General features: G+C 73.1%; 48 protein-coding genes (1 of these 48 running past the window's edge). 20 read left to right on the forward strand and 28 right to left on the reverse strand.

The genetic code is table 11. From position 1 onward, the window contains the following. The 4 genes from ABD946_RS21690 to ABD946_RS21705 form a co-directional block, all read right to left on the reverse strand. A partial coding sequence (locus ABD946_RS21690) for an ATP-binding cassette domain-containing protein (RefSeq protein ID WP_345286341.1) occupies window positions 1-399 on the reverse strand: 399 nt, incomplete at its 3' end. 191 nt (window positions 400-590) lie between these two features. Then, a complete protein-coding gene (locus tag ABD946_RS21695; protein WP_345286035.1) occupies window positions 591-1,652 on the reverse strand; it encodes a BMP family lipoprotein in 1,062 nt (353 codons plus the stop codon). A 220-nt stretch (window positions 1,653-1,872) separates the two neighbouring features. Further along, window positions 1,873-3,123, reverse strand: a complete 1,251-nt coding sequence (locus ABD946_RS21700) for an amidohydrolase (RefSeq protein WP_380150569.1) — start codon at window positions 3,121-3,123, stop codon at window positions 1,873-1,875. A 207-nt stretch (window positions 3,124-3,330) separates the two neighbouring features. Further along, window positions 3,331-4,914: an acyl-CoA mutase large subunit family protein gene (locus ABD946_RS21705; protein WP_345286037.1), complete on the reverse strand. Its 1,584-nt coding sequence runs from the start codon at window positions 4,912-4,914 to the stop codon at window positions 3,331-3,333. Between the two features lie 213 nt (window positions 4,915-5,127). Here ABD946_RS21705 and ABD946_RS21710 point away from each other — a divergent pair, with 213 nt between their 5' ends. The 6 genes from ABD946_RS21710 (at window position 5,128) to ABD946_RS21735 (ending at window position 10,344) form a co-directional block, all read left to right on the forward strand. Continuing rightward, window positions 5,128-5,871 (forward strand): SDR family oxidoreductase, encoded by a 744-nt coding sequence (locus ABD946_RS21710; protein ID WP_345286039.1) that lies wholly within the window; start codon window positions 5,128-5,130, stop codon window positions 5,869-5,871. Between the two features lie 323 nt (window positions 5,872-6,194). Beyond that, on the forward strand, window positions 6,195-6,677 hold the full coding sequence (locus tag ABD946_RS21715; RefSeq protein WP_345286041.1) for a 2-oxo-4-hydroxy-4-carboxy-5-ureidoimidazoline decarboxylase: 483 nt from the start codon (window positions 6,195-6,197) through the stop codon (window positions 6,675-6,677). A 247-nt stretch (window positions 6,678-6,924) separates the two neighbouring features. Further along, a complete protein-coding gene (gene sdhC, locus ABD946_RS21720) occupies window positions 6,925-7,305 on the forward strand; it encodes a succinate dehydrogenase, cytochrome b556 subunit (RefSeq protein ID WP_345286043.1) in 381 nt (126 codons plus the stop codon). Between the two features lie 6 nt (window positions 7,306-7,311). Then, window positions 7,312-7,800 carry a succinate dehydrogenase, hydrophobic membrane anchor protein gene (gene sdhD / locus ABD946_RS21725; protein WP_345286045.1) on the forward strand — a complete coding sequence of 163 codons (489 nt, stop codon included), beginning with the start codon at window positions 7,312-7,314 and terminating at the stop codon, window positions 7,798-7,800. 28 nt (window positions 7,801-7,828) lie between these two features. Further along, entirely contained in the window at window positions 7,829-9,571 is a 1,743-nt protein-coding gene (gene sdhA / locus ABD946_RS21730; protein WP_345286048.1) for a succinate dehydrogenase flavoprotein subunit, read from the forward strand. After that, on the forward strand, window positions 9,571-10,344 hold the full coding sequence (locus ABD946_RS21735) for a succinate dehydrogenase iron-sulfur subunit (RefSeq protein ID WP_345286050.1): 774 nt from the start codon (window positions 9,571-9,573) through the stop codon (window positions 10,342-10,344). Before sdhA ends, ABD946_RS21735 begins: the two co-directional genes overlap by 1 nt. A 65-nt stretch (window positions 10,345-10,409) precedes the next feature. Here ABD946_RS21735 and ABD946_RS21740 read toward each other — a convergent pair whose 3' ends face one another. After that, a complete protein-coding gene (locus ABD946_RS21740; RefSeq protein ID WP_345286052.1) occupies window positions 10,410-11,870 on the reverse strand; it encodes a hypothetical protein in 1,461 nt (486 codons plus the stop codon). Between the two features lie 87 nt (window positions 11,871-11,957). Then, window positions 11,958-12,203 (reverse strand): SCO4848 family membrane protein, encoded by a 246-nt coding sequence (locus ABD946_RS21745; protein WP_345286054.1) that lies wholly within the window; start codon window positions 12,201-12,203, stop codon window positions 11,958-11,960. Window positions 12,204-12,335: 132 nt separating this feature from the next. Between ABD946_RS21745 and ABD946_RS21750 the strand changes: the two genes are divergently transcribed. Then, window positions 12,336-13,505, forward strand: coding sequence for a D-alanyl-D-alanine carboxypeptidase family protein (locus tag ABD946_RS21750; protein WP_345286056.1), 1,170 nt, complete (start codon window positions 12,336-12,338; stop codon window positions 13,503-13,505). On the opposite strand, the gene ABD946_RS21755 is transcribed toward ABD946_RS21750, so the two are convergent. From ABD946_RS21755 to ABD946_RS21765, 3 genes are all read right to left on the reverse strand, one after another. Next, a complete protein-coding gene (locus tag ABD946_RS21755; protein ID WP_345286345.1) occupies window positions 13,474-14,301 on the reverse strand; it encodes a class I SAM-dependent methyltransferase in 828 nt (275 codons plus the stop codon). The genes ABD946_RS21750 and ABD946_RS21755 overlap by 32 nt on opposite strands. Before the next feature lie 172 nt (window positions 14,302-14,473). Further along, window positions 14,474-15,400, reverse strand: coding sequence for a YihY/virulence factor BrkB family protein (locus ABD946_RS21760; protein ID WP_345286058.1), 927 nt, complete (start codon window positions 15,398-15,400; stop codon window positions 14,474-14,476). A gap of 127 nt (window positions 15,401-15,527) precedes the next feature. Continuing rightward, entirely contained in the window at window positions 15,528-16,496 is a 969-nt protein-coding gene (locus ABD946_RS21765; protein WP_345286060.1) for a class I SAM-dependent methyltransferase, read from the reverse strand. 249 nt (window positions 16,497-16,745) lie between these two features. On the opposite strand from ABD946_RS21765, the gene ABD946_RS21770 reads away from it, so the two are divergent. Both ABD946_RS21770 and ABD946_RS21775 read left to right on the forward strand, forming a co-directional pair. Further along, window positions 16,746-20,294 (forward strand): bifunctional glycosyltransferase/CDP-glycerol:glycerophosphate glycerophosphotransferase, encoded by a 3,549-nt coding sequence (locus ABD946_RS21770; protein WP_345286062.1) that lies wholly within the window; start codon window positions 16,746-16,748, stop codon window positions 20,292-20,294. 167 nt (window positions 20,295-20,461) lie between these two features. Beyond that, a complete protein-coding gene (locus ABD946_RS21775) occupies window positions 20,462-23,008 on the forward strand; it encodes a CDP-glycerol glycerophosphotransferase family protein (protein ID WP_345286064.1) in 2,547 nt (848 codons plus the stop codon). Window positions 23,009-23,083: 75 nt separating this feature from the next. Here the strand turns inward: ABD946_RS21775 and ABD946_RS21780 are convergent, their stop codons facing one another. The 6 genes from ABD946_RS21780 to ABD946_RS21805 form a co-directional block, all read right to left on the reverse strand. Continuing rightward, complete coding sequence (locus tag ABD946_RS21780) at window positions 23,084-23,656, reverse strand: 2'-5' RNA ligase family protein (protein ID WP_345286066.1); 573 nt, start codon at window positions 23,654-23,656, stop codon at window positions 23,084-23,086. 14 nt (window positions 23,657-23,670) lie between these two features. After that, a complete protein-coding gene (gene trpS, locus ABD946_RS21785) occupies window positions 23,671-24,708 on the reverse strand; it encodes a tryptophan--tRNA ligase (RefSeq protein ID WP_345286068.1) in 1,038 nt (345 codons plus the stop codon). Between the two features lie 30 nt (window positions 24,709-24,738). After that, a complete protein-coding gene (locus ABD946_RS21790; RefSeq protein WP_345286070.1) occupies window positions 24,739-25,629 on the reverse strand; it encodes a hemolysin family protein in 891 nt (296 codons plus the stop codon). Between the two features lie 75 nt (window positions 25,630-25,704). Continuing rightward, entirely contained in the window at window positions 25,705-26,694 is a 990-nt protein-coding gene (locus tag ABD946_RS21795; protein ID WP_345286072.1) for a malate dehydrogenase, read from the reverse strand. 221 nt (window positions 26,695-26,915) lie between these two features. Continuing rightward, window positions 26,916-27,317 (reverse strand): DUF3017 domain-containing protein, encoded by a 402-nt coding sequence (locus ABD946_RS21800; protein WP_345286074.1) that lies wholly within the window; start codon window positions 27,315-27,317, stop codon window positions 26,916-26,918. A 14-nt stretch (window positions 27,318-27,331) separates the two neighbouring features. Then, window positions 27,332-28,189 (reverse strand): bifunctional methylenetetrahydrofolate dehydrogenase/methenyltetrahydrofolate cyclohydrolase, encoded by an 858-nt coding sequence (locus tag ABD946_RS21805; protein ID WP_345286076.1) that lies wholly within the window; start codon window positions 28,187-28,189, stop codon window positions 27,332-27,334. Between the two features lie 153 nt (window positions 28,190-28,342). On the opposite strand from ABD946_RS21805, the gene ABD946_RS21810 reads away from it, so the two are divergent. From ABD946_RS21810 to ABD946_RS21820, 3 genes are all read left to right on the forward strand, one after another. Beyond that, window positions 28,343-28,750: a hypothetical protein gene (locus ABD946_RS21810; RefSeq protein ID WP_345286078.1), complete on the forward strand. Its 408-nt coding sequence runs from the start codon at window positions 28,343-28,345 to the stop codon at window positions 28,748-28,750. Window positions 28,751-28,758: 8 nt separating this feature from the next. Continuing rightward, the gene (locus ABD946_RS21815; protein WP_345286080.1) at window positions 28,759-29,160 is read left to right on the forward strand and encodes a DUF2752 domain-containing protein; all 402 of its coding nucleotides are present in this window, start codon (window positions 28,759-28,761) and stop codon (window positions 29,158-29,160) included. A 145-nt stretch (window positions 29,161-29,305) separates the two neighbouring features. Beyond that, on the forward strand, window positions 29,306-29,950 hold the full coding sequence (locus tag ABD946_RS21820; protein ID WP_345286082.1) for an RDD family protein: 645 nt from the start codon (window positions 29,306-29,308) through the stop codon (window positions 29,948-29,950). Window positions 29,951-30,036: 86 nt separating this feature from the next. Here ABD946_RS21820 and purH read toward each other — a convergent pair whose 3' ends face one another. Together purH and purN are read right to left on the reverse strand one after the other, a co-directional pair. After that, window positions 30,037-31,617, reverse strand: a complete 1,581-nt coding sequence (gene purH / locus ABD946_RS21825) for a bifunctional phosphoribosylaminoimidazolecarboxamide formyltransferase/IMP cyclohydrolase (RefSeq protein WP_345286084.1) — start codon at window positions 31,615-31,617, stop codon at window positions 30,037-30,039. Next, complete coding sequence (purN, locus tag ABD946_RS21830; RefSeq protein ID WP_345286347.1) at window positions 31,614-32,255, reverse strand: phosphoribosylglycinamide formyltransferase; 642 nt, start codon at window positions 32,253-32,255, stop codon at window positions 31,614-31,616. Before purN ends, purH begins: the two co-directional genes overlap by 4 nt. A gap of 349 nt (window positions 32,256-32,604) precedes the next feature. On the opposite strand from purN, the gene ABD946_RS21835 reads away from it, so the two are divergent. After that, on the forward strand, window positions 32,605-33,261 hold the full coding sequence (locus ABD946_RS21835) for a hypothetical protein (RefSeq protein ID WP_345286086.1): 657 nt from the start codon (window positions 32,605-32,607) through the stop codon (window positions 33,259-33,261). 143 nt (window positions 33,262-33,404) lie between these two features. Here the strand turns inward: ABD946_RS21835 and ABD946_RS21840 are convergent, their stop codons facing one another. Beyond that, complete coding sequence (locus ABD946_RS21840; RefSeq protein ID WP_345286088.1) at window positions 33,405-34,712, reverse strand: cell division protein PerM; 1,308 nt, start codon at window positions 34,710-34,712, stop codon at window positions 33,405-33,407. A gap of 129 nt (window positions 34,713-34,841) precedes the next feature. Between ABD946_RS21840 and ABD946_RS21845 the strand changes: the two genes are divergently transcribed. Then, the gene (locus ABD946_RS21845) at window positions 34,842-36,422 is read left to right on the forward strand and encodes a LuxR C-terminal-related transcriptional regulator (RefSeq protein ID WP_345286090.1); all 1,581 of its coding nucleotides are present in this window, start codon (window positions 34,842-34,844) and stop codon (window positions 36,420-36,422) included. A 111-nt stretch (window positions 36,423-36,533) separates the two neighbouring features. Here the strand turns inward: ABD946_RS21845 and ABD946_RS21850 are convergent, their stop codons facing one another. Then, window positions 36,534-37,529: a helix-turn-helix transcriptional regulator gene (locus ABD946_RS21850; RefSeq protein ID WP_345286092.1), complete on the reverse strand. Its 996-nt coding sequence runs from the start codon at window positions 37,527-37,529 to the stop codon at window positions 36,534-36,536. 156 nt (window positions 37,530-37,685) lie between these two features. On the opposite strand from ABD946_RS21850, the gene ABD946_RS21855 reads away from it, so the two are divergent. Both ABD946_RS21855 and ABD946_RS21860 read left to right on the forward strand, forming a co-directional pair. Then, on the forward strand, window positions 37,686-38,063 hold the full coding sequence (locus tag ABD946_RS21855; RefSeq protein ID WP_345286094.1) for a hypothetical protein: 378 nt from the start codon (window positions 37,686-37,688) through the stop codon (window positions 38,061-38,063). Window positions 38,064-38,189: 126 nt separating this feature from the next. Next, window positions 38,190-38,345, forward strand: a complete 156-nt coding sequence (locus ABD946_RS21860) for a hypothetical protein (RefSeq protein ID WP_345286096.1) — start codon at window positions 38,190-38,192, stop codon at window positions 38,343-38,345. Window positions 38,346-38,462: 117 nt separating this feature from the next. Here the strand turns inward: ABD946_RS21860 and sucD are convergent, their stop codons facing one another. The 5 genes from sucD to ABD946_RS21885 form a co-directional block, all read right to left on the reverse strand. Further along, window positions 38,463-39,347: a succinate--CoA ligase subunit alpha gene (gene sucD / locus ABD946_RS21865; protein ID WP_345286098.1), complete on the reverse strand. Its 885-nt coding sequence runs from the start codon at window positions 39,345-39,347 to the stop codon at window positions 38,463-38,465. A 16-nt stretch (window positions 39,348-39,363) separates the two neighbouring features. Further along, complete coding sequence (gene sucC / locus ABD946_RS21870) at window positions 39,364-40,536, reverse strand: ADP-forming succinate--CoA ligase subunit beta (RefSeq protein ID WP_345286100.1); 1,173 nt, start codon at window positions 40,534-40,536, stop codon at window positions 39,364-39,366. 367 nt (window positions 40,537-40,903) lie between these two features. After that, a complete protein-coding gene (locus tag ABD946_RS21875) occupies window positions 40,904-42,115 on the reverse strand; it encodes a VWA domain-containing protein (RefSeq protein WP_345286102.1) in 1,212 nt (403 codons plus the stop codon). Beyond that, entirely contained in the window at window positions 42,115-44,892 is a 2,778-nt protein-coding gene (locus ABD946_RS21880) for a DUF5682 family protein (RefSeq protein ID WP_345286104.1), read from the reverse strand. Before ABD946_RS21880 ends, ABD946_RS21875 begins: the two co-directional genes overlap by 1 nt. A gap of 50 nt (window positions 44,893-44,942) precedes the next feature. After that, the gene (locus ABD946_RS21885; RefSeq protein WP_345286107.1) at window positions 44,943-46,037 is read right to left on the reverse strand and encodes an ATP-binding protein; all 1,095 of its coding nucleotides are present in this window, start codon (window positions 46,035-46,037) and stop codon (window positions 44,943-44,945) included. A gap of 240 nt (window positions 46,038-46,277) precedes the next feature. Between ABD946_RS21885 and ABD946_RS21890 the strand changes: the two genes are divergently transcribed. Both ABD946_RS21890 and ABD946_RS21895 read left to right on the forward strand, forming a co-directional pair. Continuing rightward, the gene (locus tag ABD946_RS21890; RefSeq protein ID WP_345286109.1) at window positions 46,278-47,573 is read left to right on the forward strand and encodes an SWIM zinc finger family protein; all 1,296 of its coding nucleotides are present in this window, start codon (window positions 46,278-46,280) and stop codon (window positions 47,571-47,573) included. Between the two features lie 290 nt (window positions 47,574-47,863). Next, window positions 47,864-49,504, forward strand: a complete 1,641-nt coding sequence (locus ABD946_RS21895; RefSeq protein WP_345286111.1) for a DUF5691 domain-containing protein — start codon at window positions 47,864-47,866, stop codon at window positions 49,502-49,504. A gap of 54 nt (window positions 49,505-49,558) precedes the next feature. On the opposite strand, the gene icmB is transcribed toward ABD946_RS21895, so the two are convergent. From icmB to ABD946_RS21915, 4 genes are all read right to left on the reverse strand, one after another. Then, a complete protein-coding gene (icmB, locus tag ABD946_RS21900; RefSeq protein ID WP_345286113.1) occupies window positions 49,559-49,966 on the reverse strand; it encodes a coenzyme B12-dependent isobutyryl CoA mutase small subunit in 408 nt (135 codons plus the stop codon). 182 nt (window positions 49,967-50,148) lie between these two features. After that, window positions 50,149-52,752: a DNA helicase PcrA gene (pcrA, locus tag ABD946_RS21905; RefSeq protein ID WP_345286115.1), complete on the reverse strand. Its 2,604-nt coding sequence runs from the start codon at window positions 52,750-52,752 to the stop codon at window positions 50,149-50,151. 73 nt (window positions 52,753-52,825) lie between these two features. Continuing rightward, window positions 52,826-54,043: a glycosyltransferase 87 family protein gene (locus tag ABD946_RS21910; protein ID WP_345286116.1), complete on the reverse strand. Its 1,218-nt coding sequence runs from the start codon at window positions 54,041-54,043 to the stop codon at window positions 52,826-52,828. Between the two features lie 108 nt (window positions 54,044-54,151). Beyond that, window positions 54,152-55,675 (reverse strand): glycosyltransferase family 39 protein, encoded by a 1,524-nt coding sequence (locus ABD946_RS21915; protein WP_345286117.1) that lies wholly within the window; start codon window positions 55,673-55,675, stop codon window positions 54,152-54,154. 416 nt (window positions 55,676-56,091) lie between these two features. Here ABD946_RS21915 and ABD946_RS21920 point away from each other — a divergent pair, with 416 nt between their 5' ends. Next, entirely contained in the window at window positions 56,092-57,288 is a 1,197-nt protein-coding gene (locus ABD946_RS21920; RefSeq protein ID WP_345286119.1) for a hypothetical protein, read from the forward strand. Between the two features lie 42 nt (window positions 57,289-57,330). Further along, window positions 57,331-57,671 carry the 5' portion of a phosphatase PAP2 family protein gene (locus ABD946_RS21925; protein WP_345286121.1) on the forward strand. 196 nt of this gene lie beyond the right edge of the window, so the window shows 341 of its 537 coding nt (coding positions 1-341); the start codon lies at window positions 57,331-57,333; its stop codon lies off the right edge, out of view.

The following is a 57,671-nucleotide window of genomic DNA, read 5'->3' on the forward strand; positions in this document are numbered from 1 at the left end:
GGCCTTGGCTCCTATCCCGTGCAGCTTCTCGCCGCCCAGGACCACGTTCTCCCACACCGTCAGGTTGTCGGCCAGCATGAAGTGCTGGTGGACCATGCCGATGCCGCGCGCGATGGCGTCGCCGGGAGTGTTGAACTCGACCTGCTCGCCGTTGATGGCGATGGTGCCCTCGTCCGGCTTCTGCATGCCGTAGAGGATCTTCATCAGGGTCGACTTGCCCGCGCCGTTCTCGCCCATCAGGGCGTGCACGGTGCCGCGGGCCACGGTGATGTCGATGTCGTGGTTGGCCACGACGCCCGGGAAGCGCTTGGTGATGCCGCGCAGTTCGACGGCCGGTGACGCCGTCCCCGCGCTGGGGTTGCCGCCCTGGGGGGTCGGGGCGGGGTCGGAAGCGGTGATGGCGATCTCCTGGTGGTCACAGGGCGCGTCGTTGCGCTGGAGATGGCGTGCGTACGCGGGCGGGGGCGCGCGTACGTGCGGGTGGAACGGGACGGGGCCCGGCAGAGCGCGTTCGCGCGCCCCGCCGGGCCCCACCCTGATGCTCAATCATGCGCGCCGGACGCGTGGACCGGCGGCAGGCTGAGGGGGTGTCAGCCGACGGTGGTCGGGATCTTCGTGGCACCCGAGGTGATCTGCGCGGTGGCCGCGTCCAGCTTCGCCTGGATGTCGTTGATGAAGCCGCCGGTGGTGGCCAGCGAGACGCCCTTCTCCTTCAGGTCGAAGTTCTTGGTGCCGGTGAGCGGCGAACCGTCCTTGATCGACTTGACGTAGGAGAACACCGCGGTGTCGACGTTCTTCACCATCGAGGTGAGGATGCGGTCCTTGTACTTGGCCAGGGCGGGCTGGGCGGCCTGGTCCGAGTCGACGCCGATGGCCCACTTCTTGGCGTTGAAGACGGCCTCGATGGCGCCGTTGCCGGAGGAGCCGGCGGCGGAGTAGATGACGTCCGCGCCCTTGTCGAGCTGGCCCTGGGCGGCGTCCTTGCCCTTGCCCGGGTCGTTGAAGCCCGAGAAGTCCGGCGGGGTGGTGAGGTAGGTGGTCTCGACCTTGATGTCCGGGGTGACGGACTTGGCGCCCGCGATGTAGCCGGCCTCGAACTTCTTGATCAGCTCGGACTGCACGCCACCGATGAAGCCGATGTGCTTGGCCTGGCTCTTCGAGGCGGCGGCGACGCCGGCCAGGTAGGAGCCCTCCTGCTCGGAGAAGGTCAGCGAGGTGACGTTGCTCGGCTGGGTGGCGGAGCCCGAGTCGATGATCGCGAACTTGACGTTCGGGTTGTCCTTGGCGACCTTCTCGACGGCGGCCTGGTAGACGAAGCCGACGGCGATGACCGGGTTGTAGCCGGAGGAGACCAGGCTCTTCAGGCGGGTCTCCTTGTCGGCCTCCGCCTCACCGGTCTTGGCCTCGGCCTCGGTGACCGCGACGCCGAGGTCCGACTTGGCCTTGTCCAGGCCACGGGCGGCGGAGTCGTTGAACGACTGGTCGCCACGGCCGCCGATGTCGTAGGCCATGCCGACCTTGATGCCGGAGGTGCCGGCACCGGCGCTGTTGGTGGTGTTGTTGTCGGTGCTCTTTGCGCCGCAAGCGGCGAGCGAGGCGATGCCCAGGGAACCCGTGAGCACAACCGCGGCGAGCTTCATGGAACGGCGCAAGGGAGTATCTCCTTCTCACACACCCGTTTGGCGTGGTCGAGCGCCACCGTAACGCGCGTAGAACACGGTTGTGTCACGGCTCCGACGAGCATTCGGGTTGTTATCAAAACGTGGTCCTATGTCCGGACGAAACGGACAAATGACCACGCTCGACGCACCCTCGTGTCACTACTCGATGGTAGTGAAGCGGCCACTCTACGCCGCCGAGGTGACCCCCGTCTCAGACTCGCCCGTACTCCAGGGCCAGCGCGCAGAAGAGCTCGACCCCGACCGCGATGGAGCGTTCGTCCACGTCGAAGCGGCCCTGGTGGAGGTCGCGGACGGTGGTCTCGTGCGGGGCGCGGACGCCGAGCCGGGCCAGGGCGCCGGGGGCGTGCTCGAGGTACCAGGAGAAGTCCTCGCCGCCGAGGCTCTGCTCGGTGTCCTCGACGACGGGGCCGTTCCCCGCGGCGAAGCGGCCGTTCATGGCGGCCTCCAGCTGGGCGATCGAGGTCTGCTCGTTCACGACGGGGGGCACGCCGCGGTGGTAGTCCAAGGTCCACTTGGCGCGGTAGGTCTCGGCCAGCCGGCCGGTCAGCTCCTCCAGCGCGTCGGGGGCCTCGCGCCAGCCGGCCAGCTCCAGGCAGCGGACGGTTCCCTCCAGCTCGGCGTGCTGGGGGATGACGTTGGGCGCCGAGCCGGAGGCGATCCGGCCCCAGACCAGGCTGACGCCCCAGCGCGGGTCCATCCGGCGGGAGAGCGCCGGCGGCAGGTCGGCGGCCAGCCGGGCGACCGCGGTGACCAGGTCGGTGGTCAGGTGCGGGCGGGCGGTGTGACCGCCGGGGCCGTCCAGGTGGAGGGTGAGCCGGTCGCAGGCGGAGGTGATCGCCCCGACCTTGAGCCCGACCCGGCCGACCTGGACCTTGGGGTCGCAGTGCACCGCGAAGATCCGCCCGACGTCCTTCATCCCGCCGGCCTCGATCACGTCCAGCGCCCCGCCCGGCATGACCTCCTCGGCCGGCTGGAAGACCAGCCGGACCGGCTGGGTCAGCTCACCGGTGCGGGCCGCCTGGGCGAGCACCAGCGCGGTGCCCAGCACCACCGAGGTGTGCACGTCGTGGCCGCAGGCGTGCGCCCGCCCCGGCAGGGTGGAGCGGTACGGGGCCTCGGTCTTCGCGTCGTCGATCGGCAGCGCGTCGATGTCCGCGCGGAACGCCAGGAACGGGGTGCCCGACTTGGTGCCCGGCGGCACGATGTCCACCGTCATGCCCGTGCCGCCCGGGAGCACCTTCGGCGTCAGCCCGGCGGCGAGCAGCCGCTCGCGGAGCAGCCGGGTGGTGCGGAACTCCTGCCGGCCCAGCTCCGGGTGCCGGTGCAGGTCGCGCCGGAAGGCGATCAACTCCGCCTGGTAGGCCCGTACCCGCGCACGCAGATCGGAGCCGGGACGGGCAGGCGTGAGGGTGGCCCGGGCGCCGGGCTGAGGATCGTTCACCTCAACAAGACTAGGCCGGTGAACGGCTTTTGGCCCGACTTCCGTCAGATCGGTCCCCGGATGGGTGCATACCGGCCGCACAGGTGGGTATGACATACCGTTTCCGCCTTCCCGGTGATCACTGCCCTGTGCAACGACCGACCCCGGCACGGGACACGGCGCCTGACCGACCCTCAGGCGCCAGGCCCCCTCGGTCCCCTCGGCCCGCTAGAACCGCTCGGACGGCGTGTACGTGCCCCAGACCTCGCGCAGCGCGTCGCTCACCTCTCCGACGGTGGCCCGCGCGGCCAGCGCCTCCCGCATCGGGTACAGCACGTTCCCGGTCCCCTCGGCCGCCTTCCGGAGTGCCGTCAGCCCGCGCTGCACCGCCAAACCGTCGCGCTCCGCACGGAGCTTGGCCAGCCGGGCGGCCTGCTCGGCCTCGATCGCCGGGTCCACCCGGAGCGGCTGGTAGGGCTCCTCGGCGTCCAGCTGGAAGCGGTTCACCCCGACCACGGTGCGCTCCCCCGCGTCGGTCTCCTGCTGCACCCGGTAGGCGGTGCGCTCGATCTCGCCCTTCTGGAACCCGCGCTCGATGGCGGCCACCGCACCGCCCATGTCCTCGATGCGGCCCATCAGTTGGAGCGCCGCCGCCTCCACCTCGTCGGTCAGCGACTCCACCACGTAGGACCCGGCGAACGGGTCGACGGTGGCCGTGACGTCGCTCTCGTACGCCAGGACCTGCTGGGTGCGCAGGGCCAGCCGGGCGGCCTTCTCGGTGGGCAGCGCGATGGCCTCGTCGAAGCTGTTGGTGTGCAGCGACTGGGTGCCGCCGAAGACCGCGGCCAGCGCCTGCACCGAGACCCGGACCAGGTTCACCTCCGGCTGCTGGGCGGTGAGTTGGACCCCGGCGGTCTGGGTGTGGAAGCGCAGCATCAGCGACTTGGGGTTGCTGGCGCCGAACTCCTCGCGCATGACGCGGGCCCAGATCCGGCGCGCGGCGCGGAACTTGGCCACCTCCTCCAGCAGCGTGGTGCGGGCCACGAAGAAGAAGGAGAGCCGGGGGGCGAAGTCGTCCACCTCCATCCCGGCCGCGATCGCGGTGCGGACGTACTCGATCCCGTTGGCCAGGGTGAAGGCGATCTCCTGCGCGGGATCGGCCCCCGCCTCGGCCATGTGGTAGCCGGAGATGGAGATGGTGTTCCAGCGCGGGACCTCGGCCCGGCAGTAGCGGAACACGTCCGCCACCAGCCGCAGGCTGGGCTTGGGCGGGAAGATGTAGGTGCCCCGGGCGATGTACTCCTTCAGCACGTCGTTCTGGATCGTGCCGGTGAGCGCGGCGGGGGCCACCCCCTGGCTCTCGCCGACCAGCCGGTAGAGCAGCAGGAGCACGGAGGCGGGGGCGTTGATGGTCATCGAGGTGGAGACCTCGCCCAGCGGGATGCCGCGGAACAGCACCGCCATGTCCTCGACCGAGTCGACCGCCACGCCCACCTTGCCGACCTCGCCGGCCGCGAGCGGGGCGTCCGAGTCGTAGCCCATCTGGGTCGGCAGGTCGAAGGCGACCGAGAGGCCGGTGGTGCCGTTGGCGATCAGCTGGCGGTAGCGGGCGTTGGACTCGGCGGCGGTGCCGAAGCCGGCGTACTGCCGCATGGTCCACGGCTTCCCGGTGTACATGGTCGGGTAGACGCCGCGGGTGAAGGGGTAGCGGCCGGGCTCGCCGAGGCGCTCCTGCGGGTCCCACCCGTCGAGGGCCTCGGGGCCGTAGACCGGCCGGATCGGGATGCCGGACTCGGTGTGACGGTCTGCCACGGGTTACCTCCGGGGGTCGGGACGCGGGCGCTGCGGACACGGGGCGGTGCGGACACGGGCGGTGCGGACGCGGGCTGGTGCAACCGTGGCGCACCAGCCCCTCCTACCCCAAGGGGGCGCACCCCCTATCCACCCCCTGATCCACCGAGCGGCGGGCCGTCACCCTTTGGAATGATCGAACCGGCAGACGACCGGACCAGCAGGGAGTGGGACATGACCGAACGGAAGGTGGCCGTGGTCACCGGCGCCAGCAGCGGCATCGGCGCGGCGACGGCCCGGCGGCTCGCGGCGGACGGCTTCGAGGTGGTGGTGACCGCCCGCCGGACCGAGCGGATCGAGGCGCTGGCCAAGGAGATCGGCGGCCGCGCGTACACCGTGGACGTGACCGACCGGGCGCAGGTGGACGCCTTCGCCGCCGAGGTCGGCCCGGTGGACGTGCTGGTGAACAACGCGGGCGGCGCGATCGGCGCCGAGACGGTGGAGGCCGGCGACCCGGCCGACTGGCTGGCCATGTACGAGGTGAACGTGCTCGGCGTGCTGCACGTGACCCAGGCGCTGCTGCCCGCGCTGCGGGCGAGCGGCGACGGCACGGTGCTGGTGCTCAGCTCGACCGCCGCGCTGACCGCGTACGAGGGCGGCGGCGGCTACGTGGCCGCCAAGCACGCCGCGCACACCATCGCCGCGACCCTGCGGCTGGAGCTGAACGGCGAGCCGATCCGGGTGATCGAGATCGCCCCCGGCATGGTGAAGTCCGAGGGCTTCGCGGTCACCCGCTTCCGGGGCGACGAGTCCAAGGCGGCGGCGGTGTACGCCGGCGTGGCGGAACCGCTCACCTCCGAGGACATCGCCGACACCGTGTCCTGGGCGGTCACCCGCCCCTCGCACGTCAACATCGACCTGCTGGTGGTCCGGCCCCGCGCCCAGGCGGCCAACCACAAGGTGCACCGGACGTCCTGAACCGCGGACGGCCTGCTCAGGGGGGCCGCCGGCGCCGGGCGGGCGCCGGCGGCTCCCCTCAACGAGCATGACAACGTTACGACTTGATAGCTCGATCGAGTGAATTCGACGCGACCTCTCCTCAACTGACGAACCCTCAACTACCGTGGTGCCGCTGCCCGGGCGGTCCACGGGACGCCAGCCCTCCGGCCCGGCAGTCCGGTCCTGTCAAGGGCCGCTGAGCACCTACGTTTCGTCTCTGGAGCATCCCCCCTTCCCGCCCTCACGAGGAGGACCCGCTGGCCAGCGACATCCCGCCGCAGCAGCTCGACGAGCCGCTGCTGGTGCCGTCCCTGCTCGGGCTTCACCGCTTCAACGAGGCCGACCCCGGCGCAGCCGAGGAGGCCCTGCTGGCCTGTTGCGGAAGCCACCGCTGGGCACTGCGGCTCACCGCCCACCGCCCGTACCCCGACATAGAGTCCCTGCTGGCCGCCGCCAGCGAGGCCTCCTACGACCTGCGTCCGGCCGACCTCGCCGAGGCCCTCGCCGACGAGAGCTGGATGCCGCAGCCCCTGCTCGGCATGCGGGCCCCCGGGAGCCAGGCGGCGCACACCGCCCTGCGGGCCGCGCACGCCGCGTACGAGGCCCGGTACGGCCACGTCTTCGTGGTCTGCCTGGACGGCATCGACCCCGAGGAGATGCTCGACACCGTCCTCACCTCCGTCCGCACCAGGCTCGCCAACGAGCCGGACGAGGAGCGCCTGGTCGCCGCCGAGGAGCTCCGACGGATCGCTCTGACCCGGCTGGAGCACCTGGTCGGCGCCTGAGCCGCCGTCAACACCGGCCCGCGGGCCCGCCCCGCGACACTCCCGGGGCGGGCCCGCGGCGCTCGGACAGGGCCGTCGGGAGTAGGCCGGATTAGGCCGTGCGTGCCTGATGGATCACACCTGACACCCCCGGAGGCGGTTCACCGCACGGCGTCGATAGGATGCTGGCGGCCGGAGGACCGTACCGGCCGGGCTGACCGACACCGAAGCCGGCCGAGCCCCCGATCCGCTTCCGGAGGGTTTTTCCGTGCCGGCTGGAACGCTGTACCGCGGCCGGGAAGGCATGTGGAGCTGGGTGGCTCATCGAGTCACCGGCGTCCTCATCTTCTTCTTCCTGTTCGCCCATGTCCTCGACACCGCGTTGGTTCGGGTGTCGCCCGAGTCGTACGACACCGTCATCGCGACCTACAAGACCCCGTTGGTCAACCTGATGGAGTACGGCCTGACGGCCGCCATCCTGTTCCACGCGCTGAACGGTCTCCGGGTCGTCGCGGTGGACTTCTGGTCCAAGGGCCCCAAGTACCAGAAGCAGATGCTCTGGACCGTGGTCGGCGTCTGGGTCGTGCTCCTGGCGGCGTCGTTCTACCGCATCCTCGAGCACACCCTCCTCTCCTGGTTCGGGAAGTGATCGGCGATGGCTGAGACCAACGAGACCCTGGTGGTCCCCTCGCTCCAGGCCCACACCGGCCAGGGCCTGGGCACCGGCAACCCGGCCGACGCCTTCGTCGTCGAGCCCGCCCGTGCGCGTACCAAGAAGACCCCTCGGCGTACCCGCACCAACTTCGAGATGCTCGCCTGGCTGTTCATGCGCCTGTCGGGTGTCCTGCTGGTCGTCCTGATCCTCGGTCACCTGCTGATCATGCTGGTGCTCGACGGCGGCGTTTCGAAGATCAACTTCGCCTTCGTCGCCGGCCGCTGGGCCTCGCCGTTCTGGCAGGGCTGGGACCTGTTGATGCTCTGGCTCGCCATGCTGCACGGCAGCAACGGCATGCGCACGGTCATCAACGACTACGCGGAGAAGGACTCCACCAGGCTGTGGCTGAAGACGCTGATGGGCGCCGCGACCGTGTTCACGGTCCTGCTCGGCACCCTGGTGATCTTCACCTTCGACCCGAACATCTAATCGGCCGGCCAGAGGCGACGAAGACCTGATGCAGATTCACAAGTACGACACCGTCATCGTCGGCGCCGGTGGCGCGGGCATGCGCGCGGCCATCGAGTCGACCCAGCGCAGCCGCACCGCGGTGCTGACCAAGCTCTACCCCACCCGGTCCCACACCGGCGCGGCCCAGGGCGGCATGTGCGCCGCCCTCGCCAACGTCGAGGAGGACAACTGGGAGTGGCACACCTTCGACACGGTCAAGGGTGGTGACTACCTGGTCGACCAGGACGCCGCCGAGATCATGTGCAAGGAGGCCATCGACGCCGTCCTCGACCTGGAGAAGATGGGCCTCCCCTTCTCCCGCACCGAGCAGGGCCGGATCGACCAGCGCCGCTTCGGCGGTCACTCCCGCAACCACGGTGAGGCGCCCGTCCGCCGCTCCTGCTACGCGGCCGACCGCACCGGTCACATGATCCTCCAGACGCTGTTCCAGAACTGCGTCAAGCACGGCGTCGAGTTCTTCAACGAGTTCTACGTCCTCGACCTGCTGATCGTCGACGGCAAGACCTCCGGCGTGGTCGCCTACGAGCTGGCCACCGGCGAGATCCACGTCTTCCAGGCCAAGGCCGTGGTGTTCGCCTCCGGCGGCACCGGCAAGATGTTCAAGGTCACCTCGAACGCGCACACCCTGACCGGTGACGGCCAGGCCGTCGCGTGGCGCCGGGGCCTGCCGCTGGAGGACATGGAGTTCTTCCAGTTCCACCCGACCGGCATCTGGCGGATGGGCATCCTGCTCACCGAGGGCGCCCGCGGCGAGGGCGGCATCCTCCGCAACAAGGACGGCGAGCGCTTCATGGAGCGCTACGCCCCGGTCATGAAGGACCTCGCGTCCCGTGACGTCTGCTCGCGCGCGATCTACACCGAGATCCGCGAGGGCCGCGGCTGCGGCCCCGACGGCGACCACGTCTACCTGGACCTGACGCACCTTCCGCCGGAGCAGCTGGACGCCAAGCTCCCGGACATCACCGAGTTCGCGCGGACCTACCTCGGCATCGAGCCCTACACGGACCCGATCCCGATCCAGCCCACCGCGCACTACGCCATGGGCGGCATCCCGACCAACGTCGAGGGCGAGGTGCTGTCGAACAACACCGACGTCGTCCCCGGCCTCTACGCCGCCGGCGAGGTCGCCTGCGTCTCGGTGCACGGCGCCAACCGCCTGGGCACCAACTCGCTGCTGGACATCAACGTGTTCGGCCGCCGCGCGGGCATCGCCGCCGCCGAGTACGCCTCGAACCACGACTACGTCGAGCTCCCGGAGAACCCGGGCCAGTTCGTCCAGGACATGGTCGACCAGCTCCGCGAGTCCGAGGGCACCGAGTCGGTCGCGCAGATCCGCAAGGAGCTGCAGGAGACCATGGACACCAACGCCATGGTCTACCGCACCGGCGAGACCCTGAAGCAGGCCGTGGCCGACGTCGCCGCGCTGCGCGAGCGCTTCAAGCACGTCGCCATCCAGGACAAGGGCATGCGGTACAACACCGACCTCCTGGAGGCCATCGAGCTGGGCAACCTGCTCGACCTGGCCGAGGTGCTGGCCGTCTCCGCGCTGGCCCGCGAGGAGTCCCGCGGCGGTCACTACCGCGAGGACTTCCCGACCCGCGACGACGAGAAGTTCATGCAGCACACCATGGCCTACCGCGAGGTCGCCGCTGACGGCAGCACCTCGATCCGCCTGGACTACAAGCCGGTCGTCACGACCCGCTACCAGCCGATGGAGCGTAAGTACTGATGAGCACTCCGACCGTGGAGAAGCACTCCGCCGCCCTGGACGCGGCCGAGGCCGGCGGCACCAAGCTGATCACCGTCACCCTGCGGATCCGCCGGTTCAACCCGGAGGAGCTGCCGGACCCGGTGTGGGTCGACTACCAGCTGGAGATGGACCCGAAGGAGCGCGTCCTGGACGCCCTCAACAAGGTCAAGTGGGAGCAGGACGGCACCCTCACCTACCGCCGTTCCTGCGCGCACGGCATCTGCGGCTCCGACGCCATGCGGATCAACGGCCGCAACCGGCTGGCGTGCAAGACCCTGATCAAGGACGTCAACCCGGAGAAGCCGATCACGATCGAGGCCATCAAGGGCCTCGCGGTCCTCAAGGACCTCATCGTGGACATGGACCCGTTCTTCCAGGCGTACAAGGACGTCATGCCGTTCCTCATCACCAAGGGGAACGACCCGACCCGGGAGCGCCTGCAGTCCGCCGAGGACCGCGAGCGCTTCGACGACACCACCAAGTGCATCCTGTGCGCCGCGTGCACCTCGTCCTGCCCGGTCTTCTGGAACGACGGCCAGTACTTCGGCCCGGCCGCCATCGTCAACGCGCACCGCTTCATCTTCGACTCGCGCGACGAGGGTGCCGAGCAGCGCCTGGAGATCCTCAACGACCGTGAGGGCGTGTGGCGCTGCCGCACCACCTTCAACTGCTCCGAGGCCTGCCCCCGTGGCATCGAGGTCACCAAGGCGATCCAGGAAGTGAAGCGGGCGCTGGTCACCCGCCGCTTCTAGGCTCCGCCCGCCTACGCCTGAGGGCCCGTCCGGTTTTCCGGGCGGGCCCTCAGGCGTGATTCCGCCTACTTCAGCAGGCCGCGGTCCCTGGGGGCGGTGGTGCCGTCGAACACCAGCAGGTGGCGGTCGGCGGTGACGGCGTAGAGGTTGCCGTCCGCCGTGCTCTCCAGGGTCGGGTACTGCGCGACCGGGAAGGAGCCGACCACCGTGCCGTTCGCCGGGTCGGCGAGGGCCGAGAAGTCGTACGTCCCGTCGGCCGCCTTCGGCACCGCGTACGCGCGGAGCTGACCGGTGCTCAGCTCCCGGGCCCGCAGCGTCAGCGAACCGTCGGCCGCGGTGGCGCCCTCGATCAGCTGCCGGCCGGCCCAGGCACCGCCACTGCTCAGCTTCTTGACGGTGCGGTAGCGGTACATGATGCCCGGGTCGGTCAACAGCACCAGGTCGTCGCCCTCCACCGCGAGCAGCGAGGAACTGGTGCGGGCACCGAGCTTGCCGAGACCGATCAGCTGGGTGGTGGCGCTCCAGTCCGCCGCGACGCCCTCGGGGCGGACCGCCGGACGGGTACCGGTGATCAGCGTGGCGCCCTGCGCGAACTCGCCGAAGTCCGTGTTGCGGTAGACACCGAGGTAGGAACCGCCCCTGCCGGTGGCCAGCAGGTCGGCCACCGGCTCGTGGTTGTCGTAGCCCCGGCTGACCAGCTCGAAGCCGTCCCACCCCCGGCCGTCCGGGGCCTGGAAGGCGGGGACGACCGAGGTCGGGGTGGTGCCGGTGCCGGCGGTGCTGATCACCTGGAGGTTGCCCGCGGTGTCCGGCAGCAGGATGTCCGCCACCGCGTCGCCGTCCACATCGCCCGGAGCGCTGACCGGGTTCGGGTTCGAGGGGGCGTAGAAGGTGTAGGTGGCCGACTGCGAGACGTTGCCCGCCGCGTCCATGGCCTGCACGGTGAGCACGTTGGTGCCCCACTGCGTCGGCCGGACCTCGACGGTCGGTCCGGCACTGACGCCGGGGCTCTGGCAGTTCCACCCGACGCTCGGCGTGCGGAGCGTGAACTGGAAGCAGACGGCGTCCGTGCTCCGGAGGGTGAAGGTGCCGTACTGGCCGGCGTACTTCTGCGCCGTCTGCCCGCTCCCGGAGGCCGGGAAGTCGGTGGAGCTCACCGTCGGGGTGCCGGGCGGGGTGGTGTCGACGCCGAAGGCGCACTTGGCGGTGGGCTTGCCGCCGCCCTGCGGCCAGAAGCGCCACTCGTAGCGGTGCCCGTCGGTGAGTGCGTCGGTGGTGACGGCCAGCTTGCCGTCGGTGGCGTCGATCTGACGGTCCACCAGCTTCCGGTCGGTCGTCACGTCCCACAGGCCGAAGCGGGCGGCCGTGCCGGTGGTGGTGCCGGTCAGGGTCGGGGTGGGCGAGTTGAGCCGGTCGGCGGTGCAGGCGGCGGTGACGGTGTCGTGGTCGGCGGCCACCGCGGCCGGGGCCGGGAAGGCGGCGGCCAGGACGGTGGCGACGGCAAGGGTCCGTCGGGAAATGGACATGCTGAGGATCCCCCCGGAAGCGGCGGGGTGCGTCGTGCGCGCACCCGGCGGAGATCCTGGCAGTGGCCTACGACAGCGGCAAAGCAATTACCCCCGGCGCAGGGCGCGGAGGCTGCGGACGCCGAGGGTGCCGATGGCGAGGCCGAGGAGGAGGGAGGTGACGGCGAGCAGGAGGTGGACCCAGAAGAAGGCGGTGGGCTGGGAGTGGTCGCCGTTGACGAAGGCCTGGCCGCCGGAGTCCTTCCAGAGGTTCTTGACGAAGGTGGTCCAGATGAACAGGGACCAGACGCCGAAGGCGGTGAGGAACCAGGAGGCGAGGCGGCCGAGCTTCATGACGGGGGCGTCCTTTCGGGGGGTCGCATCCAGTATGCGGAGTGGGCCGGACGGCCCAGCGCCGGGTGCCCGTTCGGGGGAGGCGGACGGCGTGGTGGGCCGGAGGGGGGCCGGGGCGGGTACGTTCCGCGGGTGCCGAACGTCCGTCAGTCCACGTACCGCCTGGCCGCGCTGGCCCTCGCCGCGCTCTGCTGCACCGCCGCACTGCCCTGGCAGGAGCCGCCGCCGGGGATGTCCGCGGTGGGTGGGGAGCTGCTCGGGCGCACGGGCGTGCAGGTCGCGCCGCAGGCCGGGGCGCCGGCCCTGCCGACCGGGCTGACCGGGCAGTCCTGGCTGGTGGCGGACGCCGGCAGCGGTGAGGTGCTGGCCTCGAACAACCCGCACTGGCGGCTGCCCCCGGCCTCCACCCTGAAGATGCTGTTCGCCGACACGGTGCTGCCGAAGCTGGACCGCAACGCCGTGCACCGGGTCACCGACGCCGAGCTGCTGGGCTCGGGCCACGGCAGCAGCCTGGTGGGGATCAAGGAGAACCTCGACTACCGGGTGGAGGACCTCTGGCGCGGGGTCTTCCTGAGCTCCGGCAACGACGCGGTGCGGGTGCTGGCGCACATGAACGGCGGCATCGAGGTGACGGTGGACCAGATGCGGGCCCGGGCGAAGGAGCTGCAGGCGCTGGACACCTCGGTGGTCACGCCGGACGGCTACGACATGGACGGCCAGCTCTCCTCGGCCTACGACCTGACCCTGTTCGCCCGCGCGGGGCTGCGCAATCCGGAGTTCCGGGCGTACTGCTCCACCCGGGACGCCCAGTTCCCCGGCGCGGTGGACAAGGCGACCGGGCAGCGCGGCTCCTTCGGGATCGCCAACACCGACCGGCTGCTGGGCAAGTACCCGGGCCTGTTCGGGGTGAAGAACGGCTACACCACCAACGCCGGCGCCACCTTCACCGGCGCCGCCGAACGCGGCGGCCGGACCCTGCTGGTGACGGTGATGCACCCGGCCGACTACCAGCGGGTGTACGAGGAGACCGCCGCGCTGCTCGACTGGGGCTTCGCGGCCGCCGGGAAGGTGACGCCGGTCGGGCAGCTGGTCGGCGGCGGGGCGGCGGCGGGGCCGGCCGCGGCGCAGGGGCCGGACCAGCCGCCGCAGCCCGCGCCGGTGGAGCGGGCCGGGGCCCCCGCCGGGTCGGGCGGGGGCCCCGGGTGGGTGACCGCCGGCTTGGTGGTGCTCGCCGGGGCGGCGGGGGCCGGTTGGTGGTGGTGCCGGCGGGTCAGTGCAGCGCGCGCCGGACGGCGCGGGTGACCATCGGCGGGAGCAGGTCGAGCGCCAACCGCCGGGCGGTGGAGCGCCGGCCGCCGGCCGACGCCGCGGTCGGGGCGTCGTCCCAGGCGAGCCGGTGCACCACGAGGCCGTTGATGTGCTCCTCGTCGAGGCGGAAGCCCTCGGCCCGCCAGTCGCGTTCCAGCAGCGTCGCGGTGAGCGCCGCCTGGTCGCCCCAGGTGCCGTAGAACTTCTCCGGGGTCAGGCAGACCGGCTTGAGGCCGTGCACGTAGACCGCCTCCCAGACCGCCGCCGAGACGCCCGGGGTGTGCGGCGAGCGGTAGTCGTCCAGCACCACCAGGCCGTCGGGGGCGAGCGCGGCCCTGGCCACCTGGATGTCACCGGCCACGTGCTCGTACAGGTGCGAGGCGTCCACGTGGACGAAGCGGCAGCTCCCCGCCGGGATCCGGCCGTCGGCCAGCACCGAGGTCGGCGCCTGCACCACCTCCGGCAGCTCCTCGTGGAAGGCCAGGTAGTTGACCTCGAACGCCCGACGGGTCAGGGTCTTCCGGTACGACATCGCCATCTCGGCCGTGTTGTCCTCGTCCGGAGCCTCGGAGTCGAACAGGTCACAGACCGTGAACCGCTCACCCGACTGCAGGTAACGACCCATCAGGATCGCGCTGCGGCCCAGGTAGCTGCCGAGCTCCAGCAGGTCGCCCTTGAGGCCGGAGGCGGTCTGACGCTCCAGCAGCCAGCCGAACAGCTGCTGGTCGGCGTGCCAGAACCAGCCGGGCACGTCCTCCAGACGGGTGGGTGGCGGGGGGAGTCCGGGCAGGTCGGCCGGGTCGTCGGCACGGGTGGTGGAGCTTGGATCGGCGCTGATCACGGGGGTCTCCAGGGGGTTGCCGCGGACGGGGGTTCCGCTGCAGGTGGTTCTCGCCCACGTGGTGGCAGGGCGAGCGTGGCGGTGATCCTAGCCACATCCCGGCGGTTCCGGCAGGGGGCGTTCAGGGGGTTTCGGCGGCCGGGGCCGGCTCGGCCGACTCCAGCAGGGCCCGGGCCCGCTCCCTGGTCCGGGCCCGGGCCGCCTCCGGGTCGGCCAGCGCCGTCCAGGAGGCGCAGTACATCAGCAGCCGGGAGACGAAGTTGATCCAGAGCAGCAGGGCGACCGGCACGCCGAAGGCCCCGTACAGGCTCTTGCCGGCCACCGAGCCGAGGTAGGACGAGAGCAGCAGCTTGAGCAGCTCGAACCCGACCGCGCCGATCAGCGCCCCGGTGACCAGGGCCCGCCGCTCCAGGTGGTCGGTGATCCGGGGGAAGGGTCCGAGCAGGTAGCTGAACAGGACGAAGTCGGCGCCGACCGCGATCACGAACCCGACCGCCGTCAACAGCCAGCCCACGCCGTCCAGTTCGAGCCAGTCGGCGGCCCGCCGGGCCAGCGTGGTGGCCACCGCCGAGGCACCCAAGGAGACGGCCGTCACCAGACCGAGGCCGAGCAGCACGGCGCAGTCCCAGAGCTTGCGCAGCACCGGGTTGCCGTCCTCCTGGGGCAGCCGCCAGATCTCCCGGACGGAGCCGCGCATGGTCTCCACCCAGCCGAGGCCGGAGATCAGCAGCAGCACCCCGCTGATCACCCCGACGGCGTTGGCGTTGGCCACCAGGGCGGGCAGGTCCAGCGCGTCGGAGAGGCCGGGCAGCTGCTCGGCGATGTCGTCCTGGAGCTGCCGCACCCGGCTGTCCGAGAGGGTCTTCACCGCGATCGCGAAGGCCACCGTGAGCAGCGGGAAGAGGGCCAGGAAGCCGAAGAAGGTGACGGCCCCGGCCAGCCGGTTGCCCTGCACCTCGTTCATGTGCGCGTACGCCAGCCAGGGGCGGCTGCGCAGCACCCGGGCCACCAGCGGGCCGACCACCGGGAGTCTGGTCAGGAAGTCCACGCCGTCACCTCGCCCTGCTCCGCCCCCGGTCGGTCCGGGCCGGGTCCCTGTATACCGGCCCGGCGGCCGATCCGCGCGGAAGCGCTCCGTCCGACGCCCCGTCGGTCCGGCCTGCCAGTCAGTCCGGTCAGCCCCGGTGCCGGGCCCGGCGGATCGCCGCCGCGACCACCGGCGGGAGCAGGTCGGCCGCCATCTGCCGGGCCACCGCCGCCGGCCGGCGGGCGGCGGCGGCCCGGGCACGGCGCTCGGCCAGGTCCTGTGCGGCCCGCAGCGCCGAGGCGGCGGCGGCCTCGGCCGCGGCGGCGGCCTCGACGGCCTTCGGGTCGGGGGCGGGCGGCGCGTTGCGGGGCCGGGGGAAGGCGGTCGGCCGGGTGGGCTTGCCGTCGAGCCGCAGCACCCGGTGGCCGCCGATGGTGTCCACGTTCAGCCAGCAGCCCTCGGCCCCGCCGCCGACGGCCAGCAGCTCCTCCTGGAGCGCGGTCGGATCGCCCCAGGTGCCGTAGAACTTGCACTCCGTCAGCAGCGCCGGCTTGAGGCCGTGGTCGAAGACCGCCTCCCAGATCGCCGCGCCCACGCCCGGGCAGTGCTCGGACCGGTAGTCGTCCAGCACCAGCAGGCCGTCGGGGGCGAGCGCGGCCCTGGCCACCTGGATGTCACCGGCCACGTGCTCGTACAGGTGCGAGGCGTCCACGTGGACGAAGCGGCAGCTGCCCGCCGGGATCCGGCCGTCGGCCAGCACCGAGGTCGGCGCCTGCACCACCTCCGGCAGCTCCTCGTGGAAGGCCAGGTAGTTGACCTCGAACGCCCGACGGGTCAGGGTCTTCCGGTACGACATCGCCATCTCGGCCGTGTTGTCCTCGTCCGGAGCCTCGGAGTCGAACAGGTCACAGACCGTGAACCGCTCACCCGACTGCAGGTAACGACCCATCACGATGGCGCTGCGGCCCAGGTAGGCGCCCAGCTCCAGCAGGTCCCCGTGCTGGCCGATGCGCTCCTGCCGGGTCAGCAGCCACTCGAAGGAGTGCCGGTCCTCCTCCCAGAACCACCCCGGGACGTCCTCGAGGCGGGCCGGTTCGGCCAGGGTGACGGTGCTCATCGACTGCTCCTCACGACACTGCGGTGGACCGCCGTGGGCGGCCTGACCGGAGCAACGACCCGGGGCCGTCCGGGTGACCCTCCCGTTCGGGTGGGACGCCGGGCGCGAGGTTGACGACCGCGGCGCGGCCCGCACAGCCGGGGGTCGCACGGCCGGACGGTAGAATCGCGCCGAAGCTGTGTGCCCGGTGGGCGTCCGTCCCCGGACACCCACCGCTCGCACGTCCCCGATGAAAGGCCCGCGCAGCCGATGGCCCCCCGCCTCTCCGTCGTCGTCCCGATCTACAACGTCGAGCGCTACCTCGAGGAGTGCCTGGACTCCATCGCCGCCCAGACCTTCACGGACTTCGAGTGCGTGATGGTGGACGACGGCTCCAAGGACGGCAGCGCCGCCATCGCGGACGCGTACGCCGCCAAGGACTCCCGCTTCCGCCTGGTCCGCCAGGAGAACAAGGGCCTCGGCGCGGCCCGCAACACCGGGTACCGCCACATCGACCCGGACGGCGAGTTCCTCAACTTCGTCGACAGCGACGACACCCTGCCGCCCAGCGCCTACGAGCTGATGATCGGCACGCTGGACGAGACCGGCTCCGACTTCGCCACCGGCAACGTGCTGCGCTTCCGCGCCGTCGGCTACTACCAGTCCGGCGGGCACGTCAAGCCGTTCCGGGAGACCAGGCTCAAGACCCACATCACCGAGATCCCGGCGCTGGTCACCGACCGCACCGCGTGGAACAAGGTCTACCGCCGCTCCTTCTTCGACGCGGCCGGCGTGCTCTACCCCGAGGGCATCCTCTACGAGGACGCCCCGGTCAGCGTCCCGCACCACTACCTCGCCAAGAGCGTGGACGTGCTCTCCGAGCCGATCTACCACTGGCGCGAGCGCGAGGTCGGCGAGATGTCGATCACCCAGATGCGCTTCAACCCCAAGGGCCTGATCGACCGGGTCAAGTCGATGGAGCTGGTCCGCGCCTGGCTGCAGGCCCGGCCCGAGCCGGAGTTCAAGGAGTACCTGCGCTCCTACGACGAGAACAACCTCGTCGAGGAGATCCCGATGTTCTTCTGGTCGGTGCTGGACGGCGACGAGCCGTACCGCGAGGCCTACCAGGTGCACGTCTCCCGGCTGCTCCGGGCGATCGGCCCGGAGCAGGTCCGCAAGCTGCGCGCGCCGCTGCGCCTGAAGTACCACCTGACGGTGGCGAACCGGATGTCCGAGTTCATCGACCAGATGGAGTTCGAGAAGGACAGCAACGGCGCCGCCCCGGCCCGCGGCCTGCTCCGCCCGTACGCCGACTACCCGTTCCTGCGCGGCGGCCGCCGCAGCGTGCCCGCCGACGTGCTGCGCCTGGACAACGCGCTGGTGATGCGCAGCCGGCTGTACGAGACCGCCTGGGAGGACGGGAAGTTCCGGCTGACCGGCCACGCCTTCCCCGAGCACCTGGGCGCCGAGAACCGGCACGACATGGTCAAGGTGCTGGTCCTGCGCGAGGCCAAGGGCCGCCGGGTGCTGGCGGTGCCCACCAAGACCGCCTACAGCCCGGAGGCCACCGCCTCCTCCTCCCACGACCTGTACAGCTGCGACTGGGCCGGCTTCTCCGTCGCCGTCGACCCCAAGCGGCTCAAGCACCGGGGTCAGTGGAAGGAGGGCCAGTGGCGGGTGCTGATCGCCGGGATCGGCAAGGGCGGCGTCTACAAGGGCCGGATCTCCGGCGGCTGGGCGGACAGCGCCGAGAACCCGCCCTCGCACTGGGTCGACCAGGACGTCCGGATCGTGCCGTGGCTGAACCAGGGCCACCTCTACCTGAAGGTGGAGAAGGTCCGGGCCCGGGTCCTGACGGTCAGTGAGCTGGACGGCACCATCACCATGACCGGCCGGGTGACGGCCGGCGCCGACCTGGCGCAGGCCCGCCTGCGGCTGCTGCACACCGAGTCGGACCGCGAGCTGTTCGTCCCGCTCGAGCTCTCCGCCCCGGTCGGCGACCAGGTCGGGTTCACGGCCGTCTTCCCGATCTCCGAGCTGGCCCAGGTCCGCGAGGCCTGGGACGCGCTGGACCCGGCCGCGGAGGAGCGGACGCGGGACCGCTGGAGCTGTGACATCCACCTCGGCGGCAAGCTCGTCACGCCGATAGTGCTGGACGACCGGGCTCCGTTCGAGCACATCGAGGTGCCCTACGAGGGCGACGCCCGGGCCTTCCACTCCAAGTCCTCGCCGGGCGGGCACCTGCAGTTCGCCGACCAGGTGCTCCAGCCGGTGGTGGACGGCATCGCCCCGGCCCCGGAGGCGGAGGGCTTCCTGCTCAGCGGCCGCCTGCCGCTGGCCGGCACCCACCGGTACGAGCTGGTGCTCCGTCACCACTGGCGCGAGGAGGAGCACGCCTACCCCGTCGAGATCACCGACGGCCGGTTCCGCGCCACCCTGCCGGCCGTGCCGACCGCCTCCTTCGCGGGCGAGGTGCCGCTGCACAAGGGCACCTGGGAGGTCTTCTTCCGCCCGGCCGGGGCCACCGGCGGCCTCTGGCCCAGCGTCATACTGGCCAAGGAGTCGCACGACTCGTTCCCGTTGGAGATCGAGGCGCGCGGCCGCCGGGTGGTGCTGGAGCGCCGCGTCTACGACCACCTCTCGCTGGAGTCGCACCCCGACCTGCTCCCGGAGGAGCGCAGCGGCTACCGGCAGCGGCAGCAGCGCAACGCCTTCGCCCGGGCCCAGCTCTCCCCGCTGACCGACACCGTGCTCTACAACGTGGGCTTCGGCAGCCACTACGCGGACTCGCCGCGGGCGATCCACGAGGAGCTGGTGCACCGGGGCGCCGCGCTGCGCCACCTGTGGACCAACGACGACCTCCAGGCCGACCTGCCGTCCACCGCCGAGCCCGTCCGGCAGTGGAGCCCCGAGTGGTTCGAGGCCCTGGCCACCGCGAAGTACGTGGTGACCAGCACGCACATGCCCGACTTCTTCGTCCGGCGCCCCGGCCAGGTGGTCCTGCAGACCTGGCAGGGCACCCCGGTCAAGCGGATCGGCCACGACTTCGAGAAGGTCTGGTTCACGGACGCCAACTACCTCAAGGAGCTCGACCGCGACGTCGCGCAGTGGAGCATGCTGGTCTCGCCGAACACCTTCTCCACCGGGGTGATGCGCCGCGCCTTCCGCTTCCAGGGCCCGATCCTGGAGACCGGCTACCCGCGCAACGACGTGCTGCTCTCCAGCGACCGGGAGAAGACCGCCGAGCGGGTCCGCGAGCGGCTCGGCCTGCCCGAGGGCAAGAAGGTGGTGCTCTACGCGCCCACCTTCCGCGAGGACCGGCGCCGCCCGCAGGGCGGCTACCAGCCGGACCTGCGGGTCGACCTGGACGCCGCCCGGGCGGCGCTCGGCGAGGACCAGGTGCTGCTGGTGCGCACCCACGCGGTGATGTGCGGTCAGGTCCCGGGCGCCGGGAACGGCTACGTCTGGGACGTCTCCACCTACCCCGACACGGCCGACCTGCTGCTGATCGCCGACGTCCTGGTGACGGACTACAGCTCGGCGACGGTGGACTTCGTGAACACCGGCCGCCCGGTGCTCTTCTTCACCCACGACCTGGAGCACTACCGGGACAACCTGCGCGGCTTCAGCTTCGACTTCGAGGCCGAGGCCCCGGGCCCGCTGCTGGCGACCTCCGAGGCGCTGGTAGAGGCCCTGGGCAGGGTGGACGCGGTGGCCGCCGAGTACGCGGACGCCTACGCGACCTTCAAGCAGAAGTACTGCGACCTGGACGACGGCAAGGCCGCCGCCCGGGTGGTGGACGCCCTGCTCAAGGGCTGACCCGCCGTCACCTCGAACCCGCCTTCGACCGTGGTCGAAGGCGGGTTCGACGCTTTCCACCGCCCCGGGTGAATCGGGGTCGGCCCGGGCCGACCCCGGTTGACCTGCGGGTTTCGACCGGTATGGGATGGGATCTTCCCTCGTCCCGCCTGCCGGAAGGCGCCCCCTTGTCCGTTCTCCGCACCGTCGGCGTCGTCGCCCAGCGCCGTCCCGAGCCGGCCGCGGAGCACCCGCCCGTACCTCCCTCGTACGGGCTGCGCGAGGTCCGCTGGACCGACGGCCGGCTGGAGCTGACCTGCTCCGCCCACCCCGGGGACCGGGACACCACGCGGCACCTGAGCGCGCGGACCGCGGTGCACCTCACCCGGCCCGGGCACGAGCCGGTCCGGCTGAGGACGCGTCAGCTCCACTGCCCCGAGGTCACCGAGGAGAGCGGCCAGGAGGAGTTCAACCACGACTGGGCGGCCTTCGTCGCGGAGCTCGACCCGGCCCGGCTGCGCGACCCGGCCCGGGCGCACGAGCCGGACGGCGGCTGGCCGGACGCCGAGTGGCTGGTCGAGGTGGTGCTGCCGGTCGCGCTGGGCCTGACCGGGCTGCGCCGCGCCCAGGGCTCGCCCGGCCCGTACTGGTGCGGCTCGGGCGAGTACCCGCCCGCGCACTGGGTGGACCGCGACGTCCGACTGCTGGTGCTCTTCACCGAGCGCGGTCTCACCCTGAAGCTGCACCGGGTCTGGAGCCGCCTCACCGGGCTGCGCGCGGTGGACGGCGGCCTGGAGCTCTCCGGCTGGGCGCACGACGTGCCCGAGGGCACCGTCTACCGGCTGCGCCACCGTGAGGGCGGCGGCGAGAGCCGGCACCCCGTCAGCCCGGACGGCCGGGAGTTCACCGTCCGGCTGCCCTTCGAGGCGCTCGCCCCGGGCGGCGGCGCCGACACCGAGCACCGGGACGGCGAGCACTGGGACACCGAGCACTGGGACGGCGAGCTGCTGCGGCCGGACGGCTCCACCGAGCGGCCGGTGCTGGACGACCGCGCCGTGCCCGGCGGGCTGCTGCTGGCCCACCCGGCCGGCGGCGCCCTGACGGTCAAGCAACTCGCCGACGGCTACCCGCAGTTCCGCCTCCAGCCGGGCGCCGTGCTGGTGGACGCGGTGACCCCGGCCGAGGACGGCTTCCGGCTCGCCGTGCGCACCGAACTGCCCGGCGACGGCCCGCTGGAGCTGGTGCTGCGGCACGGCAACGGCACCGGCGAGGTCCTGGTGCCGGTCGAGCGCGGCACCCGGCTCACCGTGCCCTGCGCCGTGACCGGCTCGGACCGGGCCCGGCGGCCGCTGCGGCGCGGCATCTGGGAGCTGCGGCTGCGGCCGCTCGGCGACCGCTCGGCCGAACGCCCGCTCCAGCTCACCGGCCCCGCCCTGGCCGCCCTGCCCGCCGAGGTGCGGCTCGGCCCGGCGGCCGGCTTCCCGGCCGGCGGGGACAAGCGGGTGCGGCTGCGCGGCCGCTGGCACGACACCCTGATCCTGGACTCCACCCCGGTGCTCGCCCCGGCCGAGCGCAGCGCGTACGCGCAGCACCGGCTGCGCACCTCGGCGTACCCGGCCGCCCGCCGCCGGCCGCTGCGCGAGGCGGTGCTCTACGACGTCTTCGGCGGCCGCGGCTACGCCGACTCGCCGCGCGCCGTGCACGCCGAACTCGCCCGCCGCGGGCTGCCGTTGGACCATCTCTGGGTGGTGGACGACGCCCGGGCCGAGGTGCCCGCCGGGGTCCGGCCGGTGCGGGCCCACGGCCCCGAGTGGTACGAGGCGCTGGCCACCTCCCGCTACCTGGTGGGGAACACGCACTTCCCGCCCTTCCTGGAGCGCCGCCCCGGCCAGGTGGTGGTGCAGACCTGGCACGGCTCGCTGCTCAAGCGGATCGCGCACGACGTCGCCAACCCCTGGCTGGCCGACGCCGGTTACCTGGCCGCGCTGGAGCGCGAGGTGCCGCAGTGGAGCCTGCTGGTCTCCCCCAGCGCCTTCGCCACCCCGATCCTGCGGCGGGCCTTCCGGTACGGGGGCGAGCTGCTGGAGAGCGGCTACCCGCGCAACGACGTGCTGGCCGCCGGCGCGGACCCGGCGGGCCTCCGCCGCCGCCTCGGCCTCCCCCCGGGCAAGCGGGTGGTGCTGTACGCGCCGACCTGGCGGGAGGACCAGCAGCGGGCCGACGGCGACGGCTTCCGGCTCGGCCTGCGGCTGGACGTGGCCGCCGCCCGGGCCGCGCTCGGCCGGGACCACGTGCTGCTGGTGCGCCCGCACTCGCACGTGGCGGAGCCGCTGCCCGGCGCCGGGGACGGCTTCCTGTACGACGTCGGCGACTACCCCGACCCGCAGGACCTGCTGCTGGCCGCCGACGTGCTGGTGACGGACTACTCCTCGATCGTGTTCGACTTCGCCGTCACCGGCCGGCCGGTGGTCTTCTTCACCTACGACCTGGAGCACTACCGGGACACCCTGCGCGGCTTCTACTTCGACCTGGAGGCCGAGGCCCCGGGGCCGCTGCTGCCGAGTTCGGCGGAGGTGGTGGCCGAGCTGCGCGCGCTGGCCGACGGGCGGGGGCCGACGGAGCGTCAGGCCGCCGCGTACGAGCGCTTCCGGGCGGTGCACTGCCGGCTGGACGACGGCGGGGCGGCGGCCCGGGTGGTGGACCGGATGCTGGCCCTCGGGGCCGGCCCGGGCTGACGGCGGCTCGGCCCCGGGCGCCGGTCCACCCCCGCTCGGCCCCGCTCGGCCCCGCTCAGCCCCGGTGGGCCCCGCTCAGCCCCGGCCGGACGCGGTGCCGAAGGCGTAGCTGCGCCAGGGGCGCCAGACCTCGTCGGCGCCGAAGCGGGAGATCGCGAAGCCGGTCACCGCGAACCGGGCGTGGAAGGAGCGGACCTTGGCCTGCGCCTCGTCCAGGCCCGGCTCGGCCAGGCCGTGGGCGACGGTGACGTGCGGGTGGTACGGGAAGGCGAGCTCGCGGGCCAGCGGGCCGGAGCGGACGGCGGCCTCCAGGCCGCGGCACTCCTGGGCGCCCTCCTCGACCTTGACGAAGACCACCGGCGAGACCGGGCGGAAGGAGCCGCTGCCCTGGAGCAGCATCCGGAACGGCCGGTGCCCGGCGGCCACCTCGTGCAGGTGGGCCTCGACCTCGGCCAGCCGGGCCACGGCTATCTCGGTCGGCGGCAGCAGGGTGACGTGGGTGGGTATGGAGCGGGCGGCCGGGTCGCCGAGCGCGGCCCGGGCGTCCTGGATCGCGGTGCCGTAGGGCTCCGGGACGTGCACGGCCACGCCGATGGTGACGAGCTCCTCGGGGAGCTCGTCACCATCGGGCGTGGTCCGGGTGTCCATCGGGTGGGTGTCCGTCAGCGCTTGGGGGGCAGGAAGCCCATGCGGTCGTAGACGGTGGCCAGGGTCTGCGAGGCCACCTCGCGGGCCTTCTCGGCGCCCAGGCCCAGCACGCGGTCCAGCTCGGCCGGGTCGTCCAGGTAGGTGCGGGTGCGGGCCTGGAACGGGGTGACCCAGTCCGCGAACAGCTCGGCCAGCTCGGTCTTGAGCGCGCCGTACATCTTGCCCTCGAAGTGGGCGACCAGCTGCTCGATCGACTGCCCGCTGAGCGCGGAGTGGATGCGCAGCAGGTTGGAGACGCCGGCCTTGTTCTCCTCGTCGTAGGTCACCACGGTGTCGGTGTCGGTGACGGCGCTCTTGAACTTCTTCGAGCTGACCTTGGGGTCGTCCAGCAGGTTCACCAGGCCCTTGGGCGAGGCGGCCGACTTGCTCATCTTGGCGGTCGGGTCCTGCAGGTCCTGGATCTTCGCCGTCTCCTTGAGGATGTACGGCTTCGGCACGGTGAAGGTGGGCGCGTACCGGGTGTTGAAGCGCTCGGCGAGGTCGCGGGTCAGCTCGATGTGCTGGCGCTGGTCCTCGCCGACCGGGACGGCGTCGGCCTGGTAGAGCAGGATGTCGGCGATCTGCAGGATGGGGTAGGTGAACAGGCCGACCGTGGTGCCGTCGGCGCCCTGCTTGGAGGACTTGTCCTTGAACTGGGTCATCCGGCTGGCCTCGCCGAAGCCGGTCAGGCAGTTCATCACCCAGCCGAGCTGCGCGTGCTCGGGCACGTGGGACTGGACGAAGAGGGTGCAGCGCTCCGGGTCGAGCCCGGCGCCGAGCAGCTGGGCGGCGGAGATCCGGGTGTTCTCGCGCAGTGTCGCCGGGTCCTGCGGCACGGTGATCGCGTGCAGGTCGACCACCATGTAGAAGGCGTCGTTGGCCTCCTGGAGGTCCACCCACTGGCGCACCGCGCCGAGGTAGTTGCCCAGGTGGAAGGAGCCCGAGGTGGGCTGGATGCCGGAGAGGACCCGAGGACGGTCCGTGGCCGGACCGGTGACCGCTGCGTTGACCATGGGCGCCATTGTTCCAGCTTCACCGACCGCTCAGGAAACATCCGCCCCCACGGCCTCGGACACTGTGACCGCGCTCACCCTGATCCGTTCGATCCGGCGGCCGTCCAGCTTGGCCACCGCGAGCCGCAGCCCGGCCCCGGTGGCCACCTGGTCGCCGGCGCCGGGGAGCCTGCCGAGCTCGCTGACCAGGTATCCGGCGACGGTCTCGTAGGGACCCTCCGGAAGGGTGACGCCGGTCTCGGCGGCGAAGTCGGCGAGGTTGAGCAGACCGTCCAGCTCCATCCCGCCGCCGGCCAGCCGCCGGGTCGCCGTGGTGTCCAGGGCGTCGTACTCGTCCCGGATCTCCCCGATGACCTCCTCGACCAGGTCCTCCAGGGTGACGATCCCGGCGGTGCCGCCGTACTCGTCCACCACGATGGCCAGGTGGTGGCCCTCGCGGCGCATCTCGCTCATCGCCTCCAGCACCCGCTTGGTGGCCGGGAACAGCCGCACCGGGCGGGTCAACTCCCGGACCAGGAGCGCCTGCTCGCCGCGCGCTCCGTAGAGGTCCCGGACGTGCACGAAGCCCGCCACGGCGTCGTAGGAGCCCTCGGTGACGGGGTAGCGGGAGTGCGGGGCCCGGCTGGCCTGCTCGCGGACCTCGGCCAGCGGCCGGTCGGCGTCCAGGAAGGTGACCTCGGTGCGCGGCACCATCACCTCGCTCAGCCGCCGCTCCCCGGCGGCGAACACGTCGGCGATCAACTCCCGCTCGTCGTGGCCGAGTTCGGTGCTGGCCGCGACCAGGTCGCGGAGCTCCTCCGAGCTGGGCCCCGGCTGCTCGCCGCGCAGCCCCCGGACGTAGCCGAGCAGCCGGGCGAAGGGGCGGAGCAGCTCGCCGATCAGGGCGGCCGCCGGAAGGAGCAGGAGCAGGGCGAGGGTCACGGCAGGCAGCATACGGAACGCGCGACGGCCGGGCCGCCCCGCGAGGGGCGACCCGGCCGTCGGGGTGAGCGGGGCTCAGATCAGGCCGAGGGCCTGCACCGCGTCGCGCTCCTCGACCAGCTCGGCGACCGAGGCGTCGATCCGCTTGCGGGAGAACTCGGAGATCTCCAGGCCCTGGACGATCTCGTACTTGCCGTCCTTCGCGGTGACCGGGAAGGAGGAGATGATGCCCGGCTCGACGCCGTAGGAGCCGTCGGAGACGATGCCCATCGAGGTCCAGTCGCCGTCCTTGGTGCCGTTGACCCAGGTGTACACGTGGTCGATGGCGGCGTTGGCGGCCGAGGCGGCCGAGGAGGCGCCACGGGCCTCGATGATGGCCGCGCCGCGCTTGGCGACGGTCGGGATGAACTCGTCGGCCAGCCAGGCCTCGTCGTTGACGGCCTCGGCGGCGTTCTTGCCGTTGACCAGCGCGTGGAAGATGTCCGGGTACTGGGTGGCCGAGTGGTTGCCCCAGATGGTCAGGCGCTGGATGTCGTTCACGGTGACGCCGAGCTTCTTGGCGAGCTGGGCGACGGCGCGGTTGTGGTCCAGGCGGGTCATCGCGGTGAAGCGGTCGGCCGGGACGTCCGGGGCGTTGCGCTGGGCGATCAGGGCGTTGGTGTTGGCCGGGTTACCGACCACCAGGACCTTGATGTCGTCGGCGGCGTTGTCGTTGATGGCCTTGCCCTGCGGGCCGAAGATGCCACCGTTGGCCTGCAGCAGGTCGCCGCGCTCCATGCCGGCGGTGCGCGGGCGGGCGCCGACCAGGAGGGCCACGTTGGCACCGTCGAAGGCGACCGACGGCTGGTCGGTGATGGTGATGTCGCGCAGCAGCGGGAACGCGCAGTCGTCGAGCTCCATCGCGGTGCCCTCGGCGGCCTTGACGCCCTGCGGGATCTCCAGCAGGCGCAGGTTGACCGGGACGTCGGCGCCGAGCAGGTGGCCCGAGGCGATGCGGAAGAGCAGCGCGTAGCCGATCTGGCCGGCCGCGCCGGTGACGGTGACGTTGACGGGGGTGCGAGTCATTTTCTGTCTACTCCAGCGATCGCCAGGGTGCCACGCCCCACCGCGCGCCCGCGCTGGAGCCGAGGACGATCTCTCGACATCGAGAGATCCGGGCGTCAGGTTATCGCAAGCCCGCTGCCCGGCGTGAGCACGGCACTGGCTGATACGTCACAACGGGCACGCACGGCTCCGCGCACCGCGACCGCGCACGACGGCCCCCGCCGGGGCGGGGGCCGTCGGGTTCAGCGGCGTTGGCGGCCGATGAGGTGCCCCATGTTGTCCAGCACCGAGAGCCGCAGCCACGGGTCGGGCTGGGCGATCAGCGTGAGCAGCACGATCACGGCGCCGAGGAAGCCCAGCACGGTGACGTCGGTGAAGCGGCTGCGCACCGCCAGCATGCCGACCTCGGGCAGCACCAGCCGCAGCGCGGCGCCGACCAGCAGCGCGGCCCCGGTCAGCAGCAGCCCGTACTTGAAGTCGCCGAACCAGGTGACGCCCAGGCCGACCACGGCCAGGCCGAGCACCAGCGTTATCGGCCACTGCCGGACCGGCAGCGGATGGCTGCGGTCCAGCGCCGCGGCCGAGCCCTCGGGCGGGAGGGTGCCCGTGGTCTTCACCGGCCGCCGTCGCGACCGGCCCGGCATGGACGCCACCGGGGTCAGCCGTTCGCGGCGCGCTCGGCCGCCACCACGATGTTGTTGAGCAGCATGGCGCGGGTCATCGGGCCGACGCCGCCCGGGTTCGGGGAGATCCAGCCGGCCACCTCGGCCACGCCGGGCTCCACGTCGCCCTGGATCTTGCCCTCGCCGTCCCGGCTGACGCCCACGTCGAGCACCGCGGCGCCCGGCTTGACGTCCTGAGCCTTGATCAGGTGGCCGACGCCGGCGGCCGCGACGATGATGTCGGCCTGCTTCAGGTGCTTGGAGAGGTCCCGGGTGCCGGTGTGACAGAGCGTCACGGTGGCGTTCTCGGAGCGGCGGGTGAGCAGCAGCCCGATCGAGCGGCCGACGGTGACGCCGCGGCCGACCACGACCACCTCGGCGCCGTCGATCTCCACCTTGTGGCGGCGGAGCAGCTCGATGATCCCGTACGGGGTGCAGGGCAGCGGGCCGTCGATGCCGAGGGCGAGGCGGCCGAGCGAGGTCGGGTGCAGGCCGTCGGCGTCCTTGGCCGGGTCCATCAGCTCCAGCACCGGGTTCGGGTCCAGGCCCTTGGGGAGCGGGAGTTGGACGATGTAGCCGGTGCAGGACGGGTCGGCGTTGAGCTCGCGGACCACGTCCTCGACCTGCTGCTGGGTGGCGTCGGCGGGCAGCTCGCGCTGGATCGAGGCGATGCCGACCTCGGCGCAGTCGCGGTGCTTGCCGTTGACGTACCAGCGGCTGCCCGGGTCGTCGCCGACCAGCAGGGTGCCGAGGCCGGGCACGACGCCCCGCTCCTTGAGGGCCGCCACGCGGACGGCGAGTTCGGACTTGATCGCGGCCGCAGTGGCCTTGCCATCGAGAATCTGGGCAGTCATGACGCCATTCTCCCGGATCGGAGACGGTGCCCCGGCGCGTGCCACCCGGGTTGCGGTTGCGCCACATTTCGGAACGGACGGTGAGCACCGCTGGACACGGCGGGCACGCCCCAACCACGATGAGGGGACGTGACACACGGGGGGACCGCAGCAGTGAGCAATCCGTACCAGCAGCCGCCGCCTGATCCGTACGGCGGGTACGGGCAGCAGCCGCACCCGCACCAGGCGTACCCCGCCCCGGGGTACCCGCAGCAGCACCAGCAGCCCCAGCCCGGCTACCCGATGGGCCCGATGGCCCCGGTGGGCCCGGTGGCGGAACCGAACGGCATGGCCAACGCCGCGCTGGCGCTGGGCTTCGCCTCCATCGTCATCTGCTTCTACGGCGCGCTGCTCGGCCCGGTCGGCCTGGGCCTGGGCATCGCCGGCCTCAACCGCTCCCAGCGCACCGGCATCGGCCGCACGCAGGCGATCGGCGGCATCGTCCTCTCCGCCCTCGGCCTGCTGATCGGCATCGCCGGACTGGTCTTCTACGAGACCGTGGCCGAGAACTACGTCCCGTGATACAGCAGTTGACGACCCGCTGGGCGGGCACGGCGGGCACGCCGCGCGGCGGCGCGCTGCGGGTCGCGGTGCGCGCGGCCGGGGCGGCGGTGGCCGCGCTGACGGTCGCGCTGCTGCACGACGCGCACGACCCCGGCGTGCTCTGCCCGCTGCGCCGCTTCACCGGGATCCCCTGCCCGGGCTGCGGCTCCACCACGGTCTTCATCGAGGCGGGGCACGGCGACCTCGCCGCCGCCCTGCTGGCCAACCCGGTGACGGTGGTGGCCGGCCTCGGCCTGCTGCTGGCACCGCTCGGCCCGGGGCGCTGGTGGTGGGGGCTGTCGAACCGTCACCGGAATGTCCTGATCGGTACCGCTTTAACGGTGTCCTGGCTCTGGCAGTTGCACCGTTACGACTTCCTGCTGCCGTAATCGCAAGGCCTTCTGACGGAAAGTGACCTCCACCGTGTCACTCCGTTCCGCTAATCTCCCACCCGGTCGGCACGTCAACTGCCCGTCCGTCCCAGGGTTCTCCTGTTCCCGTCCCAACCTCACCATCCCGCCCACGGAGGCATTGATGAGCTACCCGCCCGACCCGAACAACCCGTACGGCCAGCAGCCCCCGCAGGGCTACGGCTACCCGCAGCAGGGCGCCCCGCAGGGCCAGCCCGGCTACGGCTACCCGCAGCAGCCCCCGGCCGGCCAGCCCGGCTACGGCTACCCGCAGCAGCCGCAGGCCGGCTACGGCCAGCCCGGCGGCGGCTACCCGAACGCGGGCAACGTGCAGAACTTCTACGCGGGCTGGGGCAGCCGCGTGGTCGCCCGCATCATCGACAGCCTCGTGATCGGCCTGATCCCCGGCATCATCCTGTTCGCGATCCAGCCGAAGACCGAGTACAACGCGGCCACCGGCACCTTCGAGACCAGCGGTGGCGGCGGCGCGTACTACGCCTTCAACTTCCTCTTCACCATACTCATCTGGGCCGTGCTGGCCTGGATGAAGAGCTCCATGGGGCAGTCGCTGGGCCAGAAGGCCGTCAACATCCGCATGGTCCGCGAGTCGGACGGCCAGAAGCTCAGCTTCGGCGCCGCCTTCGGCCGCGAGGCGCTGCACATCCTCGACTACGTCTGCTGCATCGGCTTCCTGTGGCCGCTGTGGGACGCGAAGAAGCAGACCTTCGCGGACAAGATCATCGGCACCGTGGTCGTCAAGGCCAACTGACGTCACGTCACGCAGCGGCCCCGCACACCTCACGGTGTGCGGGGCCGCTTCGCGTCACCGGCCAGGCCGGCCCGGCGAGCCGGGGCTCAGTGGAAGAAGTGCCGGGTCCCGGTCAGGTACATCGTCACGCCGGCCGCCTTCGCAGCCGCGATCACCTCGTCGTCGCGGACCGAACCGCCGGGCTGGACCACGGCCTTGACGCCGCCGTCCAGCAGCACCTGGAGGCCGTCCGGGAACGGGAAGAACGCGTCCGAGGCGGCGTACGAGCCCTGCGCCCGCTCGCCGGCCCGCTCGACCGCGAGCTTGGCCGAGTCGACCCGGTTGACCTGGCCCATGCCGACGCCGACCGAGGCGCCGCCCTTGGCCAGCAGGATCGCGTTGGACTTGACGGCCCGGCAGGCCCGCCAGGCGAAGGCCAGCTCGGCCAGCTCGCCCTCGGAGAGCGCCTCGCCGGTGGCCAGCGTCCAGGTCGACGGGTCGTCACCGGCCGCGTCCACCCGGTCGACCTGCTGCAGCAGGGCGCCGCCGGAGATCGGCCGGACCTCGACCGCGTTGGCCGGGGCCTCGGGAGCGCGCAGCACCCGGATGCTCTTCTTCCGGGCCAGCACCTCGACGGCGCCGTCCTCGTACGCCGGGGCGACGACGACCTCGGTGAAGATCTCGGCGATCTGCTCGGCCAGCTCGACGGTGACCGGACGGTTCACCGCGATCACGCCGCCGAAGGCGGAGAGCGGGTCACAGGCGTGCGCCTTGCGGTGCGCCTCGGCGACGTCCGCGCCGGTGCCGATGCCGCAGGGGTTGGCGTGCTTGATGATCGCGACGGCCGGCTCGGCGTGGTCGTACGCGGCCCGGCGGGCGGCGTCGGTGTCCACGTAGTTGTTGTACGACATCTCCTTGCCGTGCAGCTGCTCGGCGCCGGCCAGGCCGCCGGTGCCGTCGCTGTACAGCGCCGCCTGCTGGTGCGGGTTCTCGCCGTAGCGGAGCACGTTCTCGCGCTCGTACGTCGCGCCCAGGAAGGCCGGGAAGCTCTCGGTGTTCTCGGTGTAGCCCGAGCCCTCGAACCAGGAGGCCACCGCGACGTCGTAGGCGGCGGTGTGCGCGAACGCGGCACCGGCCAGGCGCTTGCGGGTCAGCAGGTCGAAGCCGCCGCCCTGAACCGCCGTCAGCACGTCCGCGTAGCGGGCCGGGTCGACCACCACGGCCACCGAGGGGTGGTTCTTGGCGGCCGCGCGGACCATCGACGGACCGCCGATGTCGATCTGCTCGACGCACTCGTCCGGGGTGGCGCCGGAGGCCACGGTGGCGGTGAACGGGTAGAGGTTCACCACGACCAGGTCGAAGGGCTCGATCTCCAGCTCGGCCAGCTGCGCACGGTGCGACTCCAGCCGCAGGTCGGCGAGCACGCCGGCGTGCACCCGGGGGTGCAGGGTCTTGACCCGGCCGTCCAGGCACTCCGGGAAGCCGGTCAGCTCGGAGACCTCGGTGACCGGCACGCCGGCCGCGGCGATCCGGCCCGCGGTGGAGCCGGTGGAGACGATGGTGACCCCGGCGGCGTGCAGGCCCTGGGCCAGCTCCTCCAGACCGGTCTTGTCGTACACGCTGATCAGCGCGCGGCGGATCGGGCGGACGTCCTCCGAGACGGGGGGCGTGGTGGAGCTGGCACTCATGCCGGAATCCATACCTTTCGGTCCTCGATGCGGTGACCCTCGCGGGCCAGGCGGCCCACGACGTCGACGAGCAGCTGGCGCTCGACAGTCTTGATGCGCTCGTGCAGTGCTTCCCCGCCGTCGGCGTGGTCGGTCTCCTCGACCTCGACCACACCCTGGGCGATGATCGGGCCGGTGTCCACGCCGCCGTCCACCAGGTGGACCGTGCAGCCGGTCACCTTCACGCCGTACGCGAGCGCGTCGGTGACACCGTGCGCGCCCGGGAAGGCGGGCAGCAGCGCGGGGTGGGTGTTGACGATCCGTCCGGCGAAGGCGGCCACGAACTCCGGGCCGAGGATCTTCATGAACCCGGCGGTGACCACCAGGTCCGGCGCGTACGCGGCCACCGCCGCGGTCAGCGCCGCGTCCCAGGCGGCCCGGTCCGGGTGGTCCTTGATCCGCTGCACGAAGGACGGGATGCCCGCCTTCTCGGCGCGCTCCAGACCCGCGATGCCGTCCCGGTCCGCTCCGACGGCGACGATCTCCGCGCCGTAGGCGGGGGTCACGGCGTCGATCAGCGCCTGGAGGTTGGTGCCCGAACCGGAGACCAGCACCACGAGGCGGGCGGGGCCCGGGGTACGCGGCGGGAAGGTCTGCACGGCGTCGGTCGGGGTGGACTGGGCGGAAGCAGCGGCCACTGCGCGAATCTCCGTCGGTCGGGTGCCCGCTGGTACGTCCACCGTCGGTGGGGCCACTACGGGCGGCGCCTGATCGGGCCGGGAACCTTGCCCGGACCTCGACCGTCACCACGATAACGGCTGGTCGGAGGGCCCTCGTAACCGCCCGGCAACGCTACGCGCGTAGTTGAGACGGGGATCTCGCGGCACGCGGATCGGCCACACCCGTGTGACTCCCGCACACCCCTGCGGGATCATTGACCCGGCCCTCCCGGGTCCGCCCCCGTCCCACCCCCGGCCCGACCACCACGACGAAGGATTTGGCTGACAGATGAGCAGCGGAGACGACACCGGCGAGCGCAACCCGTTCGCGCCGCCGCCGGCGAATGCCCCCGACCGGCCCTGGCAGCCGCGCACCCCGCCGCCCGGCTCCTCCACCCCGCCCGACGGCTCCGGCTCCTCCGGTCCGGGTGAGGGCGGGGACGACCGCGGCCTGGTCCCGCCGCCGCACCCGTGGAGCCCCGGCCACCGGGGCAACGGCTGGGGCACCCCGCCGCCGGCTCCGCCGCAGCCGAAGTTCGACCCCAACGACCCGATCCAGCGCCGCTCCCGGCACGCGCTGATGGCCGGCATGGGCGGCCTCTTCTGCGTGGTGCTCGGCATTCCCTACGTCGCCCTGCTGCTCGGGGCGCTGGCCGCCTACTGGGGCATCAGCACCCTGCGCACCAAGCAGCGCGCCAACCCCGACGCCACGGCCACCCCTTCGGCCGCCGGCCCGCAGCCCGTCCGCCCGCAGACCCCCGCCGCGGTCGGCGGCCTCGTCACGGGCGGCGTCACCGTCCTGTTCGTGCTGGCCTCGCTGGGCGTCACGCTCTACTACCAGGACTACGTGAACTGCGTCAGCAGCGCCCTGACCTCCCAGGCCGTGGACAGCTGCGACGACCTCGCCCCGAGCATCGTCGTCAACCTCTACAACCCGGGGCGGTAGACGCGGCGCGGCCGCTGCGGGTCAGCGGGGAGGCGGGTCCGACGCGGCGGTAGGTCCGGCACGGAGGCGGGTCCGCGGTAGGTCCGGCACCCGCAGTAGGTCCGGCACGGAGGCGGGTCCGGCACGGCCGCTGCGGGTCGTGGTCAGTCGTCGGAGCTGCGGGAGCCGAGCTCGGAGAGGCGGACGAGCGCCGCGTGGGTGGCGCGGCGGGCCCGGGAGAGGTGACGGGTGGTCAGGGCGGGCCAGACCCGGGTGAGGAGGGCGCCGGGGACGGTGACGGCGGCCAGCCAGGCGAGGGTGGCGACGGCCGACTGCCAGGGGACGGGGCCGAGGCGGGCCATCCGGTCGGCGGCCAGCGCACCGCCCGCGGCCCAGGCGGCCAGCCCTGCGGAGGCTCCGGCCAGCAGCGAACTGCCCAGCGCGGCCAGGGCGGTGGCCACCGGGTGCCACTCCCCCCGCAGCGCCGCCCGGCCGAGCAGAGCCGCCGGGACCAGCCCGGCCAGCAGCGGCAGGACGCAGACCGCCGGCCACCACCCCGCCGCCCCGCTCTCCGGCAGCAGCGCGAACAGCGGGAAGTCCGGCACCTCGCCGACCCGGGCCCCGAGCGGCGCGACCACCGTTCCCGTTCCGACCGCGAAACCGGGCCCGAGTGCGTAGCCCGCCGCCCAGAGCACGGCGTTGGGCACCAGCAGCGCGCAGGCCAGCGCCAGCCCGCCGACCGTCGCGGGCCCGCCGCCGAAGTCCGCCGCCGACCGTCCCGCCGCACCCAGCCCGAGCAGCACCGTCCCGCCGAACACCGCCGCGCCCGCCCCGACCAGGCCGAGCACGCCCGCCCCGGCGGCCCGCAGCACGGCGGGCCCACCGCCCGTGGGCCTGGCCATGGCCGGCACCCGGTCCGTCCACCGCTCCGGAAGCACGAGGCGGGCGGGCAGCCGCAGCCGGCCGTCCACCGAGCCGACCCCGACCCCGAGCGAGACGGCCACCAGGAGCGCGACCGCCGCCAGATCGGGAAGCGGGCGGGCCCGCAGCTCCCCCTCCCCCGAGCAGTGGGCCACCGCGGCCAGGGCCACCGTCAGGTACCCGGCGCACACGGCCAACGGCGCGCGCCAGTGCAGGCGCTCGCGCCGCCCCAGGCGCTGCCCCGTACGGACCAGCAGCACGGCCGTGACCACGGTGGGCAGCAGCGGGGTGAGGGTCAGCGGAACGCCCGCCGGACCGCGGGCGAGCGGTGCCCCGTGTCCGAGCAGCCAGAGCGCGCCCGCCACCCGCCCGGCCCCGGCGGCGGTGTCGTCCGCGTACGGGGTGACCACCCAGAGGGCCAGCACCGGCACGGCCACCAGGGCCAGGGTGAGCAGCGCGGTGCGGACTCCGGCCAGCAGGTCGGCGAGGAAGGGGCGGACTCCCAGTTCGCCCGGCAGGCCCAGGATCGGACGGCCCATCAGCTGCGTCATGGGCCTCATGCTCCCAAGATCACCCGTTGTGCCCCGTGAAGAGGCAAAGCTCCGCCGTGTCCCGGATTATCACTTCATGTGCCCAGTCCCGGCTCGACGCCAGCCCGACCGCCCGCCCCGGGGGGCGCGGTGACCTCCCCGGCACCCGCCCGTCCGCAGGCCGACCCGGACCGGCTGCTCCGCCTGCTGACGCCGCGTGAGGCCCAGGCCCTCGCCCTGCTGGCCTCCGGCCGGGACACCAGGACCATCGCCGAGGCCCTCGGCGTCTCCACCGGCACAGCGCGCACCCACCTGCACCGGGCGATGCGCAAGCTCGGCGTGCACACCCGGGCGGAGGCCGTCGCCGTCGCCGCCCGGCTCGCCCCGGCTCCCGCCGCCGCCGCTGACGTCGACGGTGGCGGTAGCGGTGACGGTGCCGGCGGTGACGCCGCTGCCGAGCCGGAGACCGGGACCGGGAGCGCGCCGGAGCCCACCCCGGAGCCCGCCCCGGCACCCGTGCCCGTCGCAGGCGGCCTGCCGGGCGCCGTGACGGAGCCGCGCCCGGAGGGGTTCGAGCAGTTCTGCGCGCTCACCCACGTCCGCCTGGTGCAGCAGACCTTCCTGCTCACCGCCTGCCGCCACCGCGCCCTGCACGCGGTGCACCTGGCCCTCTCGGCGGCCGGCCGGCGCTGGCGGGAGGTGGGGGCGCTGCCGGATCCGGAGGCCTGGGCCCGCGCGTACGCCTTCGAGGCCGCGCAGGCGCCGTGGCACCGCGGCGGCCCGCGCCGAGCCCACCCGCGGCGGCTGCCGAGGCGCCGGATCCGGGTGCACCCGCTGCCGGACGCGGCGGCTCCGGAGCCGGACGGCCTCACCCCGCGCGACCGCGACCTGCTCAAGGCGCTCGGCCGGCTGACCCGCCCTCAACTGCGGGCCCTGGTCCTCCACGACGCGCTCGGACTGAGCGCCGAACAGGTGGCGGCCGAGGTCGAGTCGAGTAACGCGGCGGCGGCCGGGCGGGTGCTCAGCGCGCGGGCGGCGATGGCCGCCTCGGTACCGGCCCTGGTGGGGCCGGACCCGACGGCGGAGGGCTTCGGCGACCACCTGGGCGAGCTGCTGCACCGGGCCGCGGTCCACGGCTGCCCCGCGGCCAAGGCCCCCTCCCCCGGACTGCTCCGGGCACGGGGCCGGCTGCGGTCCGGGCTGCTGACGGCCGCCGCCGGAGTCGTCACGCTGGGCATGACGGCGACGATGCTGGCCACCCTGGCGGGCAACGGTCCGTCAGCCCTCTTCCGGGAGCCCGCACTCGCGCCCCCGTCGGTCTGCTCCACCGCCGACAGCGGCAGCGCGGGGCCCGTCCGGTCGGACGTCACGGTCTGGCCGGGCCTGCTCAGCCACTGGTGCGGCCCGACCCCGGGCAGCTCACTGCCGCTGGGGCCGGCGCCCGAACCGGCTCCGGCCGCGGCTGGGGGTGCCACGCCAGGTGCCGCTGCGGGTGCCGCTACGGCCGAGGGCCTCGGACCGCTGGCCGAGGCGGTGCTGCCCCCGGCTCCTGCTCCGTCGGCGGCTCAGGCTCCGTCGGCGGCGGCATCGGCCGTACCGCTGGTGCCGCCGGTCCCGGTACCGGTCCCCGCCGTGCCCTGCCCGCCGCTGCGGCTCTGCCCGGCTGCCGGGCCCGGCGGGTCCACCGGGCCCGGCCACGCCCCGCTCCGCTTCGAGCTGCCACCCGCCTGACGGCGGGTCACCGGCGGTGGCCGGAACCGGCCCGCGCCGAACCGGGCCGGTCGGCCCGGGCTGGGCTGGGCTCGGCCGGGCACGCATGGCCGGGCAGTCAGGGCCCGGCGGTCAGGGCCGGCTGGGCAGCCAGCCGTGCTGGACGGCCTTGACCCCGGCCTCGAAACGGCTGCGGGCGCCCAGACGCTCCATCAGATCGGTGGCGGTCCGCCGGGCGGTCCGCTGCGAGACGCCGAGCCGCTTGCCGATCGCCTCGTCGGTGAAGCCCTCGGCCAGCAGCCGGATCGCGGTGGCCTCCTGCGGGGTGAGCCCGTGGACGTCCGGGGTGCTGGAGGTGCCGAGCGGCTGGGCGCTGGACCAGACGTTCTCGAACAGCGCGCAGAGCGCGGTCACCGTCCCGTGCCCGGTGAGCACCACGGCGGCGGCGGCGCTGTCCTCGCCGTTCACCGGGATCACCACGGTGGTCCGGTCGGTGATGATCATCCGGGTCGGCAGCGAGGGTGCCAGCCGGACCTGGCCGCCGCGCGCGGAGATCCACTCGACGTGCTCCACGGTCGGCTGGTTGTTGCGGCAGCTCTCCAGGTAGACGGTGCGCATCCGGACGCCCCGGTCCAGCAGGTCCTGGTTGAGCGGCCGGGACGCCTCCATGCTCTCCCGGGTGTGCGCACCGTCCGGGGCGAAGGTCATCACCTCGTCCTTGACCTCCCGGGTGAGGGAGGAGAGCCTGCCCCGGATGGCGTCCAGCCCGACCAACTGCTCCACGCCCGGGTGCGCGGTGGTCGGCCGCATGTCCGAGTACTCGGCGATCAGCTGGGCGGCGGCTGCCCGGGAGGCCTCGATCCGCAGCTGCTGGGCGGCCAGCTCGGCCTGCTGGCGGGTCATCAGGATCTCCATCCCGACGTCCGGCGAGACCGCGCGCATTGCCCCGCTCTGTTCGTAGGACGGCCGTACCAGGGCGAGCTCACTGAGCACGTCCAGCGCTGCCCGCACGTCCGCCTCGGCCAGGCCGGTGACCTCCGCCAGACCGGCCACGCCCTCCTGCGGGTGCATCAGCATGGCTCGGTAGACCGCTTCCGAGGTCGTGTCCAACCCGAGAGTCGTGAGCATTTCCCCCACCTAAATCACTCTTCTTACAAAGTGTTCGAAGGATCATTACACGAGACTCCGTCAAGTGACGACCGGGTTTGGACGCTTCGGGCCACGGCCCAGACCGTCCAGCTTTCACCCCTGTTCAGCCGATTCAGGCATTGGCACAGTCGGCTCATGTACCTCATCCACGTCGAACTCCGGCAATCCGCGCAGGGCGCCCAACTCCCCACGGAGACGGCCGAACTGATCCGCGCGACCGCCCGGCCCGAGGACTGCCTGGAGCACGTCGTGGTGCACGGCCGGGTGGTGCCGCACCCCGTGGTCGGGCTCTTCCTCATCGCCGATGACCTGCACCAGGCCGAGCGGCGGGCCGCCGTGCTGATGGACCGCGCGGTGCACCTCCACCCCGCGCTGCTGGGCTGGGGGACGGGCCGCGCGGCCGCCCCGCTGATCGCACCCGCCGTGGAGCTCGGACTGGCCGGTTACGGCCTCGGTGGACGGAACGGTCCAAGGACCTTTCCGTCCACCGGAGATCCCTTCCATCGGCCCTGACCTGCGACGAGAGTAGTGATCGCCGGAAGGGACACCCCACCGGCCGGCCCGGAGGCCGGAAGCGTCACCGCGGGACGCAGGACTCCGGAGCCACTCCACACCCCACTTCTCTCCGAAGGACTCGCCATGCTGCGCACCCACATCGCCGAGGCCGCCGCGGTCGTCGCCCTCGCCCTCGCCGTCGTCGTCCCCGCCCTGGCCGCCCAGAGCGCCCCGGCCGCTGCGGCCACCGCCTCCGGCACCGTCCCGGTCGTCGTCCAGTACGACATGACCTGGCAGTAAGTCGGTGCCCCCGCGGACCGCTGCACCTGCAGGGCAGCCGTCCCGCCACGAACGCCGAAGGACCCGCGCCGGGGGGCGCGGGTCCTTCGGTGTTGCCGTACTGCCGTGCGGTGAGCCTTACTTGGCGATCAGCTCACGGGCCAGGCGGGCGGTCTCGGACGGCGTCTTGCCGACCTTGACACCGGCGGCCTCGAGGGCCTCCTTCTTCGCCTGGGCGGTGCCGGAGGAGCCGGAGACGATGGCGCCGGCGTGGCCCATGGTCTTGCCCTCGGGGGCGGTGAAGCCCGCGACGTAGCCGACGACCGGCTTGGTGACGTACTCGGCGATGAAGGCCGCGGCACGCTCCTCGGCGTCGCCGCCGATCTCACCGATCATCACGATCAGCTCGGTGTCCGGGTCGTCCTGGAACGCCTTGAGCGCGTCGATGTGGGTGGTGCCGATGACCGGGTCGCCACCGATGCCGACGGCCGAGGTGAAGCCGATGTCCCGCAGCTCGTACATGAGCTGGTAGGTCAGGGTGCCCGACTTCGAGACCAGGCCGATCTTGCCGGCCTGGGTGATGTCGGCCGGGATGATGCCCGCGTTGGACTGCCCGGGGGAGATCAGGCCGGGGCAGTTCGGGCCGATGATCCGGGTCTTGTTGCCCTTGGAACCGGCGTAGGCCCAGAACGCGGCGGTGTCGTGCACCGGAACGCCCTCGGTGATGACGACCGCGAGGCCGATCTCGGCGTCGATCGCCTCGACCACGGCGTCCTTGGTGAACTTCGGCGGAACGAAGATCACGGTGACGTCGGCGCCGGTGGCCGCGATGGCGTCCGCGACGGAGCCGAAGACGGGCACCTCGGTGCCGTCGACGTCAACGGTGGTGCCGGCCTTGCGCGGGTTCACGCCACCGACGATCTGGGTGCCGGAGGCGAGCATCCGACGGGTGTGCTTCATGCCCTCGGAGCCGGTCATGCCCTGGACGATGACCTTGCTGTCCTTGGTGAGGAAGATAGCCATGATTCAGTCCCCTTCCTTACTTGTTGGCCAGCTCGGCGGCGCGGTCGGCCGCACCGTCCATGGTGTCCACCTGCTGCACCAGCGGGTGGTTGGCGTCGGTCAGGATCTTGCGACCCAGCTCGGCGTTGTTGCCGTCGAGGCGGACGACCAGCGGCTTGGTGACCGCCTCGCCCTTCTCCTCGAGCAGGGCCAGCGCCTGCACGATGCCGTTGGCGACCGCGTCGCACGCGGTGATGCCGCCGAAGACGTTGACGAAGACCGACTTGACGTCGGCGTCGCCCAGGATGATCTCCAGGCCGTTCGCCATCACCTCGGCGGAGGCGCCGCCACCGATGTCGAGGAAGTTGGCGGGCTTGACGCCACCGTGGTTCTCACCGGCGTAGGCGACCACGTCGAGGGTGCTCATGACGAGGCCCGCGCCGTTGCCGATGATGCCGACCTGGCCGTCGAGCTTGACGTAGTTCAGGCCCTTGGCCTTGGCGGCAGCCTCGAGGGGGTTGGCCGCGGCCTTGTCCTCGAGCTCCTCGTGGTGCGGCTGACGGAACTCGGCGTTCTCGTCCAGCGAGACCTTGCCGTCGAGCGCGATGATCTTGCCGTCACCGGACTTGATCAGCGGGTTGACCTCGACGAGGAGGGCGTCCTCGGCGATGAAGACCTTCCAGAGCTTCACCAGCACGTCGGCGACCTGGTCGGCGATCTCGGCCGGGAACTTGGCCGCGGCGACGATCTCGGCGGCCTTCTCCGGGGTGCAGCCCTCGTTGGCGTCGACCGGGATCTTGGCGAGCGCGTCGGGGTTCTCCTCGGCGACGACCTCGATCTCCACGCCGCCCTCGACGCTGGCCATGGCCAGGAAGGTGCGGTTGGTGCGGTCCAGCAGGAAGGAGACGTAGTACTCCTCCTTGATGTCCGCCGTCTGAGCCAGCATCACCTTGTTGACGGTGTGGCCCTTGATGTCCATACCGAGGATCGCCTCGGCCTTGGCGACGGCGTCGGCCGGGTCGGAGGCGAGCTTCACGCCACCGGCCTTGCCTCGGCCACCCACCTTCACCTGAGCCTTGACGACGGCGCGGCCGCCGAAGCGCTCCGCGATGGCGGCAGCGTCTGCGGCGGTCTCGATGACATCGCCGTCAAGCACGGGCACACCGTGCTTGGCGAAGAGGTCCCTCGCCTGGTACTCGAACAGGTCCACGTGTTTGTCCTTGTTCGTGGTCGCGGATTGTGTCTCTACGAGCGTGCCACGGCAGGATCTTCGCTGCGGGTCGTCGAGGCTGGGCGGGTACGCAGAGACAGCCTTGCGGCCCACACAGCCACGGGCGCACACGTCAATCAACACGCGCGTCACGTCCGCATGGCAGGTTATCCCCGTCCGACCGGCGTGTTTCGCCCGGGGCCCGCTCCGCTTTGGTGAGAACCGTCACAACCGGCCGCCCCGGGCGCGCCGCCCGCGCAGCTCACCGGTGGTCGGGGCGCGCCGTGAGCACCGATCCGTCACCGCTCGTCCGGGTGAATCGTTCGGACACTCCGTCAGTTGCCCCTTCCCTCCGCAGGGCCGTCCGTCAGGTCTGCGGGACCGGCAGCGGCCGGCGCTCGACGGCCGCCGCCATGATCTCGGGGAAGGCGTCCGGCGTGCAGGCGAAGGCCGGACAGCCGAGCGCGGCCAGCGCGGCGGCGTGCGCGTGGTCGTACGCGGGCGCCCCCTCGTCGGAGAGCGCGAGCAGCGCGACGAACTGCACCCCGGCCGCCTTCATCGCGGCCACCCGCTTGAGCATCTCGTCCCTGATGCCGCCCTCGTAGAGGTCGCTGATCAGCACCACCACCGTGTCGGCGGGGCGGGTGATCCGGGACTGGCAGTACGCCAGCGCCCGGTTGATGTCGGTGCCGCCGCCGAGCTGGGTGGCGAACAGGACGTCCACCGGATCGGTGAGCTGCTCGGTGAGGTCCACCACCGAGGTGTCGAAGACCACCAGCCGGGTGGCGAGCGTCTTCATCGAGGAGAGCACCGCGCCGAAGACCGCCGAGTGGACCACGGACGGGGCCATCGAGCCGGACTGGTCCACGCAGAGGATCACCTCCTTCTTCACCGAGCGCTGCGCCCTGGCGTAGCCGACCAGCCGCTCCGGCACCACGGTGCGGTGCTCGGGGAGGTAGTTGGCGAGGTTGGCCCGGATGGTGCGGCCCCAGTCGATGTCCCGGTGGCGCGGACGGGCGACCCGGGCGCTGCGGTCGAGCGCACCGCCGAGGGTGGCCCGGGTCCGGTCGGCGAGCCTGCGCTCCAAGTCCGCCACCACCCGGGCGACCACGGCCCGGGCCGTCTCCCTGGTGGTCTCCGGCAGGGCGTGCTTGAGGGAGAGCAGGGTGGAGACCAGGTGCACGTCCGGCTCGACGGCCTCCAGCATCTCCGGCTCCAGCAGCAGCCGTTCGAGCCCCAGCCGGGTGATCGCGTCCTGCTGCATCACCTGGACCACGGAGGTCGGGAAGTACTCCCGGATGTCACCCAGCCAGCGGGCCACCTGCGGGGCCGAGCCGCCGAGGCCGGCCGAACGGGGGCCCGTGGTGCGGGGGCGGGCGCCGCCCTCGTCCGCTCCCCGGTAGAGCGCGGCGAGCGCGCCGTCCATCGCCGCGTCCCGGCCGGCCAGGGTGCGGCCGGTGCCGTCGGCCTCGCCGCCGAGCACCAGCCGCCAGCGGCGCAGCCGCTCCTGGCGGGCCTGCTCCGTCTGCTGCGGCAACTGCTCCGGCGCCAGCTGTCCAGTGGGCCGAGTGGTCGTCATCAGGCGCTCCTGCGGTCGGTCTGACGGGGGATCCGGGGGTGGGGTGCCGCGTCCGCGGTGCCGACGGCCGCGCCGGCGGAGCCGGTGCCGCTGCTGGTGCCGGAGGTCGCCGTGCCGGCCGACGCCCCGGGCCCGGCCTCGGCCCCGGCGGGCTGCGCCAGGCCGAGGAGGAGGCGGAGCACGGGCAGCGCCGCCTCGGCCCGCTCACCGTCCAGCTCCTCGACGACCGGCGTACCGGCCGGGCCGACCAGGCCGGCCGCGGCACCGAGCCGGCCTGCCGCGACCTGCTCGCCGACCGTGCGGCGGACCCCGGCCTCCAGGGCGGCGAAGGTCCGGCGCAGCAGCGGCAGCACATCGGTGAACACCTCGTCCGGAACGGTGCTCAGCCAGCCGTCCAGCAGGGCCAGCAGCTCCGGGTCGTGCAGCAGCAGGACGCCGCTGCCGGCCAGGAACCCCTCCACCCAACCGGCGGTGTCCGCCGGTGGGTTGGCGTGCGAGAGCACCAGGCCGAGCTGCTGCCCGGCCTCCGCCGAGTCGATCCGGCCGCCGTCCAGCAACAGCCGCACCGCACGCCCTCGCAGCAGGCCGGGCACCGCGCCCGCCGCACCCGGCCCGGCGGTGCCACCCACGCCCGCCGGCGCCCCGGGCTGACGGCGGGCCAGCGACCGCAGCGCACCGGCCCACCGGTCGGCCAGCGATCCGCCCGGCGCGACCGGTACGCCCCCGGAGGCGTCCTCCCCGGCGCCCGCGCCGCCCGCACCGGCCGCACCGGCCGGGCGACCGCCCGGGACCGCGTCGACGGCCTCACCCGCCCCGCCTGCCGCGTCCGCCGTGAGCAGCGCGACGGCCGCGTGGACACCCTCGACGTGGCCACGCAGCACCGCCGCCTGCTCCGCGTCGAGCCCCACGCAGGCCGGGGGCAGGCCGACGCAGATCCGGTCGGCCAGGCCGTGCGCCACCGCGGCCAGCGCGGAGCCGTCGGTGCCCCGGACGTCGCCGTAGCGCAGGGCGCGGACCAACGCGGGCAGTGCCTCGGCGAGTTGGGCCACGTCGGTGTCGAGCGCCGCCCGGTCCGCCAACGCCCGCATCACCGGCGGCAGGGCGGCCGGCAGCCCGGCCAGCAGGCAGTCCTCAACCAGCCGGGTGAGCTGCGGCAGGCCGTCGGCCCCCGCCGCCAGCTCGACCGCCCGGCCGGTGGCGGCCGCCTCCACGGTGGTGCCCCACTGGGCCGCCACCGCGATGTCCACCGCGAACTCCGGCTGCCAGTGCAGCCGCCAGCTCTCCCGGAAGGTGCCAGTGGCGCGGACGGCGTCCTGCGTCCGCTGCCCCCAGCGGATCCCGATCAACCGCAGCCGGTGCAGCAGCAGGGAGCGGGCCGCGTCGTTCTCCTTCCGCAGGTCGAGGGCGAGCTCGCGCGGCTCGGGCTCCGGCTTAAGCCGCAGGCTGCGCTGCAGGCGGGCGAGGTCCCGCTGGAGCGGCACCGTCGGTGCGCCGTCCGGGACTTCACCGAGCGCGTCGCCGATCACCAGCCGCTCGCGGACCAGCTCCAGCGCGACCTCGGAGCCGTCGCACAGCACGGAGAGGATCGCGTCCAGCGTCTCCGGCAGCCCGGGCAGCGGACGGCCGCGCAGCACGGCGAGCGTCTCGGCCAGCCGGACGGCCTCGATCACGTGCGCGGAGGAGACCGGGTGGTCCTCGGCCCGGAGCAGCTCGGCCGCCCTGGTCGTCCAGAGCGCCAACGCCCGAGAACCGGCGTCGGTCGCCCCGCCGCCGACCGCCGCACCGTCGGCCGGGGCGGTCCCTCCTGACGGGGCGTCGGCTCCGGCGGTGAAGAGGTGGTGGTACCAGCCGGGCGAGTCGATCCCGGCACCGTAGCCGGTGTGCTGGGAGAGCCTGCGGTGCGTCCACGGCACCCAGGTGACCTCCGTCCTGACCTTCTTCGGCAGGGTGGCCAGCAGGGCCCGGTCGTGCGCGACCGTCGGCAGGGTGGCCAGCGCCGGGACGTGCCAGGCGCCGCAGACCACGACGATGCGCCCGTGCCCGGCCCGCTTGGCGGCCCGGAGCGCCTGCCGCATGTACGCCTCGCGCAGCTCGTCCCGGCGCCCGGCCGGGTAGCGCTCGCGCAGCGCCGTCATCGCCTCGGCGACGGCCTGGAACGGGGCCAGTGGATCCGCTCCGGGGCCGCTGCCGGGGAGGCGGTGCTCGATCACGTCCTCCCACCAGGCCTCCGGGTCGGCGTGCCCGGCCGCCGCCGCGAGGGCCCCGATCGGATCGAAGCCCGACGCGTCGTCAGACTCCGTCCCCGCGCCCGCGGACGGCGCGGAAGTGCCCCCCGGCACTCCCGGGCCGTCCGGGGCGTCGACGGTCTCCACGGCGGACGGCCCGTGCTCGGTTCCCGCAGCGTCGGCCGCGGGGCCGGGAGCGGCTTCGGGAGCCGGATCGGGGGCGGGCGCCAGCCCGTACCCGGCCGGCAGGTCGATGAAGGAGACCGGGACGCCGCGCCCGGTCGCGTACCGGATCGCCACCCACTCCGGGGAGAAGGACGCGAACGGCCAGAACGCCGCCCGTGACGGGTCGTCAGCCGCGTGCGCGAGCAGCGCGACCGGCGGCACCATGCCCTCCTCGGCCGCCAGCCCGACCACGGCGTCGGCCTCCGGCGGGCCCTCGATCAGCACCACGTCCGGCCGCAGCCGCTCCAGGGCGGCCCCCACCGCCCGGGCCGAGCCCGGCCCGTGGTGGCGGACGCCGAGCAGGGTGACCTCCGCTGCCGCGCTCATTCCGTACTCCCCTCGTTCGCTTCCCGCCCGTTCCGCCGACCCGCCCCCGCTCAGTGCGCGTTCTCCCGGGCTGCGCGGTAGAAGTCCTTCCAGCCGTCCCGCTCGCGCAGCACGCCCTCCAGGTACTCCTGCCAGACCACCGTGTCGGCGCCCGGATCGCGCAGCACCGCCCCGGCCACGCCCGGCACCACGTCCCCCGCGCGCAGCGCGCCGTCCCCGAAGTGGGTGGCCAGCGCCAGGCCGTTGGTCACCACCGAGATGGCCTCGGCGGTGGAGAGGGTGCCGCTGGGGGTCTTCACCTTCGTCCGGCCGTCGGCGGTGACGCCGGCCCGCAGCTCGCGGAAGACCGTCACCACCCGGCGGATCTCGGCCGCCCCGTCCGGGAGTTGCGGCAGGTCGAGCGAGCGGCCGAGCTGGGCGACCCGACGGCTGACGATCTCGACCTCCTCCTCCAGCGAGCCGGGCAGCGGGAGGACCACGGTGTTGAACCGGCGGCGCAGGGCGCTGGACAGCTCGTTCACCCCCCGGTCGCGGTCGTTGGCGGTGGCGATCAGGTTGAAGCCGCGGACCGCCTGCTGCTCGGCGCCCAACTCCGGTATGGGCAGGGTCTTCTCGGAGAGGATGGTGATCAGGCTGTCCTGCACGTCGGCCGGGATGCGGGTGAGCTCCTCGACCCGGGCGATCTGCCCGTGCGCCATCGCCCGCATCACCGGCGAGGGCACCAGCGCGTCCCGGCTGGGCCCGTGGGCGAGCAGCTGCGCGTAGTTCCACCCGTACCGGACGGCCTCCTCGGGGGTGCCGGCGGTGCCCTGCACCAGCAGGGTGGAGTCCCCGCTGATCGCGGCGGCCAGGTGCTCGGAGACCCAGGTCTTGGCGGTGCCGGGGACGCCCAGCAGCAGCAGCGCCCGGTCGGTGGCCAGCGTGGTGACCGCGACCTCGACGGTGCGGCGCGGGCCGACGTACTTGGGGGTGATCACGGTGCCGTCGGGCAGCGTGCCGCCGAGCAGGTAGGTGGCCACCGCCCAGGGCGAGAGGCGCCAGCGCTCGGGGCGCGGCCGGTCGTCCTGGGCGGCGAGCGCGGCCAGCTCGGCGGCGAAGGCGTCCTCGGCGTGCGCGCGGAGCACCTCAGCGGTCTGAGCAGTCATCAAAAGCTCCTCTGGATCGGCCTCAGGGCAGAGCTGTGGCAAGGGAACGGAGGGGGACGTGCTGGGTGCAGAGGCGTCTTCACATGGGCAGCTACCAGCGCGGGCGGACGGCGGGCGGACCTCGGCCCGTCGCCCTGCGAGGACAACGATGCACCCTCGGACTGACAGTCGGGGCAGTCGAACTGACAGATCACCAGTTCGAGTGAACGGCTGTCAGTGCCCCGCCCTAGCGTCGTCCCCATGGATCGATGGACCACCGAACACGTCCTCTCCCTCGCCCCCGACCAGCCCTCCCGCAAGGCCGCCGGCAAGCTCGGCTCCCCCGCCCCGTGGTCCGGCACCGGCCTCGGGCGCGGCGCGGTCTGGGGCCAGTGCAGGGGCAGCGGCTCCACGCCCTACCGCACCGTGGTCGAGCTCGGCACGCCCGCCTACAAGTGCAGCTGCCCGAGCCGCAAGTTCCCCTGCAAGCACGCCCTCGGCCTGCTGCTGCTCTGGAGCGGCAGCCCGGAGGCGGTCACCGAGGCCGAGCCGCCGGACTGGGCGGGCGAGTGGCTGGACGGGCGCGAGCAGGCCGCCGCGCGCCGCGCCGCACCGCCCGCCGCCCCCGCCGATCCGGCCGCCGCCGCCCGCCGCGCGGCCCGCCGGGCCGGGCGGATCTCGGCCGGGGCCGCCGAGCTCAGGCTCCGGCTGGCCGACCGCGTCCGGCACGGCCTGGCCGAGGAGCGGCCCGGCGGCTGGGAGGAGGTGGCGGCCCGGATGGTCGACGCCCAGGCGCCCCGGCTGGCCACCCAGGTACGGGAGTTGGCGTACGCGCCGACGGCCGACCGGCTCTCCGAGTACGCCCTGCTGCACCTGCTGGCGGGCGCCGTCGGCCGCACCGAGGAGCTGCCGGAGCCGCTGGCCGCCACCGTCCGCGCCCGGGTCGGCGTCCCGGTGGACACCGCCGAGCTGCTCGCCGGGCCGACGGTCCGGGACCGCTGGCTGGTGCTCGGCAGCCGCGACACCGCCGACGACCGGCTCACCACCCGCCGCACCTGGCTGCGCGGCGCCAAGACCGGCCGCCACGCCCTGCTGCTCTCCTTCGGCGCCCCCGGCCGCTCCCCCGAGCTCGCCCTCCCCACCGGCCACCTGCTGGAGGCCGAGCTCGCCTACCACCCCGGCGTCCGCCCGCTCCGGGCCGTGCTCGGCACCCGGCACGGCGCACCCGAGCCGGAGCTCCCGGCACCCGCCGGCACCGGCCCGGGCGAGGCCGTCGCCGCGTACGGCCGGGCCGTCGCCGACGACCCCTGGGTGGCCTCCTGGCCGGCCGTGCTGGCCGAGGTGGTGCCGGTGCTCGGCCCCGAGGGCTGGCGGCTGACGGACGGTCACCACAGCGTCCCCGTCCGGCCCGGCAGCTGCCCCGAGCCCGCGCTCTGGCGCCTCGCCGCCCTCTCCGCCGGGCACCCGCTCACCGTCTTCGGCGAGTACGGCCACCGCGGCTTCGCCCCCGTCACCGCCTGGTCCCCGGACGGAGTCCCGACGGGGCTCACGCAGTGAGGGGGCGGCCAGCGGCCGGAACGGCAGCGAGGGCCGGCAGGGCAGCGCCTCAGGGGCGCGAGGAACTGCGCGCGGGAGAACGGCAACACCTGCAACTGGCTCGCCTGCCCCGACCTCACACTGGTCCGCCTTCCGAACTCGCGCCCCCGCGGCGGAGCCGCACGTCAGCAGAGCCCCGCGCCCCCGGAGTAACCACGTACGTCCCTCGCGCGCCGGGGGTATCCGCCTACGCCCCTCGCGCCCGGCCCACCGCCACGTACACCCGACTTCCCGAACCGACGGAGGGTCAGATGACCACCGACCTCTGGCAGGAGCTGACCACCACCGCCCTGCTCGGCACCGACCGCCGCCCGCTCCCCGCCGGCCCCGACCCCCTGCCGGTGGACCGGAGCGACCCGGCCACCGCGCTGCTCGACCTGGCCGCCGTGGCCACCGTCCGCCGCCGGGCCGGAGCGCTGGCCGATCCGGCCGTCCCGGTGCCCGCGGCCGCCGCGCCCGACCCGCGCCCCGAGCCCTCGCCGTCCGCCGCCCGCCAGCTGGCCGTCCTGCTCAGCGGCCACGGGCCGCACGGCGGCGGCCACGGCACGGCCAACCTCGGCGAGCTGCTGCCGCAGTGGCTCACCGCCGCCCGCGGGCACGGCTACCGCGCCCCGGCCGCCGCCGTCCCCGCCCTGCTGGACGCGGCCCGTGCCCGCAGCGAGCTGCGCCCGGACGTGGTCGCGCTGACCGGCCCGCTGGGCCGCTGGCTGGCGGAGCGGAACCAGGAGTGGAAGTACGTCGGCCGCACCGTCACCGAGGAGCTCGCCCCCGAGCCGGACGAGCGGCTCTGGCAGGAGGGCCTGTTCGCCGAGCGGGTCGGGTTGATCTCCCGGCTGCGCGGCAGCGACCCGGCCGCCGCGCTCACCCTGCTCGAATCCACCTGGGCCACCGAGCGCGCCGAGGACCGGCTGCTCTTCCTGGACGCCCTGCACGAGGGCCTCTCGCTCGCCGACGAGGCCTTCCTGGAGGCCGCCCTGGCCGACCGGAGCAAGAACGTCCGGGCCACCGCCGCCGAACTGCTCTCCACCCTGCCGGGCTCGGCCCTGGCCACCCGGATGGCCGGGCGCGCCCGCGCCGCCGTCCGCCCCGAGCTCACCGCCGGGGCCGACGCCCACCGGCTGGCCGTCCGGCCGCCCGTCGAGTGCGACGCCGGGATGCAGCGCGACGGCATAGCGCCCAAGTCACCCACCGGGCGCGGGCAGCGGGCCTGGTGGTTCGGCGAGGTGCTGGCGGCCGCACCGCTCGCGCTCTGGACCGACGACACCGGCCTGACGCCGGATCAGCTGCTCCTGCTGCCGGTCACCGAGGAGGAGGCGGACGACTGGCGGGAGGACCTCCACGAGGCCTGGGCCCGGGCCGCGGTCCGCCAGCAGGACGCCGACTGGGCGCGCGCCCTGCTCGGCCCCCCGCCGCGCCCCGCCACCACCCTGGCCCGCCGCGCCGGCCGCGACCGCGCGAAGCCCCGCCCGGCCGGCCAGAACGGCCGAGCCACCAGCGCCACCAGGGCCGCGCAGGCGACCGGCGTGCCCTCCCGCCTGCTCGGCGTGCTGCCCGAGGAGGAGCGGGCCGCCTGGACGGCCGCGTTCATCGAGACCCACGGCCTGGGCGAGGCCTTCCAACTGCTCGGCGCCTGCGCCACCCCGTGGACCCCGCCGCTGAGCACCGCCGTGGTCGCCGCCCTGGAGCGGGCCGCCGCCTCCGGCTCGTACCCGTGGAGCCACAGCGGTGTGCTGGGCATGACCGAGCGGGCCCTCTCCCCGGCCACCGCCCCGGCCGTGGCCGCCCTGGCCGCCGCCGCCACGCCGAACTCGGCCTGGGCCGACACCCTCACCCGGCTCGCCGAGACGCTCCGCTTCCGCGCCGCCATGCTCGACGAGCTCACCACCCCCTGAGCACGGCGAAGGGCCCCGGAGGCAAGCCTCCGGGGCCCTCACGATCCGTCAGGCTCAGCCCGCGGCACGCAGGTTCGCCGCCACCCAGGCCACCACGTCGCGGGTGGGGGTGCCCGGGGTGAAGATGTCGGCCACACCCATCCGCTTGAGCTCGACGATGTCCTCGTCCGGGATGATCCCGCCGCAGAACACCTTGATGTCGGCCGCGTCGCGCTCCTTGAGGAGCTCGATCACCCGGGCGCAGAGCGTCATGTGGGCGCCGGAGAGGATCGACAGCCCGATCCCGTCCGCGTCCTCCTGGATCGCGGTGTCCACCACCTGCTCGGGCGTCTGGTGCAGCCCGGTGTAGATGACCTCCATGCCGGCGTCGCGCAGCGCCCGGGCGATGACCTTCGCGCCCCGGTCGTGCCCGTCGAGACCGGGCTTGGCGACCACCACGCGGATCGGCCCTGACACACCCATCACTGCCTCCGGTTAACCACCGATAACTGAACCTGAGGGGAGGGTACGCCACCCGCCCCGGTTGGCGGAGGCCCCTCCCCAAGGGAGGGGAAAATCACAGCCCCGGGGTGGGTCCGACCGACCCTAACGACCTACCCGGCCGGCCGGACCCCTATCCGCCCCCTAGGAGGCGGAGCCGGCCCCTAGAGCTTCTCCACCGGGGCGTAGCGCAGCAGCAGCTGCTTGCGCCCGGCGCCGCCGAAGTCCACCGTCGCCTGCGCCTTGTCGCCGACCCCGGAGGTGGCCACCACGGTGCCCAGCCCGAAGGAGTCGTGCGTCACCCGGTCGCCGACCGCCAGCGCCACGACCTCCTTCTCGGTCACCCGCCGGGCCGACTGCCCCCAGCCCGCCTTCGGTGAACTCGCCGCCGCCCCACCGGACTTGCGCCCGCCGAAGCCGCCCGAGCCACCGGAGGAGGAGAAGCCGCGCGAGGCCGGCACCGCCGAGGCGCCCGTCCGCTTCCACTCCACCAGCGTCTCCGGGATCTCCTCCAGGAAGCGCGAGGCCGGGTTGTACGAGGGCTGGCCCCAGGCGCTGCGCAGCACCGAGCGGGTCAGGTAGAGCCGCTGCCGGGCCCGGGTCAGGCCGACGTAGGCCAGCCGCCGCTCCTCCTCCAGCTCCTTGACCTGGTTGAGCGCCCGCATGTGCGGGAAGATCCCGTCCTCCATGCCGGTCAGGAAGACCACCGGGAACTCCAGGCCCTTGGCGGTGTGCAGGGTCATCATCGTGATGACGCCCGCGCCGTCCTCCTCGTCGGGGATCTGGTCGGAGTCGGCGACCAGCGCGACCCGCTCCAGGAAGTCCGCCAGCGAGCCCACCGGCGGGGCGCCCTCGTCGTCGTTCTCCGGCCGCTCGCCCGGGTCCTGCTCGTACTCGAGCGCCACCGAGGCGAGCTCCTGGAGGTTCTCCACCCGGGTCTCGTCCTGCGGGTCGGTGGAGGCCTGCAGCTCGGCCAGGTAGCCGGTCTCCTCCAGCACCGCCTCCAGCACCGCCGCCGGGCCGGCGCCCGACTCGACCACCTGGCGCAGCCCGGCCAGCAGGTCGTTGAACTTCTTCACCGCGTTGGCCGAGCGCGCGGCCATGCCGTACGCCTCGTCCACCCGCACCAGCGCCTGGGCGAAGGAGATCCGCTCGCGCTGGGCCAGCGCGTCGATCATCGCCTCGGCCCGCTCGCCGATGCCGCGCTTGGGCACGTTGAGGATCCGGCGCAGCGGCACGGTGTCCTCGGGGTTGGAGAGCACCCGCAGGTACGCCAGCACGTCCCGGACCTCGCGGCGCTCGTAGAAGCGCACCCCGCCGACCACCTTGTACGGCAGGCCGACCCGGATGAACACCTCCTCGAAGACGCGGGACTGGGCGTTGGTCCGGTAGAAGATCGCCACGTCGCCGGGGCGGGCGTCGCCCGCGTCGGTCAGCCGGTCGATCTCGTCGGCGATGAACTGGGCCTCGCCGTGCTCGTCGTCGGCGACGTAGCCGACCACCTTCTCGCCGTCGTCCCCGGCGGTCCAGAGGTTCTTCTTGCGGCGGTTGGTGTTCCGCTCGATGACCGCGTTGGCCGCGGTCAGGATGGTCTGGGTGGAGCGGTAGTTCTGCTCCAGCAGGATGGTGGTGGCGTTCGGGTAGTCCTCCTCGAACTGGAGGATGTTGCGGATGGTCGCGCCGCGGAAGGCGTAGATCGACTGGTCCGCGTCACCCACCACGCAGAGCTCGGCCGGCGGCACCTCGGCGAGGCGGCCCTCCGCCGGGTTCACGTAGTCGCCGTCCACCGTCCGCTTCGGCGCGGCCGAGACCGAGCCGCCGCTCAGCTCCCGCACCAGCATGTACTGGGCGTGGTTGGTGTCCTGGTACTCGTCGACCAGGATGTGCCGGAACCGCCGCCGGTAGTGCTCGGCCACGTCGGGGAAGGCCTGGAGCAGGTTCACCGTGGTCATGATGATGTCGTCGAAGTCCAGCGCGTTGGCCTCGCGCAGGCGCCGCTGGTAGAGGAAGTACGCCTCGGCGAGCTTCTTCTCCATCGGGTTGGCGGCCTGGTCGGCGTAGGTCTCCTCGTCGATCAGCTCGTTCTTGAGGTTGCTGATCTTCGCGGTGAAGGACTTCGGCGGGAACTGCTTCGGGTCCAGGTCCAAGTCCCGGCAGACCAGTGCCATCAGCCGCTGCGAGTCGGCCGAGTCGTAGATCGAGAAGCTGGAGGTGAAGCCGAGCAGCTTGCTCTCCCGGCGCAGGATCCGCACGCAGGCGCTGTGGAAGGTCGACACCCACATCGCCTTGGCCCGCGGCCCGACCAGCGCCTCGACCCGCTCGCGCATCTCGCCGGCGGCCTTGTTGGTGAAGGTGATCGCCAGGATCTCGCCGGGCTGCACGCCGCGGGCTCCCAGCAGGTAAGCGATCCGGTGCGTCAGCACCCGGGTCTTGCCCGACCCCGCGCCGGCCACGATCAGCAGCGGGGAGCCGGCGTGCACCACCGCGTCCCGCTGCGGGTCGTTCATCCCCTCCAGCAGCTGGGCCGGGTCGACCACCGTCCGGGCCGCGCCGTTGCGGTACCAGGCGTCCCGCTCGGCCTCGGCCTCGTGGTCGGTCTCGAACAGCCCGGCCGGGATCGCCTCCTCGTACGGCGGCTCCTCCCCGTACCCCGGGGGCTCCTCCCCGTACTCGCCGGCCGGCGGCTCGTCGTCGGAGGACTGCTGCGACCCGGCGGCGGACGGAAGCTCGAAACCGGGGAGCGGAAGGTCGTCAAAGAGGCTACTCATGGCCCTCCGAGTCTATGACCACCCGCCGACAGCCCCGCCGGATTCCGGAAGGACCGGCGCCCGCCGGCCCGCGCTACGAGGCGTTGGTGTAGACGAAGACCAGGAAGCCGCCGTACACGGCCGAGCAGAGCGCCGCCGCCCCGAGCAGCATCACCAGCGAGGTCCGGCTCCGGATCCGGGCCAGTCCGGCCGCCGCAGGCAGCAGCAGCCCGAAGGCGGGGATCAGGAAGCGGGCCCGCGAGTTGAAGTACGCCGCGTCGCCGAGCGCCAGCACCAGCAGCGCCGCGCTGTAGAGCAGCAGCACCGGCGGCTGCCGCTGGGCGACCGAGACCGCGAAGAGCACCACGCTCGCCGCGAGCACCCCCGCCACCACCACTTCGGCCAGCCACACCTGCCCGCTGCTGGTCAGCATGGACCGCAGGCTCTCGAAGGTGCTGCGGCCGAAGTCGAAGTGCGACTCCCAGGCGTCCTGCACCCGGAAGTAGGCGTCCCAGCTCCCCTTCACCGCACCGACCCAGCCCAGGAACCCGAAGAACCCGAGCGGGGCGAGCACCGCCCCCAGCGCCGCCCGCCACCCGCCACGGCGGGCCAGCAACTCCCAGAGCGCGGCGCAGGAGACGGCGGCGGCCAGGGCCAGCCCGGTCGGCCTGGTCAGCCCGGCCAGCACGGTGAGGGCGCCGGCCGGCACCCAGCGGCGGCGCACCGCCGCGTACACCGCCCAGGCCGCGAAGGCGGTGAAGAGCGGCTCGGAGTAGGCCGCGCTCTCCACCACGGCCAGCGGGAGGACGCCCCAGAGCACCGCGGCCAGCACCCCGGTCCGGCGCCCGTGCAGGTGAGCGCCCACCGCGAAGATCCCCCAGGCCGCGACCAGCGAGGCGGCCCAGGCCACCAGCAGCGCGGCGAGCTCGACCGAGAACGGGGTGAGCAGGTCGGTGAGCCGGATCAGCGCCGGGTAGAGCGGGAAGAAGGCGTAGGCCTCGTACGCGCCGTGCGGCCCGGGCAGCGGGACGGACCCGGCGTAGCCGTGCTGCGCGAGGTCCTGGTACCAGTACGCGTCCCACATGGTGGCGAGCCGGTGCAGCCCGCCGGTGTCGCGCCGGGTGCCCCAGACCACCACCGCCAGCACGCCGACCGCCCGCACCGCGAGGTAGCCGAGCAGGGCCGGGGCGGCGTACCGCAGCGCGGCGCGGAACCCCGGGCGGCGTTCGGCGGCTCCGGCGGCGCCGGCGGCGTCGCGGGGCCCGGGGGTCTGGGTGCTGGCACGTCGGAGCGGCCGGGACTGGGTGGACACGCGGTCCATCATGCCGTCAGTTCCCGCACGCACCCAGCGGAACGGGCCCGGGTGGTGAACTCCGCCGGCCGGAGCCGGAGGAGTTCACCCGTTGTCCCGCCGGTGTTCCTACTTGCGTTCCGAGAGCGAGACGGTCAGCCCGCGGACGTGCTTCACCTGGGTGACCTTGTAGGCGGCGCGCAGCGCCTCTGCCTCGTTCTTCGGCAGGTTGGCGTACGGGTCGTCGCCCTCGCCCAGGGTGACCACCCAGACCCGGTTGACCCCGTTCAGGCAGGAGGCCGGCTGGGGGCAGGGGTCGGCGAAGAGGTCGTCCTTCTGCAGCGCGGTCTTGGCCGCGAAGACGTCCTTGAGCTCGACCCGGTCCGGCAGGTAGTAGTCGATCTCCAGGTCGGTCATCGCGTAGGACTTGTCACCGCGGACCGGCGCGAAGCCGTCGCCCGGCTGGTAGCCGTCGGCGATGACCTTCGCGGCGGCCTTGCCGTTGGTGTGCTCGTGCGCCGTCGCCGTGCGCAGCTTCTCCTGGTCCGGCCAGCCGAGCAGCGCGACCACCACCAGGCCGACCACGCCGAGGAAGCGCGGCTTCAGCTTGCCGAGCCCGGCACCGGCCAGGATCGCCCAGGCCGGGACGGTGTAGAGCTGGTAGCGGTCGAAGAAGTACGCGGTCTGGCCCTGCGAGATGAACCAGGTGAGCAGGATCGGCAGCGCCGCCATCAGCCCGATCTCGAAGGCGGGGCGGCGGCCCCTGGCCCAGCCGGCCGGGATCGCGGCCAGCGCCAGGACGCCGGCGCTGACCAGGGCCGAGCCGAACATGTTGTGCCAGTAGTCGACGAAGGTGTTCAGGTCCGGCGCGCTCAGCCAGCCGATCTGCCGCTTGGACTGCTCGGTGCCGAGCAGCACCAGCGGGATCACCGGCACCAGCCCGACCAGCACCGCGGCCGGGAAGCCGAACAGCAGGCCCTTGCGGCGGTCCCGCCACCAGTGCATCGCCACCACCACGGCGTGGCTGGAGAGGAAGACCAGCGAGACCATGTGGAACAGCCCGGCCGCCGCCACCGACACCGCGTACGGCAGCCAGCGCTGCCAGCTCGGCCGCTCCAGCGCGCGGAACAGGAAGAAGGTGGCGGCCGCCACCGCGAGCACCACGAAGGCGTAGGACCGGGCCTCCTGCGAGTACCGGGAGACGGTCGGCAGCACCGCGAACAGCAGACCGGCGATCAGACCGCTCGCCGTGCCGAACAGCCGACGGCCCGTCAGCGCGACGAAGACCGCCGCACCGGTGAGCGCCAGCGCGGAGGGCAGCCGGAGCATCGTCGGGGAGTCCCCGAAGACGCTGACCCAGCCGTTCATCAGCAGGTAGTAGGCGCCGGAGACGGCGTCCACGTGCTGGAGCAGTTCCAGCAGGTCGCCGGTGCTGCGGGTGGCCGCGCTCCAGGTCGCGAACTCGTCGCGCCACGGCTGCGGCCGCCAGCTCCCCCGGATCCCCAGGACGAGGGTGAGGAGGGCCGGCCAGAGCCAGACCGTCCGGTTCAACAGCGGGGTGAGGCGCTCCTCCAGGGCGGAGCCGGGGCGGCGGTTCGAGGGGGGCGCCTCGTCGTTCCGGCTCTGGGACTCCGTCTCGACGGCGGGTTCCATGCGGCTGGCTGTCATGTGGTACGAGCCCTTCGGCGCCGTGCTGCCGTCACGGCGGCTTCTCAAGTTCAGTGGCCAACGCCAAGGACGCACCCCCCAGCGCACCCCCCAGGCCGCCTCATCCTAACCGTCGCTCGGGAGTGTGAAGAAACCCCGTTTGCCCCACCTGTGGCCCAGGTCGCATGCAGCGCTATGCCAATATGCACTCCGTGCAAGGAAGTTGCACGCGCGGTGAAAAACGTATAAGAAGTCTCATCGTATGTTTAAAGTTGCGCGGGGACAGTCCTCGCGCGTAGGGCGGCCCAGTCCCGAGGACGGCAGAGAGCCTTGACAGTCACCTCGTGCCCGACTGCGCCGGCCCTTCCACGTCACGCAGTCCGGCTGCCCGTGCCCGCCTCCCCGGCCAGGAAGCCCACTCGATGACGCTCGCCACCTCACCTCCGACCACCAGTGCGCCCGACGCCGCCCCCCCGGTAGGCCGGCGGCAGCGGCTGGTGACCGAGCTCCGGCTCGCCGCACCGGCGATCAGCCTCTACGTCGGGCTGAAGGTGCTCGGCATCCTGGTCTTCCTCGCCATGGCCAACTACGCGGACCTGGACTGGCTGAAGGACATCGGGAACCGCTGGGACTCGGTGCACTACACGAAGATCGCGCTGCACGGCTACGGCGACCACCTGATCTACGGCAACGACGGCCGGCTGGTCTACGGCGTCAACCGCCAGGCGTTCTTCCCGCTCTACCCGATGCTGATGCGCTGGGGTTCCTGGCTGGGCGTCAGCACCACCGTCGCCGGGATGCTGGTCTCCGGGGTCAGCTCGCTGCTCGCCGCCTGGGGCCTGTACAAGGTCGGCGCCCACCTGCGCGACCGCACCACCGGCATCATGATGGCCGGTCTGTTCGCCGTGGTCCCGACCGCGCACGTGCAGTGGCTGGTCTACACCGAGTCGCTGTTCATCGCCCTCACCGTCTGGGCGCTGTACTCCGCGATCCGGCACCGCTGGGTGCTGGCCGGTCTGATCTGCGTCGTCGCCGGGCTCTCCCGGCCGACCTCGGCCGCCGTGATCGGCGCGGTCGGCCTGGCCGCGATCTGGGCCCTGATCAAGCGCAAGGACGGGCTCCGCCCGCTCGCCGCCATGGTGCTGGCGCCGCTCGGCCTGCTCTTCTACCTGGTCTACCTGGCGGTCCGTTACGACAAGCCGAACGCCTACTTCCTGATCCAGGACCAGTCCTGGGGCGAGACCTTCGACTGGGGCGACACCACCTGGCGCAACGTGCTGGAGTCCACCGCCACGATGTGGCCCCAGCAGTTCCAGCACTACATCACCACCATGGTGCTGATCGCCCTGCCCGCCCTGGTCTTCTTCATGCTCCGCGAGAAGCTGCCGCTGGCGCTCAACGCCTTCGTGCTGGCCTCGCTCCCGCTGGTCCTCCTGGTGCACCACTGGCCGGCCATCATCCCGCGCTACCTGATGCCGCTCTTCCCGCTGCTGCTTCCGGTGGCCGCCGGGCTGGCCAAGACCCGGGCCTCCACCCGGTACACCCTGCTGATCACGCTCGGCGCCGCATCCGGGTGGTACGCGACCTGGTTCTTCTGGAACTGGGCCACCGCCCCCTGATCCGCCCCTTCCGCTCACCTTTTCTCTCCGAGGAGTTCCTCCATGACCGAACTGCCGCAGGCAGTCACGGAGTTCGACCACCGGGTCTACCGCGCGGTGCGGGCCCGCTTCGGCGACCAGCGCTCCGTCGACGTCAGCCGCGCGCTGTCCTGGGCCGGTGAGCACGCCGCCGGCTGGCTGGCCCTCGGCCTGGCCGGTGCGGTGGTCGACAGTGAGCGCCGGGGCAGCTGGCTGCGGGCCACCGGCGCGGTGGCCGGTGCCCACCTGGCGAGCATGGCGATCAAGCGCGTGGTCCGCCGTCCGCGGCCGAACGGCCCCGGGATGGAGCCGCTGGTCACCACGGCCGGCAAGCACAGCTTCCCCAGCTCGCACGCGACCTCCTC

The organism is Kitasatospora albolonga (genome assembly GCF_039535905.1).
Lineage (GTDB): Bacteria > Actinomycetota > Actinomycetes > Streptomycetales > Streptomycetaceae > Kitasatospora > Kitasatospora albolonga.

Bases quoted from the DNA above. Each gene is read 5' to 3' on its own strand.
- ABD946_RS21920 (WP_345286119.1), top strand. From the start codon at position 56,092: ATGACGCTCGCCACCTCACCTCCGACCACCAGTGCGCCCGACGCCGCC.
- ABD946_RS21880 (WP_345286104.1), bottom strand. From the start codon at position 44,892: ATGAGCGCGGCAGCGGAGGTCACCCTGCTCGGCGTCCGCCACCACGGG.
- ABD946_RS21885 (WP_345286107.1), bottom strand. From the start codon at position 46,037: ATGACTGCTCAGACCGCTGAGGTGCTCCGCGCGCACGCCGAGGACGCC.
- ABD946_RS21890 (WP_345286109.1), top strand. From the start codon at position 46,278: ATGGATCGATGGACCACCGAACACGTCCTCTCCCTCGCCCCCGACCAG.
- ABD946_RS21805 (WP_345286076.1), bottom strand. From the start codon at position 28,189: ATGACTGCCCAGATTCTCGATGGCAAGGCCACTGCGGCCGCGATCAAG.
- ABD946_RS21850 (WP_345286092.1), bottom strand. From the start codon at position 37,529: ATGCTCACGACTCTCGGGTTGGACACGACCTCGGAAGCGGTCTACCGA.
- trpS (WP_345286068.1), bottom strand. From the start codon at position 24,708: ATGGTCAACGCAGCGGTCACCGGTCCGGCCACGGACCGTCCTCGGGTC.
- icmB (WP_345286113.1), bottom strand. From the start codon at position 49,966: ATGGGTGTGTCAGGGCCGATCCGCGTGGTGGTCGCCAAGCCCGGTCTC.
- ABD946_RS21840 (WP_345286088.1), bottom strand. From the start codon at position 34,712: ATGACGCAGCTGATGGGCCGTCCGATCCTGGGCCTGCCGGGCGAACTG.
- ABD946_RS21740 (WP_345286052.1), bottom strand. From the start codon at position 11,870: ATGTCCATTTCCCGACGGACCCTTGCCGTCGCCACCGTCCTGGCCGCC.
- sdhD (WP_345286045.1), top strand. From the start codon at position 7,312: ATGGCTGAGACCAACGAGACCCTGGTGGTCCCCTCGCTCCAGGCCCAC.
- ABD946_RS21875 (WP_345286102.1), bottom strand. From the start codon at position 42,115: ATGACGACCACTCGGCCCACTGGACAGCTGGCGCCGGAGCAGTTGCCG.
- pcrA (WP_345286115.1), bottom strand. From the start codon at position 52,752: ATGAGTAGCCTCTTTGACGACCTTCCGCTCCCCGGTTTCGAGCTTCCG.
- ABD946_RS21915 (WP_345286117.1), bottom strand. From the start codon at position 55,675: ATGGAACCCGCCGTCGAGACGGAGTCCCAGAGCCGGAACGACGAGGCG.
- sdhA (WP_345286048.1), top strand. From the start codon at position 7,829: ATGCAGATTCACAAGTACGACACCGTCATCGTCGGCGCCGGTGGCGCG.
- ABD946_RS21795 (WP_345286072.1), bottom strand. From the start codon at position 26,694: ATGACTCGCACCCCCGTCAACGTCACCGTCACCGGCGCGGCCGGCCAG.
- ABD946_RS21745 (WP_345286054.1), bottom strand. From the start codon at position 12,203: ATGAAGCTCGGCCGCCTCGCCTCCTGGTTCCTCACCGCCTTCGGCGTC.
- ABD946_RS21820 (WP_345286082.1), top strand. From the start codon at position 29,306: ATGAGCTACCCGCCCGACCCGAACAACCCGTACGGCCAGCAGCCCCCG.
- ABD946_RS21765 (WP_345286060.1), bottom strand. From the start codon at position 16,496: ATGAGCACCGTCACCCTGGCCGAACCGGCCCGCCTCGAGGACGTCCCG.
- ABD946_RS21800 (WP_345286074.1), bottom strand. From the start codon at position 27,317: ATGCCGGGCCGGTCGCGACGGCGGCCGGTGAAGACCACGGGCACCCTC.
- ABD946_RS21860 (WP_345286096.1), top strand. From the start codon at position 38,190: ATGCTGCGCACCCACATCGCCGAGGCCGCCGCGGTCGTCGCCCTCGCC.
- ABD946_RS21835 (WP_345286086.1), top strand. From the start codon at position 32,605: ATGAGCAGCGGAGACGACACCGGCGAGCGCAACCCGTTCGCGCCGCCG.
- ABD946_RS21855 (WP_345286094.1), top strand. From the start codon at position 37,686: ATGTACCTCATCCACGTCGAACTCCGGCAATCCGCGCAGGGCGCCCAA.
- sucD (WP_345286098.1), bottom strand. From the start codon at position 39,347: ATGGCTATCTTCCTCACCAAGGACAGCAAGGTCATCGTCCAGGGCATG.
- ABD946_RS21770 (WP_345286062.1), top strand. From the start codon at position 16,746: ATGGCCCCCCGCCTCTCCGTCGTCGTCCCGATCTACAACGTCGAGCGC.
- ABD946_RS21895 (WP_345286111.1), top strand. From the start codon at position 47,864: ATGACCACCGACCTCTGGCAGGAGCTGACCACCACCGCCCTGCTCGGC.
- ABD946_RS21735 (WP_345286050.1), top strand. From the start codon at position 9,571: ATGAGCACTCCGACCGTGGAGAAGCACTCCGCCGCCCTGGACGCGGCC.
- ABD946_RS21710 (WP_345286039.1), top strand. From the start codon at position 5,128: ATGACCGAACGGAAGGTGGCCGTGGTCACCGGCGCCAGCAGCGGCATC.
- ABD946_RS21780 (WP_345286066.1), bottom strand. From the start codon at position 23,656: ATGGACACCCGGACCACGCCCGATGGTGACGAGCTCCCCGAGGAGCTC.
- purH (WP_345286084.1), bottom strand. From the start codon at position 31,617: ATGAGTGCCAGCTCCACCACGCCCCCCGTCTCGGAGGACGTCCGCCCG.